Here is a 56,490-nt window from a genome sequence, read left to right on the forward strand (position 1 = left end):
TCGAGCGCCGACGTCAGGATCGACCCCGGCGCGATGCCGTTGACGCGGATCCGCGGGTTCAGATCCATCGCCGCGACCTTGGTGTAGTGCGCGAGCGCGGCCTTCGCGGTGCCGTATGCGGCAAACGCACGGCCGGGCAATCGGCCGACCGTCGAGGTGATGTTGATGATCGAGCCGCCGTCGTCGTTGGCCAGCAGGTGCGGCACCGACGCCACCACCAGTGCATGCGCGGTGGTGACGTTGAAGTCGAACGCCGCGGTGAGGTGTTTCGGCTTGGTGTCGAGCAACGGACGCGGCAACGCCCCGCCGACGTTGTTCACGACGATGTCGAGTCGGCCGAACTCGTCGACGGCGGCCTGGGCCAGGCCGGCCACGGCATCGAGGTCGCTGAGGTCGGCGACCACCACCTTGGCGCGACGACCCGCCTCCCGGATGCGGGCGGCGACCTTGTCGAGTTCGGTCTCGCTGCGCGCCGAGATCACCACGTCGGCACCCGCCTCGGCGAACGCGACGGCGATGGCCGCCCCCAACCCGCGGCCCGCGCCGGTCACCACGGCCACCTTGTCGTCAATACGGAATCTGTCGAGGATCACGCAGTCGAGCATGCCATCGATTCGGCAAAACTGGAACACGTTCTAGAAAGGTTGCCTCAGTAGGCGCTGCCCGCCGTCACGACCGCGATCAGCTCCTCGCCGGCCACGAAGTGCCGGATGTTCTTCGCGAGCCACGGCGCCATGGTGCGCGTGAGCCCCGACGACGGGTTCGCGACGTGCGGCGTGATGATGACATTCGGCATCGACCAGAGCGGGTCGTCGCCGGCGGGCGGTTCCGGATCGGTGACGTCGAGGGCCGCACCCGCGATTCCACCCTCACGGAGTGCGGTCACCAGCGATGTCTGATCGATGAGGGGTCCGCGCGCGACGTTGACGATCCAGGCATGGGACGGCAGTGCGGCGAGGGAGTCGGCGTTGATGAGGTGACGCGTCTCGGCCGTCGCCGGGGCGGCCAGCACCACATGATCCGTCTGCTCCCACACCTCGGCGAGCCGTTCCGACGGCACGGTCAGGGCGGCACCCTCGACGGGCCGGCCGGAGCGGTTCACCGCGATGACCCGCGCACCGCTCGCGGTCAGCCGCGGGATCAGCGATGCCGCGATGCCGCCGGCACCGATGATGGCCACGGTCGAGCCGTGGAGCGACCGCACCGCGGTGTCGATGGGCTGCTTGTCCCAGTGCCGCAGCACGGCAGTGTTGATCTGCCGCAGGCCGGCGAGCAGCAGCGCCAACGCATGTTCGGCGACGTTCTCCGCGTAGAAGCCGGACGCGTTGGTCCACCGGCGCCGGTCATCGATGATCCCCGCCGAGACGTACTCCTCGATACCCGCCGTCTTGAGGGCCACCCACTCGATGTGGTCGGGCAACTCGGGGAAGTCGTCGACGATGCCGATCCACACCAGCACGCGCGCCTCGTCCAACCCGACGACCCGTCCGCCGGCCTCTTCGACCGCGGCGACCAGGTGCTCGTCGTGATTCGGTTCGATGGCGACGGGCAGTGCAGCGGCAGCGGGATCGCTCATCGCCGCGACCCGGCGATCTCGCGTGCGGCGGTGGTGGCCAATTCGTCGGCGATCTCGTTGTAGTGGTCGCCCGCGTGCCCCTTCACCCATTTCCAGGTGACCTCGTGCCGCTTCTCCTCGTCGATGAGGCGACGCCACAGATCCGCGTTCTTCACCGGCTTCTTGTCGGCGGTCTTCCAGCCGTTGCGCTGCCAGCCGGCGACCCACTTCATGATGCCGTTGCGCACATAACTCGAGTCGGTGTACAGGATCACGGTCGACGGCTTCGTCAGTGCCGCAAGGCCCTCGATGGCGCCGGTCAGCTCCATCTTGTTGTTCGTGGTGTCCGGGTCCGAGCCGGAGATCCGCTTCTCCTTGTCCCGGTAGCGCAGCACCGCGCCCCAGCCGCCGGGACCCGGATTGCCCAGGCACGCGCCGTCGGTCGAGATCTCCACGACGTCGGTGGTGGCCCCCTCCGGCGCCCCCGCGTGGGTCACGATGTCGATCTTCGGGTCGTCGAAGGCAGCGTCCGTCACGCAACGAAGGGTACTGCACCCCGATCGCCGCGAACGGTCCCGCGGTGTGCGCGCAGCCCTGCCGCGAACCTGTATCGGACACTAGGGTGGACGCATGCAGACCTGGGACCCGGACCGCTACCTGCAATTCTCCGACGCCCGTGCCCGACCGTATCTCGACCTCATCGCGCAGATCCCGACGTCACCGTCGACGATCATCGATCTCGGTTGCGGTCCAGGCCATCTCACCCGCCATCTGCGCGCACTCTGGCCCGAGGCGCAGGTCCTGGGGATCGACTCGTCGCCCACCATGATCGATCAGGCCATCCGGGAGAACACCGATGCGCTGGCCAACTACGACATCGCCGACGCCGCCGAGTGGACGCCGGACATGCCCGTCGACCTGATCGTCTCCAATGCGATGTTCCAGTGGGTGCCCGACCAGTTCAGCGTCATCGACAGGTTGCTCGGCCATCTCAACGAGGGCGGGGTCTTCGCGCTGCAGGTACCCGACAACAGCGACTCCGCCACGCACCGGTCGCTCGCCGAGCTCGCCGAGGACCCGCGGTTCGCCGATCGGCTGCACGACGTGCGCCGGATCTCGAGCCTCGGCGCCGCGGAGTACCTGGCCTTCTTCACCGAACGGGGATTCTCGACCAACGCGTGGTCGACGACCTACATGCATGTGTTGCACGGCGACGATCCCGTCTACGACTGGATCTCCGGGACGGCGGCGCGCCCGTATCTCCTGGCCCTCGAGGACTCCGACCGGGAGACCTTCGTCGACGAGCTCAAGGAACGGCTGAGGCAGGCCTATCCGGCGAAGTCATGGGGCACGGTGCTGCCGTTCCGGCGGACCTTCGCGGTGGCCGCGCCGTCGTCGTGATCACCGTGGCGCGTTCGCGCTGACGCGCTCCGGCCGACGTCGCAGCACCGACGGCATCCGGGCGTCGAGGACCACATAGGCCACCGCCAACACCAGCCCGAGCACCACCACGAGCAGCGCGTTCAGCAGCGCGCGTCCGTACCCGACGTCGGTGACGTCGAGGAACGGATACGGGTACCAGTCCGTGAAGGCACCCTGGACGAAGATGTAGACGAGCCAGATGACCGGCAGGACGAACGCGCCGGGAACGGTCGAGAAGGTGAACGTCGGGCGCGGGCCGAAGACGAGCCATGCGAGCACGAACGCCCACGGTGAGAAGTAGTGGAACCCGAGGTTGGCGATCTGGGCGGCACCGGTCAGATGCACCTGGGTGGAGAGGACGACCTCGAACACGATGCCGGTGATCGTGATGGCGAGCAGTGCGTTCAGCCAGGCGATCCCCCACAGTGATCCGCGCCGGAGCGGATCGATGATGAACAGCACACTCACGATGAGCACCACGATGTTGCTGTCCACGGTGAAGTAGCTGAACAGCCGCCACAGGCGCACGGGAATGCTGATGGCCTCACCCGTCTCGCCCGAGTTGGCGTCCGCGCCACCGGTCACGATCAGCCAGAGCTGGATACCCAGCGAGAGCGCGATGACGGCCGCGATCGCGGCGTACCACCCGCGGCTCGCGGCCATTCGGCCCGCCTGGCCGGGCTCCTCGGTGCCTGGTCGATCCCGTCCGGAGGTCATCACCCCATTGTTCGACAGGTCATCGGGTTCCGGGCCGGATCCCGGTGTAGACCCCCTCGGGTCGGAACCGCAGTTGCCGTTCGCCGAACTCCTCGATCGCGTGCGCGACCCAGCCGACCATGCGGGCCAGCGCGAAGATCGTCTCCGCAGCATCGGGCCGCATCCGGTAGCGCAGGGCGATTGCCGCCAGTGCGAGGTCGGAGTTGATGAACGACGTCCCGCTCAGCCGGCGCCGGATCTCGTCGACGGCGGGCAGCACCCGTCGGTCGCCGCCGCCGGATCGACGGAGCATCTCCACGAGGAACTCGGCGCGGGGATCGTGGTCTCGATACACCACGTGGCCGGTCCCCGGGATGGGGTTGCCCAGGTAGAGCTGTTCGGCGACGGCCGCCGCCGGATCGGCGAGTGCGCCCTCGAGGAATCGGTGGGCCAGGGTGGTCGCTCCCCCGTGCACCGGACCGTCGAATGCGCCGAGGCCCGCGCCGAGAACCGCATAGACGCTCCCGCGCGCGCTCGCCGCGACCCGGGCGGCAATTGCGCCGGCCGAGAGGTCGTGATCGGCGAGCAGGATCAACGCCGCACCCAGCACCGCGACCTTTCGTGCGGTGGGTGGCTCGGTCGTCAGGCACGGCCACAGTCGCGCGGCGATCGATGCCGTCCCCGGGTCGTCACCGTCGCCCAGTACGTCGACCGCGGCGGCGATGACGGTCGATGCCGTGACCGCGACCGTCGACGGGTCGCGCTGATGACGGCCCTGGTCCCGCGCACCGAGGACGTCCACGGTCAGCCGGATGAGGTCGAGTCCGCGCGCGTGCGGTCCGCCCGCCGCCCGGATCGCGGTGCGCACCGAGGCGTCGGTTGGCGCCGACAGCCACGAGATGTCGCTGTCCCACAAGAGATTCGCCACCTCTTCGAAGCTCGACCGACCCGCCAGGTCGACCGCGTCGCGTCCGCGAAAGAAGAGGCGGTCGTCGTGCAGGAGGGTCAATCGTGTGTGGATGCGCTCGACGACCCCCGCGGGCGCCCGCCGTGGCCGGCCCGCGACGATCGCCTCGACCTCGTCGACGGCGAACACACTTCCGTCGACACCATCGATCCGCACGCTCGTCATCCGTCCCCGGCTGACATAGGCGTACACGGTGGCGACCTTCACCCCGAGCAGCCGCGCGACCTGATCGGTCCGCAGATAGTCACGGCCGTCGTGGTGGATCGGCTTCGGGAAACGTCGGGTGTGCGCTCGGGCCATATGTTGATGAAATCAACATTGACCGGCTGGTTCAACATCGCGCATCGTGGAGGAGCGGCTCACCGAACCGGTTGGGGCCGAATGTGAACGAGGAGTCGAGATGGACCAGCTGATCGCGCCGGAAGGACTGGCGAACGTCGTCGTCGCGGCCACCGAGATCGGTGATGTACGAGGCGACGAAGGGTTCTATCACTACCGCGAGCACTCGGCCGTCGACCTCGCACGGACCCGGACCTTCGAGGAGGTCTGGCATCTCTTCGTCCACGGCGGACTGCCCGATTCCGCGCAGCTCGACGAATTCCGTTCCGTCACCGCCCGATTGGGTGATCTGCCGGACGAACTCGGTGGCCTGTTGCGTACCGTCGCCCTGCTCGGCGACGAGCGGGACACCCTCGCCGGCCTGCGTACCGTGCTGTCGGCGGCCGGTCCGGCCACACATGTCGCACCGCTCTGGGACAGTGCGCCGGAGACCATCCGCCGCGAGTCCCTGCGGGTGGCCGCACTCACGCCGACGATCCTGGCCGCGCTGCACCGGATCCGGATGGGCGAGGAACCGATCGCACCCGATCCCGACCTCTCGGTCGCGGCAAACTGGCTCCATCAGGTCACCGGCCACCTGCCCGACCCGGTGCACGTCCGCGCCGTGGAGCAGTACCTGATCGCCACCGTCGACCACGGATTCAACGCGTCCACCTTCACCGCCCGGGTGATCGCGTCCACCGGCGCCGACATCTATGCGGCGGTCTGCGGGGCGATCGGCGCCTTCTCCGGACCACTGCATGGTGGGGCGCCCGACCGTGCGCTCGAGTCGCTGGACGAGATCCGACGACACGGGGATGCCACCGTCTGGGCTCGCGAGCAGGTCGCCGCCCATCGTCGGATCATGGGTTTCGGCCACGCCGTCTACCGGACCGTCGATCCGCGATCGGAGCTGCTGCGGTCCATCGCGATCGAGTTGGGCGGTCCCACCGTCGACCAGGCCGTCGACGTCGAGCGGCAGGTCGTCGAGGTGCTGCGTGAGGCCCACCCCGATCAGCCGCGTTACGCCAACGTCGAGTTCTACGCCGGGGTGGTGATGGACGCGTGCGGCATCCCGCGATCCATGTTCACGCCGACCTTCGCGGTGAGCCGGGTCGTCGGATGGTGCGCGAACATCGCCGAGCAGGCGCAGTCGCGCAAGATCATCCGGCCCCGGGCGAGATATGTCGGTCCGGCACCGCATTGACGGTGTCCGGGTAACGCCTGCATCTCGGTTCGGACCACAACCTGTGGACATTCGACCGCTTCTGCAACACTGGCAACACTGTCCAGGTCCGCAGGGGGTCCACCCATGTCCAGATGGCGCATGCTCGTCACCGGCGCAACCGTCGCCGCGCTCGCCGTCACCGGCACTGCGCTCGTGTCCGCCCCGGCGCACGCGTCGATCTGCAGCGCGGTCGGGTTCCACGGCGGCGACGTCGGCAGCACCGGCAGTTCCGGGTCCAGCGACATCGGCCTCGGCAGTATGGACTTCGGCAGCTACCGTGCCGATGGCAAGAAGCCACAGGGTCCGCTGGTCAAGCTGCGCGGGGCGAGCACGGCGATCCAGTGGGTCACCGGACCACGCAGCCCCAACCGCACCGACCGGCGGTTCTCCATCACCTCCACCGATGTCGGCGTGCCGTGGGACAACGGTTCCGGCCAGGTGCTGATGGCATTCGGCGACACCTGGGGCAAATGCGCCGGGCAGATGGTGTGGCGCCACAACACGATGCTGCGCAGCAACGGCGCCGCGAACCTCGACAAGGGGATCACCTTCCCGAACGCCATTCCGGGTTCGATCCGCTCGGGCGCCTCGGTCACCCCGCAGCATCCGACGTTCGCGCAGCCGATGCTCAACGCGATCGCGGTCCGCAACACCGAGGTGGGCAAGATCCCGACCGGCGGCATCTCGATCAACGGCGTGCAGTTCATGAGCTACATGTCGATCCACAAATGGGCCGGACCAGGCCGGTGGGTGACGAACTACTCGGCGATCGCCGTCTCCCGCGACAACGGGCAGACCTGGGCGACCGACAACAGCACCATCCGGGCGAATCTCGAACTGACCGTGCCCGGTGTCAGTCAGATCGCCCAGGGCCACGGCCGATTCCAGATGGGCGCGTTCCTGCGGTCCGGCGGCTACATCTACCAGTACGGCACGCCCAACGGGAGATTCGGTGCCGCCTTCATCTCGCGCGTGCGGCCCGCAGGCATCCTGAATCTGAACAGCTACGAGTACTACCGCGGGGGCGGGGCATGGTCGCCGCGCCCGGTCGACGCCGCGCCCATCGTGCGCCAGCCGGTCAGCGAGATGTCGGTGGCCTACAACAACTATCTCGGCAAGTACGTGATGCTGACCGAGAACGCCGGCAGCATCATGCTGCGCACCTCGCCGACACCGGTCGGGCCGTGGAGTGGCGCCAAGGTGATCGTCCCGGCCGCGCAGACTCAAGGCCTGTATGCGCCCTACATCCACCCGCGATCGACCGGTCAGAACCTCTACTTCGTCGCGTCACGCTGGGACGACTACAACGTGATGCTGATCAAGACGGATTTGGCGAAGGTCCGCTGACCTGCGGACCGATGATTTCGCGCGGCCACCCCGATCAGCGGCGTAACGTCGGGTAGAGGATCGATCCGCACCACGCACGAGCGCCACGCTCAGTGAGGAGTGATCAATGAGTCAGCCGGTCCCACCCCCACCGCCGCCTCCGGAACCTGTGCCCGCGCCGGAACCCATCCCGGAGCCGCCACCCGAGCCGCCCATTCCCGTACCGGAGCCGGAGCCGATTCCGCAGCCCGGTCAGCCGAGTCCGAATCCCGTTCCACCCCAGCCCGATCCGCCGCCGCGGCCGACGGTCATCTGACCCGGCGCACAGCACTCGACGAACGAGGAGAACGTTGCCGCGACGAATCGTGCTGATCCGGGCGATCAACGTCGGCGGCGCCAAGCTCCCCATGGCAGATCTGCGTGCCATGGCCGAGGAACTCGGCGCCACCGACGTGTCCACCTACATCGCATCGGGCAATCTGTTGTGTGAACCCCCGGGCGCGCCAGGCACATTCGATCGTGCCCTCGAGGCCGCCATCACCGAACGGTTCGGGTATGAGCGTGAGGTCATCAGTCGTTCCCGGGACGAGCTTGCGACCGCGCTGCAGGCCCATCCGTTCGACGTCGTCGAACCGCGGTTCTCCTACGTCTACTGCCTCACCGGAAAACCCGCCGCCGCCAAGGTCACCGACTTCGCGACGCGCGACTTCGGCGACGACGAACTGCAGGTCATCGGGAAGGATCTGCACATCCGCTACGCCGGTGGCGCCGGGGTGTCCAAGCTGACCGCCCCCGTCATCGCCAAAGGTCTTGGCGTGCAAGGCACCGGGCGCAATCTCACCACGATCCGCAAGTTGATCGACCTCGCCGACGCCGACACCTGAGGAGAACGTGGTCGGTCAGGTCGACGTCGGCGGGTCATCGGCGGCCTGCTGCCGCTGCAGCATCCGGACCCGAAGCGCGTCGTAGATCGGCTGCGAACGCAGCAACGAGGCCACCACGACCGCCATCGCCCCAGCCATCAGCATCGGAATCGTGACGGTGGTGATCGCGGTCATCTCGATGACGAGCACCAATCCGGTGAACGGCGCCCGGACGATCGCGGCGAACAGCGTCGACATCCCGACGAGCGCGAACGCGATGGTCAGATCCGTGTGCAATCCCGGCACCACGACCTCGGTGATCCGACCCGCGATGAGCCCCATCAGGGCGCCCAGCGCCAGGATCGGTGCGAAGATTCCGCCCGGGGTGCCTGCGGCGTAGGACACCGGACCCGCGACGAAACGCACCGCGACATAGAGGATGACGATCGGCAGTGCGAAGCGCTGGCCGGCCAGGATGAGATCGGCGACCGAGTCGCCGCCGCCGACGACGACCGGCTCGGCGAAGAGCAGCAGACCCACGACCCCACCGATGACACCTGCCTTCACCGTTGCCGGTACCCGGCGGATCATGTCGAAACCGTCGAGGCACAGCAGGATCAGCTTGTTGTAGTACACGCCGAGCACCCCGACGACGACACCGAAGACGGCGAAGATCGGGAGCGTGGTCAGCGAGGGGGTGTCGACCGAGACCACGTCGGTGAAGTCCCGCTCGTTCCCCAGGACCAGTCGACTCGCGCCGACCCCGATGGCCACCGCGACCATCGTCACGATCGCCTCACGCGTCCGAAAGGTCTTCGTCACCTCCTCGAAGATGAAGAACACCGCGCTGATCGGGGCATTGAAGGCAACGGCCAGACCGGTGCCGGACAGCACGGTCTGCAGCAGTCTGATCTCGTTCTGGGCGAGCCGTGCGAATCGCCCGGCGGCGGCACCGATCGCGGCCGCCATGTGGACCGTGGGTCCTTCGCGACCGAGCACCATCCCGGCCAGCCCCACCGAGAGCAGCCCGCCGACGAATCGTGCCGGAACCACCGACAGCGGTGGCGGATCCGATTCGCCGCGGTCGACTGCCTCGACGTGCTGGATTCCGCTGCCGGCCGCCAATGGCTGCCATCGTGCGATCGCGGCGGCCGCCGCGGCTGCCAGGGCGGAGATGACGATCGGGATGATCCAGCCCCACGCCGAATGGGCGTGCGCCCAGTCCACGATGTCGGCCCGCCACCGATCCATGTGTTCGAGGAGCCAGCGGAACGCCCCACCCACGAAGCCGGCGACGGCGCCCGCGAGCGCAGCGAGCACGAGGATGACCCACAGGGTGTGGCCGGTGAGGATGTCGTCGGTGACCCCGGCGTGAGCGGACGGCTCATCGACGGGACCGCCGGCCTCGTCGGTCACCGTCGGCGCCCTTCACGGTGCGCGGTCATGCGCGCGTGAGCGCCGACGTCACCTTCTCGATGTCGTCGATCTGGACCTCTTTCGGCGCCTCCCACAGTTTCTTGGGGAGTTCCTCGAGGACCCGTACGGCCGCCTCCGCCGACGACAGGCGGGCGACCTTCTCCTCGCCCTCGGACATCTCGGCCACGGCGATCAGTTTGTCGTCGAGGTCGAAGACGGCGTCGTCGAGGCGATCACGCACGGCGACGACGTCCGGGTCGTGTGGGATGGCCGGATTGGCATGCACATCGGCGATCGCGTAGCGGATTCGCTGATGGAGCAGGGCTTCCTTCGACGTCGCGGTCGTCCAATCGGCGGGCGCGCGCCCCGGCTTGCCGGGGACGAGGTCGGTCGAACGCGCGAACTTCTTCACCCGCTTGTCCGAATCCCAGGCGAACCATGCCGCGCCGCCCAGGATGAACAGCGCCACCACGATGGTGACCACGATGACGATGATTGCGATCACGCCGGTCACCTCGTCTCTGCGATTGTCGGCTGTGCCATGCCTCGACCTTAGCCGCCGCCCTCCGCGTGACCGGTCAGCGACGTGGCACCTGGCAGTAGCGCTGCACCGGCAGCCACGGGCCGAGCGACCCCAGGTCCGGCAGACTGCTGCTGGTGGTCAGGTAGCGGTTCTGCACTGCCAACGTCGCACCGAGGAATCCGCCTCGCAGGCCCCAGAATTCGACGAGATGACCCACTTCGAGACGTGCCCGCCGATTGCCGGTCCACACACTCGCGCCACCGAACTGCACCGGCTTGCTCGGCAGGACCTGTTGCCAGCCTGACCATCTGGTGCCCGCGAGCGGCACCGAGCGCCCGTTGATCAGGCGCACCACCCGAGTGCGGATGTTGGCGCCTGCTCTCGGTGACAGAACCGTGAATCCGGTGTCCCGCGCGGTGAGTCCGTTGGGTGAGACGCGGCAATCGGCCTGCTTCGCCAGCAGCACCTGACCGGTCTGACCACGTTTGATGTCGATCTGGGCGTCGGCCACCGATCCCGCGGCGAGCACCGTCGCGAGCAGCACGCCGACCGTGATGAGCAGGGCTCGGCATCGAGAGTTGTTCATGATTCGCCTCCTCGGGGCGACCCGACGACAACTACTTCGACGCTAACACCGCCGGCCTGCCCGCGGGAGATCTCTCGACGACGATTCGACTCGGTCCGGTCACGGTTCGGCGGACTCCGCGCGCAACGCTGCCGCGTTGACCCGGGTCAGCACCGAGTGCAGTTCTTCGAGGTCAGACATGTCCACCCCGAGCGCGGCCACCACGGCCGGCGGGATGTCGAGCGCCTGGGTGCGCAGTTCGCGCCCTGCATCGGTCAGCGCGATGTCGACGTTGCGTTCATCGTCGCCGCGACGGCTGCGGACCACCAGGCCGGCCGCCTCGAGCCGCTTCAACAACGGCGACAACGTGGCCGAATCGAGTTGCAGCACATGACCGATCTCCTTGACGGCACGCGGCGAGGTCTCCCACAGGGCCAGCATCACGAGGTATTGCGGATGTGTCAGGCCGAGCGGTTCGAGGAGTCGGCGATAGATCTTGAGGACCGAGCGGTTGGCGACGGCGAGGGCGAAGCACACCTGACGTTCGAGCAGCAACGGATTCTCGTCGATCGTCGCTCCGTCGCTCATTCGCCTCTCCTCTCGACCGCACGTACTACTCAGAGTCTAGAGGTGTTCGATCGTGCGCGATCGTTTCGCTCCCGCCGCCTCAGCTGCTCGGCGTCTGGAACTCTGGTTGGTCGATGATCCGCACCCAGGATCCGTCGTCCCGGCGGGCGACGACCTGTGCGCGCGCCCCGGCACCGTCGCGAGGCGGTGTGGAGGTCAGCGCCAGGTCATCGCCGAAGAACAGCGTCGGCAGTGGGGTTTCCGCGACGAATGTCGGGTTGTGGGCCAACACCGATGCCCACAGTTCGCGGATCGCCGCACGGCCTCGCGTGACCTCGCCGGGTGGATAGGCCATCACGGCGTCCGGGTGATAGAGCGAGGCCACCGCGTCGGCATCGCCGGCGTTCGAGAACTCGACGAAGAGTCGGGTGATGTCCTCGGGAGTGGTGGCCCTGTCGGGGGTGTGGTTCTCGGACATTGTCTCCTCCTGGATCTCCGGTGGTCGTGTATCCACCGTCGCGCCGATCGACGAAGAAGTCCAACTGATCTTATCTATCAGTACTATCATTCTTGCTTATGGAATTGCGTCAGCTCGAGTACTTCGTCGCGGTCGCCGCCGAATCCGGTTTCACGACCGCCGCGGCGCGCGTGCAGACCACCCAGCCCAACATCAGCGCACAGGTCCGCGCCCTCGAACGCGAACTCGGCGCCACTCTGTTCGACCGGTCCGGCCGGCGGGTGAACCTGACCGAAGCCGGTCGTGCCGCACTGCCGGCCGCTCGCGATGCGCTCGCGGCGGCCGAGTCGGTGAGACAGGCGGTGGCCGACGTCAACCAGGTGTTGCGCGGCAACCTGTCGGTGGGGATGGTCGACGGGTGCACGGTCCGGCCGCTGTTCGCCACGCTCGGCCGGTTCCGCGACCGCCATCCCGGCGTCGGCCTGTCACTGATCGAAGGGGCGTCGGACGGGCTCGTCGGTCGCGTGCTGCGCGGCGAGATCGATGTCGCGCTCACGGGGTACGCCGGCGATCTGCCCGACGGCGTGGACGAACTGTGCGTCGTGCGTGAACGGGTGGTCGCGGCCTTGCCGATCGGCCATCGACTGTGCTCGAAAAATACTGTGTCCCTTCGCGATCTGGGTAAGGAACCGTTGGTGGGCCTGCCGCGCGGTGCCGGCATCCGAACCGCATTCGACCGCGGCGCGGGTGACCTGAGAATGTCGTTGGAGGCGTCGTCACCGGATGCGGTCGTCGAACTCGTCGCCGGCGGCCTGGGTATCGGCGTGCTCAGCGAGTCCATCGTCGCCGACCGCGCCGACGTCGTGGTCGGCCGTCCGATCCGCGGGGTGGACGATCCGGCGTCACTGGGGTTCGTGTGGCGCGCCCCCGCCGGTCCTGCGGTGCAGTCCTTCCTCGACCTCGCCCGCACGGAGTTCGGGTTCGACGTCCCCGTCACCTCGCGTGCCCCGGTCGATCAGGCCGTGTCCTGAACCGCGCCGGAGGCGCCCTGATCCGTGCCTGCGGCAACCTGATCCGGGCCGGTCGGCCGGCCCGCGACGAGGTCCTCGACGTCGAGTCCCCATGATCCGTAGCGGGCGTCGAACGTCGTCGCTCGTTGCGTGGCGCGGGCGAGCTTCTCCGGCGAGTAGCGCTTGCGTGCCCACCGCGACCGCGGGCGTGCGAGCCGTATCGCGCCGATCCAGGCGACGGGCGCGATGAAGGCGCCGATGGCCGCCGTCGAGTACTTGCCCTTCGCAACGCAGATCAGCAGGCAGGCAATGGCGATCGGCAGGTTCACCGACAGCACCAGGGGTCCGATCGAGACCTTGTCGCTGTCATCGGACTGCAGCGGGTTGACCCCGAGTACCGACAATCCCAGTGCGGCGATGGTGAGGCAGACGACCTGCACCGAGAGTTGTCCCTCCCTCGCCCAGTAGACGTCCTGCATGTGCAGGATGAGCGCGAACTCGTCGAGCACCAGCGACGTCCCGATGCCGATGAACACGGCACTGATCTCCGCGCCCGGCGACGACCCGTTGACGGCTACCGACACGAAGGCTCCGCCGACGGTCAGGATGATGCCGGGAACCGCGTGGTGGATGTGCACACCGCCGCGCACATTGTTCTTGAACGGGCCTTTGCCGGCGCGGATCAGCCGGGTGATCAGACGTGTGACGAGAAACGTCACCACGAAGGACAGGAAGAGCAGGAACAACGGCAGCCGCGCACCGGTGATGTCGGCCATGTCGATACGCATTGCGATTCTCGGCGCGGGTCAGGACCTGGGCGCGGTGAGGCCGGTGCGGCGTTGCTCGATGATCAGGCAACGGTCCTCGACGTAGAGCAACCCTGCGTCCTCGGCGATCGCGCGGGCCTCGTCGGATTCGATACCCAGTTGCAGCCAGAGCGCGGTCGCACCCGCCGCCACGGCCTGCCGCGCGACCTCCGGCGCATCCTCGGACGGCCGGAACACGTCGACCAGACCGACCTGCTCGGGTACATCGGCGAGGGTGCGGTAGACCTTCTCGCCCACGATCTCGTCAGCATGCGGGTTCACCGGGATGATCCGCCAGCCGTGCTCGGCCATATAGGCGGGCACCTCGTTGGCGGCCTTCGACGGATTGGCGCTGGCACCGACAACGGTGATCGTGTCGTAGGTACGCAGGATCTGTTCGACGACCTCGTCGGTTGTGCTCATGCGGTCGAGTCTAGGGCGGGGTCCGCCACCCCGCCGACGTCTCGGCATCGCCGACAAGGCACTCTCGACGGAGTGACCACCTGGGAACTGCTCGCCGTGCTCGTCGCCGGCGTCGGAGCGGGAGCCATCAACGCCGTGGTCGGCAGTGGCACGCTCATCACCTTCCCCACCCTCGTCGCGTTCGGCGTCCCGCCGGTGAGTGCCACGATGTCCAACGCGATCGGCCTGGTTGCCGGCGGCGTGTCCGGGACCTGGGGCTATCGTCGCGAGCTGCGAGGTCAGTGGCCGCAGCTGCGGTGGCAGATCCCGTCGTCGTTCGTCGGTGCGATTCTCGGGTGCTGGCTGCTGTTACACCTCCCCGAGACGGTGTTCGAGGCGATCGTGCCGGTGCTGTTGGTCGCCGCGTTGATCTTGGTCGTGGCGCAACCGCGGATCCAGAAGTGGGTCGGCCATCGATCCGTCGGGCCGACGGGCGAGACACCGTCGCTGAGTCCGGCGCGGATCGCGGCGATGATGGCCGGCACGTTCGCGGTCGGCGTGTACGGCGGCTACTTCACTGCCGCGCAGGGCATTCTGCTGATGGGCGTCCTCGGGGTGATCGTGCCGGACAACATCCAGCGGATGAACGCGGCGAAGAACCTGCTGTCGCTGGTGGTCAACGTCGTCGCAGCCGTCACCTACACGCTGGTCGCCTTCGACCGGATCAACTGGACGGTCGCCGCACTGATCGCCGTCGGCTCGCTGTTCGGCGGCGTCATCGGCGCCCGCTACGGTCGGCGACTCTCGCCGGCCGCGCTGCGTGCCGTGATCGTCGTGGTCGGCCTCATCGGCTTGTGGCGGCTTCTGACCGCGTGAGTGTCCGGGGTGGGCTTCCCGCCCCGCTGGTCGAGTAGATCGCGAGGCGCCCACTTCCCGGTGGTCGAGTAGCTTGCGAGGCGCCGGCTTCCCGCTGGTCGAGTAGGTCGCGAGGCGCTAGCCGAGTGGGCGTATCGAGACCACACCCGCGCACCGGACTCTGTTTCTGTCGGTGGCCGGTGAGAGACTGTCTTCGGTTCACGCGGAATGCGTCGACACTGCGAACCGATCCCCCGGGGGTGGGGGTTTGGGTTTCGGTGTCTGTCGGACCCGCTGAATATGCTGTTGGTGAGTTTGGTTGTGGTGTGGGCGTGCGCTGTGTGATGACGGGCAGTTGATGAGGGTGTCCCTGTCGGTCGCGAGTGTGAAGGCCTGTGCTGGTGTTCTCTTGTTCGGATCCTGTCGCCGCGGATGCGGCGATCACCTGCGCGTCGGCAGCTGACGCTGCGGTGGCCGCGGGTGAGCATCTACGGGTCAGCCGCCAACACGAAGCCCGTGCCCTGCTCGCGGCGTACCGGTTGGGGCAGTCGGTGTATGACGACATGCTGGTATCGCTGAACGCCACCGGGCAGATGCGGGCCCGCAACACCGCCGACAAAGCCGCCGTCGGGGAGGTCTCGTTGGCGTTGGGCTTATCGCGCACCAAAGCCGGTTCCTGGTTCAACCTGGGTGAAGCGCTGCAACGACTCCCCAAGATCCGGATGCGATATCTGGCCGGCGAGTTCAGCACCCCCCGAATGGCAACCATGGTCTACGCCGCCCAAGCCGCACCCGAAGGCATCATCACCGACCCGAGCACAAACCCGCCTGAGTCGGATGCGGACGACACCCCCGACACCGATCCCAGCGATCCCCTCGACCACGATGATCCGGTCGACCACGATGATCCGGTCGATCCGAGCACCGGTGACGACCCCGCCGATCCGGCTGATCCGGTCGATCCCGACGAACCGGTCGATCCGGCTGATGCCGCTGACTCAGACGGGCACGACCCCGCCGCCGACCCCGCCGCCCCTGGTGAGTCGTCGGCGTGGACGTTTGAGGATCTGGCGTTGGAGTTGGGGTCGCGTGCGACGACCGATCCGGTGTTGCGTGATCAGTTGGCCGAGGCGGTGATCAGTCTCGATCCCGAGGGTGCCGCACAAGCGCGTGAGGAGTTCGGGCAGGCGTGGCAAAACCTGACCGTCACCGCCGACTCGTCGGGGCACATGAATATTGATGGGTGTGTGCCCGCCGAAGACGGCGTCTACCTCGCTCAACGCATCGCCGCGTTGATCGCCGCACGAGTGTGTCGCCGCGATCCGCGCCGCATCGGGCAACAACGGGTGATGGCGTTGGCCGAGATCACCGGCGTGCCCGGCAAAACACTGACCTGCGGCTGCGGCCGCACCGACTGCCCCCACAACCCCACCCCCGACACACCCAACCCCAACGACCCGAACGGCCCGAGCGGCCCGAACGGTCCGAACGGCCCGAGCGATCCGAGCGGTCGGAGCGGTCCGAGCGACCCGACGGACACGACGGACACGACGGGCCCGAGCGGTCCGAACCGTCCGGACACTCCCGAGGTTCCCGTCGAGCCGACAGAGTCGCCCGACGCGAACGGCTATGGCGCCGAGCATGTTCCGGCGGAATCCGACGCCGGCGACATCGGTGACACCGATCGTCGCGGCGCAGACGTAACCCGCGGTCACGATGCTGCGCCCGTCGACGGTGATGGTTCCGGCGAGAACGATGCGCCCGCCGACGACTCCCGTGTCACCGAAGGCGCTGCGGTGAGCGACGATTCGGCACCACCATCCCCACCCGCCTGGACCCTGCTCCTCGACCCCACCACCACCGAGGTCCCCCGACTCCGCGGATACGGGGCGATCGACCCTGCCCTCGCCACAAACCTGGCGCACAAGTCGACACTCATCCCCGCACCCACCCACGCGCAGCGCCGCCGCCCTTCCGGGCTGATCATCGTCGGCGACCACGACCCCGCCCCACCGGCGCCACCGGCGCCGCCGGTCGATCCGACCGGACACGGCGGATACGAGCATCCACCACCGGGAGCACTGACCTACACCCCATCGCAGCGGTTACGCCGACACATCCTGTACACGGATCTGACCTGTCGATACCCGTGGTGCAGCAGACCCTCCCACGACTGCGAGCTCGATCATCTCTGAAGTACCCCAGGTTTAGTTCCGTCATCTGTAGGAGGATGGAGCCATGCCACGTCAGTATCCGCCGGAGTTCCGGCAGAAGTCTGTGCGCATGTTGGAGACGGCGTTGGAGGCCGACGCCGAGCTCTCGGAATTCGAGGCAATCCGTCAAGTTGCGGCCAAGCAGCAGGTGGCCGAGGAAACGCTGCGCCGGTGGCGCCGTAAAGCCCAGATCGACGCCGGGCAGCGGGCCGGCACCAGCAGCGAGGAGCACGCCGAGATCCGGCGGCTGAAGAAGGAAGTCGCCGAACTGCGGCGGACCAACGAGTTACTCAAGTCGGCGAGCGCGTTTTTCGCCTCGGAGCTCGACCGGACCACGACGAGATGATCGCGTTCATCGACAAGTTTCGCGATCAGTTCGGGGTCGAGTTCATCTGCCGCACCCTGCGCGCGGCAGGCGTGGTGTTCCTCACCTCGCGAGGATATCGGGCAGCGAAATCCCGCGCCGCGTCGGCACGTTCGATTCGCGATACCGAACTCGTGGCGGTGGTCAAGCAGGTCCACAGCGACAACTATGCGGTGTACGGGGTCAAGAAGGTGCACGCCGAACTGCGCCGCAAGGGTCATGTGGTCGGCCGTGAGCAGACCCGCCGACTGATGCGGTGCGCCGGGGTGCGCGGGGTGCAGCGTTCGAAGAAAGTGTTCACCACCCGCGCGGACCCAGCCGCTGCGGTTCCGGAGGATCGGGTCAAGCGCACTTTTGTTGCCACACAACCGAATCAGCTGTGGGTCGTGGACATCACCTATGTGCGGACCTGGCAGGGATTCGCCTATGTCGCGTTCGTCACCGACGTCTGTACCCGCAAGATCATGGGCTGGCACGTCGCCTCGTCGATGCGGACTGAGGACCTTCCCCTTCCGGCGTTCGATCATGCTGTGTGGCAGGCGAATACCGATCTATCCGGGTTGACCCATCATTCCGACCACGGGTCGCAATACCTATCGCTGGCCTATACCGACCGACTGATCGAGTTGGGAATCACACCGTCAGTAGGGACCGTCGGGGACTCCTACGACAACGCGCTGGCCGAAAGCGTGAACTCGGCCTACAAGACCGAGCTGATCCGCCAGCGTGGTCCCTGGCGCACCGTGGAGCAGGTCGAGTTGGCCACTCTCGAATACGTGTGGTGGTACAACAACCAACGCCTGCACGAAGCCCTCGGCTACGTTCCCCCAGCCGAGTACGAGGCCACCTTGACCGGGGCCTCACACCCCAGCGAGCCAGCCGTCCCGGCCCTCGCAACCACATAGGAACTAAACCTGGGGTACTTCACTCGTCAAGTTCCACCACGCCGACCCCCACGCCGGCGGCTGGACCATCGACGCCAACCTGGCACCGATCTGCACCCCCGATCACCACCGCAAACACCTCGGAATCTGGCTACCCACCATGCACACCGACCGCACCATCACCTGGCACAACCCCACCACCGGACAGGACGTGATCACCCACCCACGATGACACCTTCCGCCCTAGCGAGACGCCGGCAGCGCCTGGCCGAGCAGCGACCACCAGTACTCCTCGGGGATCTCCTCGCCGGCTCGAAGTACCTTGGCGAGCCCGATCGCCATGAAGATGCCGAGAATGCCGAGCCACAACCCGGACAACGAGATCAGCGTCCACGCGATCGCGACCGCGAACGACCACGGATGGAGGATCAACAGAATCGGCGCGAAGAAGAACCCCGCGGCGACAAACCAATACGATCCCCACCGATCGCAACGCATCACCACCGTCAACCAGCGTGGGCTCGATGCGGTCGGCGCGGCGGTGGGAATCGGAACAGCCTGGGTCTGAGATGTCATGGGGACCTCCTCGATGCTGGGTACCTCCATGCTCCGACTACGGACTCGTCGAATCCACTACCTGCGAGGTAATGGATTCGGTCCCTATTATCGGATCATGACGCACCCGAGCCCACTGATGGCCGAGGCCCGACGGTGCTCCTGATCCGCGATCTCGGCGAGCTCTTCGTCGAGCGAGATTCCGACCGGTACGACCCGGGCGGGGCCAAACCCCGGACGATCCTCGCACTCCTGTGCGCGAACGCCGGACGGCCCGTCCCGGCCACGACCTTCATCACCGAGGTGTGGGGACCCGACGCTCCCGAGAAGACCCAGCGGGCATTGGAATCCCAGATCTGGCGGCTACGCAAGGCGCTGTCGTCAGGCGGCGAGCCCTCCGTGATCGTCACCGATCGTGCCGGATACCGTTTGGACGTCACCGATACGACCGTCGATTCCATCGAATTCGATTCCGCCGCAACCACTTCCCTCGCGCACGGCCGCCCGACATCCATCACTCGGCTCGACGAGATCCTATCGCTATGGCGCGGTGAACCTTTCGCGACCGCGGGTTCGACACCGACGATCGATCAGGCGCGTCGGCGTCTGCACACGATTCGCGCGGCACTGCTCACCCGTCGTGCCGATCTGCTGCTGGCCGACGGCGATTTCGACCGTGCGCTCGGCGAGGCGCAGGCACTCATCACCCGCGATCCCCTCGACGAACACGACTGGGCACTCAAGATTCGCGCTCTCGCGGCGAGTGGGCAACGCGCCGAGGCACTGACGGCCTATCGCGACATCCGCGAACTCCTCGCCACCGAACTCGGCATGGATCCCGGCGACGAGGTCCGCACCGCGCACCGCGGCGTGCTCGACGACCACAGCCGCGCCGTGCGCCGGGTTCATCTGCCCTCCCAGCACACCTCGTTCGTCGGGCGCGACACCGAGCTCGCCGAACTCGTCCGGCTCCTCGAGTCGGAGCGCGCCATCTCCGTCACCGGTATCGCCGGGGTCGGCAAGACCCGCCTCGCACTCGAAGCCGCGCGTCGCGCGGCGGACTCCTTCGACGACGGTGTGTGGTTCATCCGGCGAAGCGCCGACGGCGGGACCACAACCGACCACGCCACCGCGATCCTCGCGACCCTTCGCGTTCAACCGTCACCCGACTTCCCGACCGCACTCGATCAGGTGTGCGCGCACCTGTCGACGATGTCGGCGCTACTCGTGCTCGACGGCCGCGCGCACCCGCAGGACACCGACGTCGCCGACGCCATCCTGCAGCGCTGCGCAGCCGTCACGATCCTCGGCGCCGGCGATCCCCTCGGGGTCGAGGGCGAGCATGTCGTGACCGTGCACCCGCTGCCCGTCGACGGTCCCGCCGGCACACCCTCACCCGCGCACCGACTTCTCGTCGACCGCATCCGGGTTGCGACCGGAACGTTCGATCCGGGCCCTCGAGACCACGCAGAGCTCGACCGGATCTGTCGCGCGATGGGTGGACTCCCACTCGGCCTGGAACTGGCTGCGTCCCGAACCGCGACGTTCGCTCTACGCGAGGTCGCCGAGCAGTTCGGCACATCGGTCCCAGAGCCGGTCGGGCGCGCGTTCGCGCTGGCCTACGAGTCCCTGGGTCCGCAACTCGGCGATCGTTTCATCCGACTGACCGCCCTCCGGAGTCCGTTCACACCGTCGCTCGCGCAGGCGGTGTGCGGTGGCGGTGACGTCGCCGCCGACCTCGCCGAACTCGCCCGCCGCTCGCTGTTGTGGCCGATCCGCGGCGACCGGCACAGGACGACTCGCTTCACCATCCTCGGTACGGTCGCGGACCATGCGCGTTCGACGTCGCCGGAAGCCGCAGGCGTCGCCGTCGCCCGACGCGACGACGCGGTCGCCGCCCTGCTCGCGACGACGCCCATGCGCAGCACCCCTGACTCCGCCCGCGACTTCGCGCGGGTCGAGGACGATCTCCACACCGTCCTCGCGTTCTTGGAATCGGTCGTCATCGATCCCCAGAGGCTCGATGTTCACATCGACCTGATCGAGCAACTCGGCCCGTTCTGGTTTCTCCGACGACGCCTGGCCGACGGTATCCGCATCCTTCGCACGGCCGCCGCCACCAGCGCCGCGGGCGGCTGCTCGGCGCGCACCGACGCGATGGTCAACGCATCCCTGGGCGCTGCGCTCGCCTTCAGTCAACAGATCGATCAGGCGCGGCCGCACCTGACCGCACGCCCGCTCGACGAACTCGGCGTGGTCATCGCCGACGGGGACGCCGACCCGGCCAAGCACGGTCTGCGGCTCGCCTTCCTGTCGCTCGCCGCGTGGACCGGTGACGATCATGCGCTCGCGCTGGAGTTCGCCGAGCTCGCCGCCGACACACTCGACACGGGTGGCCGATCCATGGCCGCGACGGTCACCGCAGCCCTCGCACTCGCCGAACTGACCACCGGGGACATCGGGGCGGGCGCCGATCACGCCCATTCCGCACTCGCCCTGAGCACCGAACAGGGTGATCCGCTCGCGACCCATCTCGCCGCCGTGATGATGGGCATCGGATCGTTGTTCGCCGGTGACACCCAGATGGGATTGCGGTGGAATGATCAGGCCTTCCGCGCATATCTGGACGCCGGCGGTGTGCAGATATGCGACACCGTCGAGCAACGCGGAAACCACCTCGCCCGCGCCGGCGAGATCATCCGTGCAGGTCATGCGTTTGCGGTAGCCCGCTGCTACGCCGTCGACGCCGGGATGGAGTGGCCCCGGGGACCCTTCACCCACGATGCGATCCGCACCTGCCGAGAGACCGACAACCACGCCTTCGACAGCGGGTGGCGCGCCGGTGCGCGAGCCGCCGCAGACGCCCTGCGGGTGGGTGATCACGAGCGGTTCGCGAACATGTGAGCGTTTTGTGAGGACGTCGCGGTGTCCTGTGTCCACCCCATCGACACGCACCACGGAGGTTCCCATGACACATCGAATCGCATTCGCGAACGAGGAGTTCGACGGCCAGTTCGGCCGCACCCTGCAAGCCGCCGCCGTCGGCGCCGCCGACCTCGGCGAGGCCTATGCGACCGCAACCGCGATCGGCGGCAGGTACGACACACAGCGCTGGTACACCGAATGGCTCGCACGCGCCGAATCCGTCAGCGAGATGGCCGAACGGGCCCATGTCGGAGGACATCTCGCCACCGCCCACCAAGCGTACCTGCGGGCCGCCGAGTACTACCGGCAGGCGTACTTCTATCTTCGCTCCGATCTCGACGACCAGCGTCTCCACAACGCCTACCACGCGCACTGCCGGACCTTCGGACACGCGATGGAATTGCTGCCGCACACCAGCAGCCCGATCGTCGCCGACGAGGTGGCCATTCCCTACGCGGCAGACCCGGCCCGCACCGACACCGCACGCACCGACATTCACGCCTGGCTGTTCCGCCCGGCCGCCGACACCGCTCGCCCGCGCCCGACCATCGTGATGCCATGCGGCTACGACTCGACCGCGGAATCCGGCTGGGGGTACGCGCAGGGTGCGCTCGCCCGCGGCTACAACGTCCTGAGCGTCGAGGGCCCCGGCCAGGGCGCGGCCCTCATCGTCGACCGCATCTTCTTCCGTCCCGACTACGAGGCCGTGCTGCCGCAGATCCTCGACTGGCTCGTCACGGCGCCCGGCGTCGACACCGACCGCATCGTGGCCGTCGGCCGGTCGTTCGCCGGGTACCTGATCCCCCGGGGTGTCGCCGGCGAGCCGCGCGTCGCCGCGATGGTCTGCGACCCCGCCGAGACGGACATGGGCGCCAAGATCCCCAGCGGCTGGAAGGGCCGGCTCGCCGCACCGCTGATGACCACGCTCAGGAAGGTCAGCCGTGAACGCGCCGACTTCTTCGGAGGCCGCATGGCCTGCCACGGGATCGACGACATCGGCGCCTACCTCGACGAGCTCAAGACGTTCACCCTGGGCGACCGAGCCGCCGCGATCTCCTGCCCCACCTTCATCGTCGAATCTCCCGGTGACCCGGTCGGCGGTCAGGGCAGGATGCTGTTCGACGCACTGACCGTCGAGATCAAGGAACTGTTCGCACCCGACGCCGGCACGGGGATCGAGGGTCATTGCGGCGGTCTCGGCCAACGGGTCTGGGATTCGGTCGTCTTCGACTGGCTCGACGACGTCCTGGCCCGCACCACGAGTACGGCGAGCACGATCGGCGGACGGCGATGAGGGCCACCCCCGGCCGCATCAGCAGCGGTGGCGGTTTCGGCCTCGGCAGCCGGATCGGTGGACTCACCGGCAACCGGTGGCTCACCCTGCTCGCGATGACCGGCGCGCTGTCGATGATCATGCTCGATCAGACCGTCGTCACCGTGGCCTTACCGTCGATGACACGTGATCTCGGACTGTCCTCGTCAGGTCAGCAGTGGGTCGTCAACGCCTATGTCCTCGCCATGGCGGCATGCGTCGCGCTCGGGGGCAAGCTGGGTGACCGGTTCGGCCCGGTGACGTGCTTCCGCGTCGGCGTGGTCACGTTCTTCATCGCATCGGTCCTGTGTGGCCTGGCACCGGGCGGCGGCGGAGAGGTGTGGATTCTGGCGGCCCGCGCAGCGCAGGGGGTCGGCGCCGCACTGATGATGCCCGTGTCCGCGAAGATCGTGATGGACGCCTTCCCGATCCAGGAACGCGGACGGGCGATGGCGGTGTACGCGGGCGTCTCGCAGATCTTCCTCGCCGTCGGACCGCTGATCGGCGGCGCACTGACCGAGTGGATCAGCTGGCGAGCGGTGTTCTGGCTCAACGTCCCGGTCGGAGTCATCGCGCTGATCCTCGTCGCGGTGGCACGGCCGGCCGACCGGCGCGACCGGACCGAGAAGGTGAGCATCAGTGCCGCCGCGATGCTGGTCACCGGACTGCTGCTGACCGTGCTCGCCATCCAGCAGGGCAGCACCTGGCACTGGGGTTCACCCGCCACCCTCGTCCCACTCGCACTCGGCATCATCATCACCACGGCGTTCATCGTGACCCAATGGCGCTCGGCCACACCGCTGGTCGCCGTCCGGCTGTTGGCCCGGCGCGCCTTCGGCGCCAATCTGATCACCCTGGGACTCGTCCAGTTCTCCCTGCTCGCCGCGATCCTGTTCTCCACCCTGTATCTGCAGGATCTGTTGCACATGAGCCCGATGACGGCCGGACTCGCGTCGCTGCCACTGATCCTGCCGATCACCGTCGCCGCGCAGCTCGGCGGACGCTGGTATGACCGCCGCGGCAATCGCCCACCGGTGCTGACCGGCCTCGCGATCGCGACACTCGGCATGATCTGCTGGACGATCTCGCTCCCGCACCTGGACTATGCGTGGCAGGTACCCGGCATGATCATCACCGGATTCGGTCTCGGACTGGTGTTCTCGCCGACCAACACCGACGCCCTGTCGCGGGTGACGTCGGCCGAGCGCGGCCAGGCCTCCGGAATCGTGCAGACGGTCCGTCAACTCGGCGGCACGCTGGGTGTCGCGGTGATCGGGTCGATCGTCCTCGGGGTCGAGCATCAGGTCACCCGCACGCCGATCCCGCAGCACGCCGCCGACGCCATCACCGTCGGATTCTGGGTGGCGACAGCTGTGTTCGCGCTCGCCCTGGTGTGCGCAGCCGCCTTGTTGTCGAAAGAACGGATCACCGATCAGACGGAGCCCGCCCTGGCGCCCGCGGCGTAGACCGGTCCACCCCGGAACTGCCGTCGACACTCGCGACGCCGTCGTCGTCACTGGTCAACAGTGCGACGGCGGTGGCGCCCGCGATGGCTCCGATGAACCCGACAATCGCGAGCCAGGCCAACCCGTCGATCGCCTTGTCGCCCAGGAAGAGGACACCGATGAGCGCCGGCCCACCCGTCTCGCCGACGACGAGGACCGCGGTCACCGCGTTCACCGGCCCGATCTGCAACGCCACCGTCTGCACGTAGAACGCAGTCGCGCCGGCGATCGCGATCGTCCACGCGGCCGGGTCCAGCAGCAGCCGCGGCAGATCGAACGGACTCACCCCGTCGAGAACCCGGACCGCGACGGCGATCGCGCCGTACATGACGCCCGCGAGGGCCCCACAGAAGATCGCGCCACGTTCGCGGAGCGTCCGCATCACCACGAACCCGGCGATCACCAGGACCAGGCTGACCCCGAACAGCCCCCAGTGAAACGCCATGTGCATCGTCGGCGCCGCCTGGTGGGAGGCCGAGGCGCCCAGCATGCACAGGGACACGACGACGACAGCGATCGCGATCCACTCGCGGCGGCCCAGGACGTTGCCCAGCCAGACCATGCCGAGTATCGCGGTGATCACCAGGTTTCCCGCGACGATCGTCTGCGCGAGGAAGAGCGGCAGGAACCTCGCCGCGACAGCACCACCGGCGAACCCGATGATCACCATCAGCGTGCCGAACAGGAACGTCGGGTCCCCGAATGCCGCGAGCGTCGACCGCGACGATCCATCGGCGTCGGCACCGGTCCGCTGCAGCGCACGCCTCGCGCCGACCGCTCGAAGCACCGTCGACAGTCCGTACGCGATGGCGGCCAGTGCGGCGGCGATCACTCCGATGGCGAACATGCACTGACCGTAATGTCTGGTTCCCGATTCTGCGGGCTTGCCGCACACGCAACGCATGACTGGCACAGAAATCACCGTCATCCGACGGATGTTGTGCGCCGGCGATCAGAGCAGAGTCGATGACATCAGCAACAAGCAACAACAACCCCGCAAGGAGCACACAATGAACGCAAAAGACATGATCATCGGACTGGCGCCGTGGATTCTCTTCTCCCTGGTCGTCTCCCACCTCGGAGCCGGCGCAGCCGGCTGGGCCGGGGCAGCCGCCTGCCTCGCCTCGCTCGCCCTCATCGGCTACAGCGTCGTACAGAAGCGCTCGATCAAGATCCTGGACGGCGCCGGCGCGATCACGTTCGGCGTCATCGCCGCCATCGGCTTCGTCGGCGGACCTGCCGTCGACACCTGGCTCACCGACTACGGTCGCGGCACCACCACCGTGATCCTCGGCCTGGTCATGCTGGTCTCGGCGTTCACCATCCCGTTCACCGAGCAGTACGCCCGGGAGACCGTCGACCCGCGCTACTGGGGCAGCCCGGTGTTCCGTGCGAAGAACCGCACCATCAGCCTGCTGTGGTCCGGCGTGATCTTCGCGATGGCCGCCTGCCACCTGATCGCCGGCGTGCTGGCCTCCGCCGACACCATCTCCGGTGCACATCCCGGCAACATCCTGCTCAACTGGGTCATCCCGATCGCACTGATCATCTTCGCGGTCAAGCGCACCCGGGTCATCGCCGAGCACGACGCAGCACCGGCACCGACCGCAGCAACCCGCTGACCGAGCCCTGACCCGACCCCGGACCACCACCTCCCAGAAAGCGCACCCCGATGCAACTCCCCCACTCCACACACTCCGCCTACAGCAAGGGCTTCTACTCCGACAGCGGCCGCGACTTCGCGGTGCGATTGATGCTCGGCTACTGCAACTCCGGGGCCGCCGACGCCGGCGAGATCTTCGCCACCATCGACTCGCTCGGCAACGGACATGAGCGCGACTGGTTCGAGGCGTGGCACGGGCTGGGACGGCGACTGGTCGCCGAGGCAGACGCGAGTGCCACCGGCGGCCACCGGATCAGCGCCGCCTTCGGCCATCTCCGGGCCGCGACCTACCTGTCGGAGGCGTTCGACGCCCTCGACGGGATCTCCGACGACGCCGAACGCATGCCGATCTTCGCCGAACATCGCGCCGCCTGGGAGAAGTTCGTCGACAACGGGCCGTTCGTCGCCCAGCGCCTCTCGATCCCGTACGACGGCACGCAGCTGCCGGGCTGGTTCTTCTCACCGACCGACGCGGGTGACGCCCCTCGACCCACCCTGGTGATGGTGAACGGCAGCGACGGGTCGGTATCCGCCCAGTGGTCGTCCGCGGCGCACGGTGCGTTGCAGCGCGGCTATCGCGTGGTGATGTTCGACGGACCCGGCCAGCAGTCGATGCTGTTCGAGCACGGGATGCCGTTCCGTCACGATTGGGAAGCCGTGCTCACCCCGGTCACCGACGTCGTCCTCGGGCTGGCCGGCGTCGATGCCGACCGGCTCGCCGTCTACGGCATCAGCCAGGCCGGATACTGGGTTCCGCGGGCCATCGCCTTCGAACACCGTTATGCCGCAGCGATCGCCGACCCCGGTGTCGTCGACGTCGAGGCGTCCTGGCTGGCGAACATCCCGGGGCCGCTGAGCCGACGGCTGGCCGAGGGCAAGGACCACGACTTCGACCAGATGATGGAGATCGGGATGAAGGCGAGCAAGGCCACCAAACGGATGTGGGACTGGCGGGCCCGGCCCTACGGTCAGGACACCTACTCGGGCACGATGAAAGCCGTTGCGCAATACACACTCACGCCCGACGTCGCAGCGCTCATCCGCACCCCGATGCTCATCACCTCACCCGAGCACGAGCAGTTCTGGCCCGGTCAGTCCGAGCAGCTCGCAAAGTTGTCCGGCGGCACATCCACCGTCGTCGAGTTCACCGCCGCGGAGGGCGCGAGCTGGCACTGCCAGCCGATGGCCCGGGCACTCACCGATCAGCGCATGTTCGACTGGCTCGACGAACAATTCGTGTGAGACGGTCGCAGACCACGGCACCACTCAGCGGTAGGGCTGCCGCGCGGTTTCCGGGTCGCCGTAGGTGATCGCGCGTTCACGTCGCGAATCGGTGAGAAGTGTTGCACCCCAGTTCACCACGGTGCCCATCCGATTCCGGATGCCGGCCAGGAAGGCGATGTGGATGACACCCCACGCCACCCAGCCGACATATCCGGACAGGTTCATCTTCCCCGACTGGACGACGGCGTGACGCCGCGCGATGTAGGCGGCGTTGCCGAGGTCCCGATACCGGAACGGCGTCCGGTCGGTGCCGCCGGCGGCGAGGTGCGCGATCACCGCGCCCACATGCCGTCCGCCCTGCATGGCCACCTCGGCAACGCCGGGCAGGTCGTCGCGCGAACTCATGTCGCCGACGACCCAGATGTTCGGATGACCGGCGACGGACAGGTCGGCCTCCACCGGGATTCGACCGCCATGATCCTGCTCGACACCGAGCGCTCCTGCCAGGGCCTTCGCGAACGGCACGGCCTCCACCCCGGTCGTCCACAACACGGTGCGCGCCGGATATCGGATGACCTCGTGGGGTTCGGCCTTGGCGGTGGTCTCCACCTCGTCGCCGGTCACATCGGTCACGTGGACACCGAGATGTGTCTCCACGCCGAGTTCGTCGAGGATCTTCTGCGCGCGTCGCGACAGCACCTTGCTGAACGACGGCAACACCCGATCACCACCGTGCAGCAACAGAACCCGGGCCTCGCCCGGGTCGATGGTCCGGAACTCGTGATGCAGGGCGAGCGTCGCGAGCTCGCGGATCTGTCCGGCGAGCTCGACGCCGGTGGGCCCACCGCCGGCGACGGCGAAGGTCAGCCACGGCCGCCGCTGCGCCGCGTCGGGCAGCGACTCCGCCATCTCGAACGCCCCGATGATCTTGCGGCGGATGGCAAGTGCGTCGTCGAGAGTCTTCATCCCCGGCGCGTGTCGGGCGATGTCGTCGCGCCCGTGATACGCGGTGCGCATACCGGCGGCGACGACGAGATGGTCGTAGTCGATCGACATCGTCGAGCCGTCCGGACGGTCGACGGCGAGTGTCCGGGACGTCGGGTCGATCCCCTGGGCCTCGCCGAGCACCACCTGCGCGTTGCGCTGCCGCCGCAGGAGATGCCGGATGGGACTGGAGATCGCCCCCTCCGACAGCAGCCCGGTGGCACATTGGTAGAGCAGCGGTTGGAACAGGTGGCTGGTGCCGCGGTCGACCACGGTGACCCGGACGTCGGCCTTCTTCAGGCGCCGCGCCGCGTGCAGCCCGCCGAACCCCGAGCCGACGATCACGACATGTGGCCTACTGCTTTTCGCGCTGTGGGTGGGCACGGGTCGGATTCTTCCAGACCGGACGCGCCGACGGCGGGGAGTCAGCCCTTCCGTGTCACCGCATGGGTAGTCGCGGCGGTCGCCGCGGTCACCGCGAACACCGACGGCCACGCCCCGATCTTCTTCGCGAGCGGATGGGACGCACCGAACGCGCCGAGGTACCCGGTCAGCAGACCCGCCGCGACGACCGGACTCTGCCGGGCCCACTCCCGCGTGCACCAGGCGCCTGCGCCGGCGAGCACCACGCCGCCGAGTTCGCGGCGGCCCGTGTAGCGCGCGGCCGCGAAGCCGCCGACGAGACCGGCGGAGGAGACCAGAACCGTGGGGTTGACTCTCATGGCGGTCAGAATAGGCCCACAATATGGCCATGACCGAACCAGGTACCCCTGATCCGATCAGCCCGGCCGACCCCGCCGAGGTCGCTCCACAGATGGCGGTGAGTTTCCTCAAGGAACGGGTCTACGCGACCTTCACCGGCCTCGCGATCGTGCTCGTCATGTACCGCACCTACGACCATCTCACCGCCGCATACGCGGTCGAGATCCTGGTGCTCGGCGTCGTCGCGGTCGTACTCGCCGGGTTCGCCTCGGACGGGATCGCGCATCTCGCGGTGCATCAACAGTTCCCGCACGGCAAGGATCTGCGAATGCTGTTCCGGGTGGCGCTCAGCGGGCTCGGCACGCTGGTGATCCCGCTGATCCTCATCACGCTGGCGGGTATCGACGTCCTGGCCTTGGACACCGCACTGCTGATCGCGGGCTACGTCTACATCGCGACATTGGGTCTCATCGGCTGGCTCGCGGTGCGCAATGCGCGCATCACCTGGTGGCAGAAACTCGCGGCTCTGGTCACCCTCGCCCTGATCGGACTGATCGTCCTGGCGATCCAGGTGCTGGCGCACAGCCACTGACCACAGCCACCGACTGCTCAGACGACGACCGAACCCGCACGGTCGCGCACACCCGAGAAGTGCAGGTGTTCATCCGCGACGTCCCCGCGCAGCAACCGACGATCGGTGTAGTAGCTCATCGACATCACCCACGGCGCCTCCGGGCCCTGCTTGGGCAGCGTCTCCAGCGCACGCTGGACGTAACCCGCACCGAAGTCGAGCAGCGGGCGGGTCGGCATCGCCGGGTCGGCGACGGCCCACACACTGTCGTAGCCGTGGGCGTCCAGGTAGGTGAGGAGCTTGCAGAAGTACTCGCAGAGCAGGCCGATCTTCAGCGTCCACGACGCATTGGTGTAGCCGATGGCGAGCGCGAAGTTGGGTACCCCGGACAGCATCATGCCGCGATAGACGACGGTGTCGGGCATCGACACCGGCCGGCCGTCGACCGTCAGGTCGATCCCGCCGATGATCTTGATGTTCAGGCCGGTGGCGGTGACGATGATGTCGGCCTCGAGTTCCGCACCGCTCTCGAGCAGGATCCCCGTCTCGGTGAAGCTCGCGATGCGGTCGGTGACGATCGACGCCTTGCCCTTGCGCAGGGTGCGGAACAGATCGGAATCCGGTACCACGCACAGTCGCTGATCCCACGGGTTGTAGGGCGGATTGAAGTGCGTGTCCACCGGGTAGCCCTCCGGTAGCTGAGATGCGTTGATCTTGCGGATCATCCGCCGCGCGACGGACGGGAACCGTTGGCAGAGTTCGAACAGCAGGCGCTGCTGCGCGACATTCTTCTGCCGGGTCAGCGCGTATCCGCGCTTGTCACCGAGGATCTTCTTGAGGGCGTTGGCGATGGCGTCCTCGCGGGGCAACGGGATGATGTAGGTCGGCGTGCGCTGCAGCATCGTGACGTGCTCCGCGTCGTCGGCCATCGCCGGGAGCAGGGTCACCGCGGTCGCGCCGCTGCCGATCACCACCACGCGCTTGCCCGCGTAGTCCAGGTCCTCCGGCCAGTGCTGCGGGTGCACGATCTGGCCCTGAAACCGTTCGCGCCCTTCGAATTCCGGGGTGAAGCCCTCGTCGTAGTCGTAATAGCCCGAGCCGCAGAAGATCCAGCCCGCGCTGATCCGGGTCCGCTCACCGGTGTCGGTCCGGTCGATCTCGACGAGCCACCGCGCATCCTCGGACGACCACGCCGCGGACACCACCCGATGCTGATAGCGGATGTGGTCGGTCAGTCCGTTCTCGTCGATGGTCTCGTGCAGGTAGTCGAGGATGCGGGGTGCGTCGGCGATGGCCTGCTTGTCGGTCCACGGCTTGAACTCGTAGCCGAAGGTGTGCAGATCCGAGTCCGATCGGATACCGGGGTAGCGGAACAGGTCCCAGGTGCCACCCGCTGCCGCTCGGCCTTCGACGATGGTGAACGACTTCGCCGGGTGCTCGGTGGTCAGGTACCGGGCGGCGCCGATACCCGAGATCCCGGCGCCGACGATGAGGACGTCAACACGTTCGGTGGTGGTCGAAGTGGTCACCCGAAGCTCCTGTGGTCGATCGCGGTCGCAGCTGTCTCTACCAGCATGCGCACACACGCGCGTCGACGCCAGGGACAAAGTGCAACCACGAACGACCGCGCATGGTGCAGAATGTGCCCGTGACAGTCAGCCTGGTCGAGTGGCCTCGATCGTCGGCGCGTGTTCGTGAACTGCTGCGACGCGGCGCCGAGATCGCCTTGCAGCCGCCCGAGGAGTGGATCGAGGAGATGCACGCCGCCGCGTTGGGCGGGGTGCGGATGACGACGGTCGCCGACGATCCGGTGCTGGCCGAGGGCACTCGCCGAACCAATCTGGCAAACATGCTGCACTGGGCGGCGGCCAACATCCACGATCCCGGCGCACGGGTGTCGGTGAATCTGACCGGCGAAGTGCTCGACACCGCCCGCGACCTCGTGCGCCGTGGCCTCGGCGAGTCCTCGCTGGACTCGTACCGCACCGCGCAGAGCGTCGCGTGGCGGAGGTGGATGGACATCTGCTTCGGCCTCACCGACGACCCCGCGGAGCTCCGCGAACTGCTCGAACTGTCGTCGTTGTCGATCTCGACGTTCATCGACGACACGGTGTCGGCGATGTCGGCGCGCATGGAGGCCGAGCGGGCCGACCTGACGCGGGGCACGCACGCCGAACGGCGCCAGACGGTCGCCCTGCTCCTCGAGGGCGCGCCGATCCCGACGGGGCGGGCGGAGTCCCAACTCGGCCATCGGCTGAGTGGGCCGCACACCGCCGCGGTCATCTGGAGCGACGCCGGCGCCGATGCCGCACGCGAACTCGAGGCCGTCGCGGACACGGTGACCAAGGCGACCGAGGGCCGCGATCGCCTCACCGTGGTCGCCAGCGCCGCCACCCTGTGGATCTGGCTGCCGACCGCGACCGCGCCGCCGATCCGCCGGCTGCCCGAGCACACCGGTGTGCGGGTGGCGTTCGGGCGGCCGGGTCACGGCCTCGACGGCTTCCGCCGCAGCCACTTCCAGGCGCTGGCCACCCAACGCCTGATGGCGCAGCTGGCCTCCCCGCAGCAGGTGGCCGGGCACGAGGACGTCCGGCTCGTGTCGCTCCTGACGAGCGACCCGACGGCGACCGACGAGTTCCTCGCCGACACCCTCGGCGACCTCGGCACCGCCGACGTCGACACCATCGAGACCGTCCGCACCTGGATTGCCGAGCAGTGCAACACCTCCCGCACCGCCGAGCGGCTGTATGCCCACCGCAACACCGTCATCCGACGACTCGCCCGCGCCGACGAACTACTCCCCCGCCCCGTCGCCGCCAACCTGGTCGACGTGGCCGCCGCACTGGAGATCCTGCGCTGGCGCCCCCACGACCACTGACACCCCGCCTGAACACAATGAGCACAACCTTGAAGCGCGCCCGTCGGAGCTCGATGATCGAGGCACATCCGACGAAAGGTGTCGCCCATGCCCGAACGACGCGAGGACGCCGGGATCGCGCCCACCCGTGTCCGTCCCGACTGGTCGGTCGCACGGAGTTGGCTGCTCCTGCCGGGAACTCCGGACGGCGAGAACATCTTCGACGACGCGATCGCCTCGGATGTCGACGTTGTGGTCCTCGACCTCGAGGACGGGCTGCCCGACGCGGAGACCGCACGTGGACGCGCCACGGTCCGCCGGTGGCTCTCCGGCACCGGGCACGCATGGGTACGGATCGCCGACACCAGGACACCGGCATGGGCCGACGACCTCGCCGCAGTCGCGACCGCGCCGGGTCTCGGCGGTGTGATCCTCGCGAAAACCGAGTCGCCGGAGGATGTCCGGGCGACGGCGCGACGCCTTCCGGACGGGATGCCGATCGTCGCACTGATCGAGTCCGCGCTCGGGATCGAGAGAGCGTCGGAGATCGCCGGTGAACCGGCCTGTGCGCGAATGGCCTTCGGCGTCGGCGACTTCCGACGCGACACCGGGATGTCGGCCGATCCGATGGCGCTCGCCTACCCGAGAAGCCGGCTCGTCGTGGCGAGTCGCGCCGCGGCGATCGCCGCGCCCATCGACGGTCCGACGCTGCGATCGGACACGCGCCACCTCACCCGGGATACCGAGATCGCCAAGTCGATGGGCATGGGCGGGCGACTCTGTCTCGATACCGGGCATGCGGCGACCATCAACAATCTCCTCAGCCCGTCCACCGACGAGATAGATTCCGCACGAACGGTTCTCGCCACCCTCGGCGGAAGCGGCGGCGTCTACGACGGCAGTTCACGGCCCACGATGGCCCGCGCCGAGGACACACTGACACTCGCCCGCCGACTCGGACTCCTCGGGGACTCCTGACGCCGACGAGTCCCGCGTTCAGTCCGTTCGGCCGAGCCAGTCCTCGGCCGCGAAGTCCTGCGCGACGTGACCGGAGACGACGGTCTCGGCGAGCGCCTCGCCGATGACCGGCGCATGTTTGAAGAGGTTGTGCCCGGCGAGCGCGACGACCGGTCCCAGCTGCCAGATCGCGACGCCGTCGTCGCCCCACGGCAGGCTGGTCACCCAGCAGTGCACGATGCCCGTCGGCGTGGGGTCGAGCCCGGGTAGCGCGGTCGACACATACGCGACCGCGGCATCGGCCGACTCGGCGAGCCGTTGGCCGTCGTAGATGGCGCCGTCGTCGTGGGCATCGACGCTGTCCGACAGTCCGAGACCGTACCCGGAGCGATCCGGGTAGGCGGCCGCATAGATGCCCGTCGCGCCGAACACCCCGCTGCCGTCCTGCAGGGTCGGCAGCCGGTCGATGGGCTCGCGCAGCCCGAAGGACACCCGGACGTGCGCACCGAGTCGCACCGGCAACGACAATCCGAGCCCCCGGACCAGCGCGGGCGTGCCGCGGCCTGCGCAGATCACCACCGTGCCGTGCTCACCGAGGGTTGTCGGTGTCCGGACCGCAGCTCCCGCGCCGGTACGGTGCACCGTGATCACCTGCTCGGTGACCGTGCGGTCGGCGAAACGCTCGGCCAGCACGTCGATCGCGGCCCTCGTGTGGATGGAGCCACCGCCCGGGTCCAGCATGGCCGCACCCTCGTATCCGGCGAGCACCGGCAGCAACTCGCGCACAGCTGCCGGATCCAGCTCTTCGGCCGCGACGCCGGTGTCCCGCAGCAGTGCCAGGCGGCGCGGTACCGACGGGCCGAGCGCGACCGCACCGTCCTCGGACACCAGTTGCGTGCCGAACTCGTCGGACCACGCGCGCCAGCGCTCACGTGCCCGCACCGCGAGGCGGATGAGCCGGGGATCGTCGTGCGCGTGCCGGAAGATCCTCGATTGGCCCGCCGACTGCCCGCGACCGGGCACGCCCGCTTCGTAGATGGTTACCGAAAGGCCTTGTTCAGCAAGGTGATAGGCAGTCGAGAGGCCGATGATCCCGGCTCCGATGACACCGACGTCGGACGTGACGGACATGCCCCGACGCTACGCCTCGCGGTAGACCTGCGGCCGCGACGTTGACGTTTACCGCACGCACGGAGCGGGTAGGCAGTGCAGACGAGGTCCGACATGAACGGATGATTCGACACGAACGCATGAGAGGATTCGAACCCATGCCCGACGAACTCAACGGCATCACCGTCGCCTTCCTGGTCGCGCCGGAGGGCACCGAGCAGGTCGAACTCACCGAGCCGTGGAAAGCCGTCGAGGCCACCGGTGGTACTCCGAAGCTCGTCTCCACCGCAGGCGGGACCATCCAGGCGTTCCGTCACCTCGACAGGGCAGACACCTTTCCCGTCGACGTGACCACCGACAGCGCGGAGGTCGGTGACTTCGACGCCCTCGTGCTGCCCGGTGGCGTCGCCAACCCGGATTTCCTCCGCACGGTGGACAGCGCCGTCGCCCTGGTACAGGGCTTCTTCGAGGCGGGTAAACCGGTCGCCGCGATCTGCCATGCCCCGTGGACGCTGGTGGAGGCGGACGTGATCGGCGGCCGCACCCTCACCTCGTATCCGAGCGTGCAGACCGACATCCGCAATGCCGGCGCGACCTGGGTCGACGACGAGGTCGTGGTGGACCGCGAAGGACCGAACACCCTGATCACCAGCCGTAACCCCGACGACCTACCGATCTTCAACGCGACCTTGGTCACCGAGTTCGCGAAGGCGCGCGCCTAGCCGCACGGCCCGCGCTCACCCGTCCTGTGCGTCCAACTTCGCCGCGACATCCGCGGGGAACCCACCGGTCGCGAGCGGACCCCAGCGGGTCGGCGTGACGCGGATGAGCGATTTGCCCTGCACCCGCATCGCGGCCCGGTAGTCGTCCCAGTCGGGGTGCTCGCCGGAGATGCTGCGGAAGTAGTCGACGAGCGCGTCTTCCGCCTCGGGCATGTCGAGCACCTCGGCGTCGCCGTCGACCTGCACCCACGCGCCGTTCCACTCGTCGGACAGGACACACACGCTCACGACCGGCGTATGCCGCACGTTGGCCGCCTTGGCCCGCCCCGGGTAGGTGGAGATGACGATTCGTCCTTCGCCGTCGACGCCTCCGGTCACCGGTGACAGTTGCGGACTCCCGTTGGATCGAACCGTGCTCAGGATCATGTGGTGGCGCGGGCGGATGAAGTCGAGCAGCGCGGAGAGGTCGACGGAATCAGCGGTTGCAACGGTTCTGGCCATGGTGTCGACCCTACGCGCGGAGTCCGCCCGTCAGAGCTTGAAGCGCCCCGCGAATCCCCGCAGGGGCATGTCGGCGCTGGTGAGGATGCCCGGTCGCGCCGCAACCACGGATCTGATGGAGTTCAGCGCGGGCAGGCCGGTCACCGTCATGCCGATCGATGCGAACGCCGACGGGTCGGAGAGGTCGACGCCCGCCTTCGGGAAGATCATGTGTTTGCTGTAGATCGACGGATCGCCGGTCACCTGGGTGATGTAGCAGCCCTTGATGTCCCAGGACGGATCCGTGTACGGGGTCATCTGCCATTCGAGGTGCGATTCGACGCGTGCGACACCGTCGACCATGCCCTGGTACTTGATGTAGCTGCCGCCCAGCGATCCCTGCGGCAGGCTGTACCAGCCGAGGTCGATGTCCTTGGTGCACGCACCGAGCTCGTAGCTGAACGTCACCTCGTCGAGTGCCAGGTCGAAACAGTCGGCCATCAGGTACACCGAATCCGCGAAGACCTCGGTGTACTTGCGCAACGAGTCCGGGATCGTGGGATCGTCGACCGGACGCCCGTATCCGACGGCCTGCCACGTGTCCACCGAGTGGTGGCACGAGACGTCGACCGACTCGGTGACGGTGACGTTCTCGATGTCGGCGACATCCATCGATCCGACGATGCCGAGCACCTGGCACGCCCCCGGATTCATACCGGTCCCGTAGAACGTGGAACCGCCTCTCTGGCAGGCCTCTTCGATGATGTCGGTGGTCTTGCGCCCACTAGGGTGCGGATGGTTGGTGTTGCGATGGAAACCGGTGATCCAATCGGCGGTGGTGACGATGTCGATGCCGGCCTCGAGCACCCGCACATAGAGGTCCTCGTCGGGGAACACACCGTGGAAGGTGAGCACGTCGGGCTTGGCGGCGATGATCTCCTCGACCGTCCCGGTGGCGGTGACCCCGACGGGTTCGATCCCGACGATCTCGCCGGCGTCGCGGCCGATCTTGTCCGTTGTGTAACAGTGCAATCCGACCAGTTCGAGATCGGGGTGGCTCCGGATGCGCCCGATCATCTCCGTGCCCAGGTTTCCGGTTGCCACCTGGAACACGCGGATCGTGTCGGGAGTACTCATCTGGTCAAGCCTTCCTGTCGTGATGTGGCCGCAGCGAGAACAGCGCCGCTCTCGGGTCGTACGGGATCGGGGCCGGCCGGCCCGCCGTCGGGATAGAACTGCCTGGCCCACTCGCGCAGCGCGGTGAACCCTTGATACTCCTTGCGCGACAACGCCGGCGGGTCCGAGTAACGCTGATGCGACCAGATGTGGACATCGGCGGCGAACTGCTCGATGACGAAGTCGGCCATCGTCTTGCCGTACACGGTCATCGGGCCGTCCTCCTCACCCGCCTTGCGGCCGATCCACACGGTGAATCGGACATCCGAGGTGTACTCGTCGACCGGGGTCACCGCCGGCATGGTGCGGTTGTCGACCATCCCCCAACTCTTGGTGACCGAACACCCGAGTCCGGCATTGATCGATTCGACTCCGCTGGTGGCGTTCTCGAGCGTCGCCCCCTCGTCGAATGCGATCGTGAAATCGACATGGGAGACCGGCCCGGAGAAGTCGTGGCGGGTGAACTCCGGCATGAACGGCGTCTTGTGCACAAAGGTGAAGTGGGCGAAATCGACCCCGTTCTCCATCACGTACTGCGGATGCATCTCGAGGTCTCGGCGGAACAGCGTCGCGTCGGGCACCGGCGGGTAGTAGTCGGCGGCGGTCCGTCCGTCGCCGAAGTCCGCGAAGATGTCCGGCACGTCGAAGTACGGTTCGCCCCCGTCGACGTCGTACCAGATCCACACCGCCTCGTTGCGCTCGACGACGGGGTAACTGCGAATCCGGCGGCCCTTGTTCGGGCGTTTCTCGTAGGGGATGCATACGTTGCGCCCCTCGGCGTTCCATTCCCATCCGTGGAAGGGACACACGAGATTCTCGCCCTCGACATGTCCCCCGTAGCCGAGATGCGCGCCGAGGTGTTCGCAGTAGGCGTCGAACACCGACACCACGCCGGACGCCGACCGCCAGGCCACCATCTCGGTGCCGAAGTACTTCATCGTGTGCACGTCGCGCTCGGTGATCTCAGCCGACCAGGCGACCTGGAACCAGCCTGTCGGCTCCATGGACAGGGGCGGTTTCGCCATTCGTACGTCCTCCCGCGCAGTCGGGTTGTGGGGCTGTCGAAATGATAGTGGGTTCTGCGAAAGAATGACAGGGGGTTCTACGAAAACCGGTCGACCACGACTAGGATCGGCGGACATGACCACCGGAGCGGGCGTCAGCGGCCGACGCACCAATCGCCGGGGCAATGCCACCCGGGAGGCAATACTCGACGCCGCACTGACCTCGCTCGCGTCGGGCGGGCCCGGGTCGGTCTCCGCGAATCGCATCGCCAAGGACATCGGCGCCACCTGGGGAACGATCAAGTATCAGTTCGGCGATGTCGACGGGCTCTGGACGGCAGTGCTCCGGCGTACGGCAGAACGTCGCGGCGAACTGCCCTACCGCGAGAACAACACGATGCCGCTGCCCCGGCGCGTCGCGGAGATCGTGGAGATGCTGTTCGTCGGCCTGACGACGTCGGTCGACGCGCGCGCCATCGAGAATCTGCGGGCCGCCCTGCCTCGCGACCACGCCGAGCTCGAACGCCTCTACCCGAACACAGCCGCCGAGCTGGCCTCGTGGAAGGAGAGCTGGGCGCGGGCCTGCCAGAAGGCGTTCGCCGACCTCGACGTCGACCCGATCCGCGTGCGCGAGGTCGCCGCCTTCATTCCGGGCGCGTTGCGGGGCATGGTCTCCGAAGCGCAGCTCGGCACGTACTCCGACCTCGACGAGGCCCGCCGCGGACTCACCAACTCCATCGTCGCCTACCTCGGCGCGCCGCGCGATCAGTGATCGAAAAGTGCCCGTCCCCATCGGTTTCCGCACGCGCTGTTTCGACTGAACCCGCCACCGGCGGCCGGTGATGCCCTAACGTTCGTCGGTGTCACCATCATGTGGATCGAATCAAGGAGCTGTGCAGTATGTCCGAAATCATCGTCGTCGCGACCATCTCCCCGAAGCCGGGCGAAGAGGCAGCGGTACGGAACGCCATCCTCTCCGCCATCCCCAAGGTCCACGACGAACCGGGCTGCATCGCGTACGCCCTGCACGAAGCCACCGGCGACTCGACGGATCTCGTGATGATCGAGAAATGGGAATCGATGGAGGCTCTCGGCACCCACGGCAGCGCACCGGCCCTCGCCGAACTCGGTGCCGCGATCGGGGAGCTGCTCGCCGGACCGCTCGACGTCAAGACCTTCACCGCCGTGGCCGCAGGGCAGGACGGCAAGGGCACCATCTGACCGCCGCCCGGCAGACGGCGGCGTAACCCGCGGAAGTCTTGATTCCGCGGGTTACGCCGTGCTAGACACGTAGAACGAGCGTTAGATCGGCGATGCGGATCGCATCACACGCCGATCCCGTGCACAAACCCGTCTGGGAGGACCCACATGCCCGAAGCCGTCATCGTCGACGTCGTCCGCCTCGCCTCCGGCAAGGGCAAGCCCGGCGGCGCCCTCTCGGCCACCCAACCGGTCGAGCTCCTGGCCCACGTGCTCCGCTCGCTGGTCGAACGCAACGACCTCGACCCCGCGCTCGTCGATGACGTCATCGGCGGCTGCGTCGGCCAGGCGGGCGAACAGGCCCTCAACATCTCCCGTACGGCGCTGCTCTCGGCCGGCTTCCCGGAGTCGGTGCCCGCGACCACCGTCGACCGCCAGTGCGGCTCCAGCCAGCAGGCCGCACACTTCGCCGCCCAAGGCGTCATCGCCGGGGCGTACGACATCGTCATCGCGGCAGGCGTGGAGTCGATGAGCCGGGTGCCGATGGGCTTCACCGTCGCGGGCCAGAACCCGTACGGACCCAGCATCGCCGCCCGCTACCCCGACGGCCTTGTCGGCCAGGGCATCTCGGCCGAGCTGGTCGCCGCCAAGTGGAAGCTGGACCGGGATGCGCTCGACGCATTCGCCGCCGAATCGCACCGGCGCGCCACGCAGGCCGCCACGGACGGACTCTTCGACCGGGAGATCATCCCCATCGACGTGACCACCACCGACGGTGCCCAGATCACCCACACCGTCGACGAGACGGTGCGCGCCTCGACCACCGCCGAAGGACTGGGCGGCCTGAAGTCGTCGTTCTACTCCGAGCAGTACGCCCAGCGATTCCCCGAGATCAATTGGCACATCACGCCCGGCAACTCGTCGCCGCTCACCGACGGCGCGTCGGGCGCGCTGATCATGAGCGACACGATGGCCGCCAAGCTGGGGCTCACGCCGCGGGCACGTTTCCACTCGTTCTCGTTGGCCGGCGACGATCCGGTGTTCATGCTGACCGCACCGATCCCGGCGACCCGCAAGATCCTCGAGCGCTCCGGGCTCTCCATCGACGACCTCGACGCGTACGAGGTCAACGAGGCATTCGCGTCCGTACCGCTGGCGTGGGCGAACGAGTTCGGCGCCGATCCGGCCAAGCTCAATCCGCGTGGCGGCGCGATCGCGCTGGGACACGCACTCGGCTCGTCCGGCACCCGACTGCTCGGCACCCTGGTCAACCACCTGGAGGCCACCGGCGGCCGCTACGGGCTGCAGACCATGTGCGAAGGCGCAGGCATGGCGAATGCCACGATCATCGAACGTGTCTGAGAGCGCACCCATTCCGACGCCGACCGCGGTTTCCGAGACGTCCCACTGGCGGGTGATCGAGCCGATCGCCCTCCCGGTCACCCTGGCCGCCGCGAAGGACTGTTTCCACGATCGCGGATTCCACGGCACCTCGATCCGCGACATCGCGTCGCGGGCCGGGGTCTCCCTGCCGACGCTCTACTACCACCACGACAACAAACAGGGCATCCTCGTCGCGTTGCTCGAGGCGGGCATGAGTTCGGTGTTGCGACGGGTCACGGCGGCCATCGCCGATGCCCGGACACCGTCCGACCAGCTCTCCAATGCGATCGAGGCCATCGTGTTGCACATGACCGCCGACCTCGAATTGGCCAGTGTCTCACGCGAACTCCGCTACCTGGATGCGGACAACCCGCATCGCCAGCACTACGTCGGCATGCGGACCGAGGTGGAGGACCTGCTCGCACAGATCCTGCGCGATGGCATCGATGCCGGCGACTTCCGGATCGACGGAGATGCGCGGGAGGTCCTCCGCTACCTCCTCGGTGCCTGCCAGGAGGTGACCACCTGGTATCACCCGACCGGCGCGCGATCCCCCGCCGACGTCGCGGCCTCCTATGCCGCGACGTCACTGCGCGCCGTCGGCGCCACCCGGCCTACGACCTGACGAACATCAGAACTGATCAAGGAGTTGATGGAACACCATGAAACGCACCGTCTTCGAGTCCGAGCACGAGCAGCTGCGGGCGACCGCACGTGAGTTCCTGGCCCGCGAATGCGCCCCCCATGTGGAGAAGTGGGAGGCCAACGGGCAGGTCGACCGCGAGGTCTACAAGAAGGCGGGCGACGCCGGACTGCTCGGGTTCAACATGCCCGAGGAGTACGGCGGTGGCGGAAGCACCGACTTCCGCTTCAATGCGGTGGTGGCCGAGGAACTCTCCCGCTTCGGCGGCGCCGCTCCCGGCCTGACCCTGCAGAACGACGTCGTGGCGCCGTATTTCCTGCATCTGGCGAATGACGAGCAGAAGAAGCGTTGGATGCCAGGAATCGCCAGCGGTGAAACGATTCTCGCGGTGGCGATGACCGAGCCGGGCGCGGGCAGCGACCTCGCAGGCATCAAGACCACAGCCAAGCGCGACGGCGATCACTACATCGTCAACGGCAACAAGACGTTCATCTCCGCCGGCATCAACTCCGATCTGGTCGTCGTGGTGTGCCGCACGAACCCGGATCCGTCTGCCGGACACAAGGCGTTCTCCCTGCTCGTCGTCGAGCGCGACATGGAGGGCTTCGAACGTGGGCGCAAACTCGACAAGATGGGCCTCAAGGCCGCCGACACCGCCGAACTCCACTTCACCGACGTCCGGGTGCCCGCAGAGAACCTGTTGGGCGAGGAGGGCAAGGGTTTCTATCACCTGATGCAGAACCTGCCCTCGGAGCGCCTCTCGATCGGCGTGAGTGCCATCGCCGGGGCGCGCGCGGTGTTCGAGGAAACGCTGCAGTACGTCAAGGACCGCAAGGCCTTCGGTCAACCGATCGGCTCGTTTCAGCACAACCGCTTCGTGCTCGCCGAGATGTCCACCGAACTCGACATCGCGGAGCAGTACATCGACCGATGCCTGCGCGCCGTCCTCGACGGTGAGCTCACCGCGGTCGACGCATCGAAGAACAAGTGGTGGTGCACCGAGTTGGCGAAGAAGGTCATCGATCAGTGCGTGCAGCTGCACGGCGGCTACGGCTACATGAACGAGTACCGCGTGGCCCGCGCCTACACCGACTCGCGCATCCAGACCATCTTCGGTGGCACCACGGAGATCATGAAGGACCTCATCGGTCGCGACATGGGTCTGTAGGACGATCGGGGCCGGCGTGCCAGGTGATCTCGATACACCTGGCATGCCGGGCCTACCCGAGGCGCTTCGTCAGGTTGTGCGCCTCGTCCATCAACAGACGCCCGAGGCGCGGTAGACGCTCCCGGCCGAACCGGGTCTGTACGCCGGTGATGCTCAACGCCCACAACGGGTTTCCCGCGCTGTCGAATACGGCCGCGCCGAGACCCCAGCTCCCCTCGACGATCAGCCCGGGATTCTCCGCGTATCCGGTCCGGCGGGTTCGCGCGATGCGCCTACGGATTCCCGCCCCGTCATGGGGATCGCGCCAGGTCGGTTCCGGCGTGATCGCGGCGATCACGCGGTCCTGCTCCTCCTTCGGCAGATGCGCGAGTATCGCGAGACCTGCCGATGCCACGCCGAGGGGAAATCGGGTGCCCACCTGCAGCACGTGGGAACGCAGCGGGAAGCTGCCCTCCTCGGTTGCGACGCACACCGTCTCATCTCCCTGCCGGGTCGACAAGTAGGCGCTCTCCCCGGTCTCGCGCGCCACGCTCACCAGCGAATCGCGTGCCAGTTCGACGATGTCGTATCGCGTCGCGGCCACGGTACCGAGCAGGTAGATCTGCGACCCGAGGTGCCAACGTCCGTTCCGGACATCCCGGTCGATCAGTCCCGCCTCCGCCATGTCGGCGAGCAGCCGATGGGTGGTCGCCCGTGGCAGCGACGCCTCGCGGGCCAGCACGCTGGTCGTCGACCCATCGGGTTCGTGCCTGCTCAGCGCGGTCAGCACCGCAGAGGCACGGGCGATGACGCCCGATGACGGCGCAGGCACATCCATGACGACATCGTAGGGCACTCGATCCCGCAATCGTCCACTATATGGACGGATTCTCCCCGTCTGGTCCGGATAGTGAGCACTTTCGATCGCCGAGTGACTGCTATCTGGACGCTGTCCGTCCGTCTGGCATTGGATGGCCGACATGGTCAGCAAGGTATGTGCAACGGCATCGATCGGCGTCGGTGATCTGAGTTCGGGAATGTCGATGGTGGTCGGCGGCTTCGGGTTGTGCGGTGTTCCCCACGCATTGATCACCGCGGTCGAGGAACTGGGTATCGACGAGTTGGAGGTGTACTCCAACAACTGCGGGGTGGACGACTACGGTCTCGGAATCCTGCTGTCGGCGCGGCGGATTCGCCGGGTCACCGCGTCCTACGTCGGAGAGAACAAGGAGTTCGCCCGGCAGTATCTGGCAGGCGAGCTCGAGGTCGAACTGACCCCGCAGGGCACCCTGGCGGAACGGATGCGGGCCGGCGGGGTCGGCATCCCCGCCTTCTACACACCCGCGGGAGTGGGCACGCCCGTCGCGGATGGGGGCATGCCCTGGCGGTACGCGCCGGACGGCACACCGGCGATCCTGTCGCCGGCCAAGGAGACACGCGAGTTCGGTGGGCGTCGTTACGTCCTCGAGGAGGCCATCTCCGCCGACGTCGCGCTGGTGCGCGCCGACATCGGGGACACCGAAGGCAACCTCGTGTTCGACCAGTCGGCACTGAACTTCAATCCGCTCGCCGCGATGTCGGGGCGACTGACCATCGCCGAGGTGGGCACCCTCGTGGAGCCGGGCCGGATCGACCCCGCGTCCGTGCATCTCCCGGGGATCTTCGTCGACCGCATCGTGCAGACCGGCGCCCAAGAGGGGCGCATCGAGAAACGCACCACCAGGACCACCGAAACCACCGAGAGGACTGCACCATGACGTCGACCGGGTGGACCCGTCCGGAGATGGCAGCCCGTGCGGGCGCCGAACTCGCCGACGGCTCATACGTCAACCTCGGCATCGGGCTGCCGACGCTGATCCCCGACCACCTCCCGGAGGGGGTGCGGGTGACCCTGCATTCCGAGAACGGCATCCTGGGCACCGGCCCCTACCCGGCCGAGGACGCCGTGGACGCCAACCTGATCAATGCGGGCAAGGAGACGGTCACGGTCAGGAACGGTGCGAGCTTCTTCGATTCGTCACTCTCCTTCGGGATGATCCGCGGTGGTCGCATCGACACCGCCGTACTCGGCGCGATGCAGGTGTCACGCACGGGGGACCTGGCGAACTGGATGGTGCCCGGAGCGATGGTCAAGGGTATGGGCGGTGCGATGGATCTCGTGCACGGCGCACGACGCGTGATCGTCCTGATGGAGCACTCTGATCGCGCCGGGAACCCGAAGATCCTGGAGGAATGCACCCTGCCGCTGACCGGCCGGGGCGTGGTGCACCGGATCATCACCAACCTGGCGGTGATCGACGTCGACGACACCGACGGACCCATCCTGCGTGAGCTCGCCCCGGGCATCAGCATCGAGACCGTCCGTGCGGCCACCGGTACGGACCTGATCGACGCGATCGGGTGAGTGCACTGGTCGGAGTGCCCCGGAGGTCACCCTCGAAGCTTGCGCCGCAACAGCTTCCCGGTTGCCGACCGCGGTAGCGAGGCAACGAGTTCCACCTCGCGCGGGTACTTGTACGCCGCCATCCTGGCACGGCAGTACGCGACCAGTTCGGGTTCGGTCACGGCACCGTCGGTACGCAACACCACGTAGGCCTTGGCCGATTCGCCGCGATAGTCGTCCGGAATGCCCACCACGGCCGCCTCCTCCACATCGGGGTGACGCATGAGGATCAGCTCCACCTCGTGGGGCCAGATCTTGTACCCGGACGCGTTGATCACGTCCTTGCTGCGGTCGACGACGTAGAACCAGCCGTCGGCATCCATGAATCCGATATCGCCCGTGCGGAGTTCGCCGCCGGACAGCGCCGTGGCCGTCGCCTCCGGATCGTTCCAGTAGCCGGGGATGACCTGGGGACCGCTGGTGATCAACTCGCCTATCGCCCCGACGGGCAGGTCACCCCCGTCGTCGTCGACCACACGGACCACCGTGTCGGACACCGGAATCCCCACGGACAGGACACCGGTCTCGGCATCGACGGGCGCACGCAACCCGGGCGGCACGATGTGCGATGGCGACGTCGTCTCGGTCTGGCCGTAGATGTTGTACACATAGCCGCCGAGCGCTTCCTCGAGTCTGTCCGCCACAACGGGTTCGATCGGCGCCCCACCCGAGTACCGGAGCCGTAACGGTCGCATCTCCGTCGGGGTGGTGTCCGATTCGTCGGCGAGCCCGAGGTAGGCGGTGATGGCGGCGACGGAGAACGCCGGCGACCGTTCCCGGATCGCAGCGGCCACCACGCCCGGATGAATCCGGTGTGTGAGCACGACCGCCGACCGCAGCAGCATGCCGAGGGTCACCGCACCGACGAGGCCGGTCACGTGAAAGATCGGGGCGAGCGCGAGGACGGGCTCGCCCGGGCTCAACCCGGTCCAATCACGATACGTCTGGGTGTTGAAGGTCAGGTTCGCGTGACTGATCTGCGCGCTCTTCGGGAATCCGGTGGTACCGGACGTCCCCAACAGCACGGCGACATCGCCGGGGCCGACGGGCCGGCGCCCCGGCATGCCCCGATGGGCACCCACCAGCGACACGAGATCGATGGTGTCGGGTGGGCGCCGCCGGGTCGTCCCGGCGAAGGCGCGAGGGTCGTCGCGGGTCTGCCAGTCGAGAGACGATGACGTGACCACGATCGGCACCGCGATATCGGTTTCGGACGCCAAGATGTCGCGGACGACATCCTCGTACAGGTCGTCGAGCGCGAGCAACGCCGTCGGGGTGTGCTGCCGCAGGAACCAGACCACCTCGTCGGCCTTGCTCATCGGACTCATCGCGGTGGGCACTCCCCCGACCTTCCACCCCGCCACGAGTCCCACGACGAAGGCCGGGTCGTTCTGCACGCACAGGGCGATCCGGTCCCCGGCCCGGAACCCTCGGGCGATCAGCAGGGCGGCGACGGCATCCGATGCATGATCGAGCTCGGCCCACGTGAGAGTCGCATCGAAATAGTGGATCGCGGGATCCTCCGGTGCCGCTGCCACCGCTGCGTCGAACATGTCCATCGCCGTGCCGAACTCCACGCGCTGATGCGCCGGCCGACCGCCGTAGTGCGCCAGCCAGGGGCGGTCGTCGTAGGCACTCACGGCTGCAGTGTACGACGGCTACTGTGTTCAGCATGGCTGAACTCAACGCGACCGGCGCCGCCGTCCGCGAGACCCGGGTGCGGTCGGGTCGCACCCTGCGCGCACTGGCCTCGGCCATCGGGGTGAGCGTCGGGACGATGAGTGCCATAGAGAACGGCAAGGTCGCACTCACCATCGACCGGCTGAACGAGATCGCACGGCATCTCGACGTCGCGCCGGCGGATCTGCTCACGCCTCGGCCACCGCACGAGCCCGCCCGCACCGCGCCGGTCACCGACGACGACTGGCGCCATTTCACCGACCTCGACCTCGACCCGGCGTTGCGCGCGGCGGTCGAGGTGTTCATCGACCTCGGCTACCACGGCGCCACCATGCGGCTCGTGGCGACGGCCGCCGACAGCAGCGTCGCCGGGATCTACCACTACCACCGGAGCAAGCAGCACCTGCTGGCCACGTTGATGACATCGACCATGGAAGACATCGAATGGCGGGTCACAGCGGCCGACGCCGAGGGACGACGCCCGGCCGAGCGGTTCGCCCTGATGGTGGAGGCGCTCGCGCTGTGCCACGCCATGCGGCGCGATCTCGCCTTCATCACCGCCACCGAGATGCGCAGCCTGGAGGAGCCCGACCGGGGCCGCATCATCGCGGCACGCCGGCGGTTGCAGGGCCGCCTCGACGACGCCGCGGAGAGCGCGACCGAGGACGGCTCGTTCGCCACGACCAATCCACGCAGCACCGCACGCGCGGTCGCGACCATGTGTATGGCGTTGCCGTACTGGTTCTCGTCGACGGGACCCATGAGTCCCACCGACGTCGCCCGTGAGTACGCCGACCACGCCCTGGCGATGATGCATGTTCAGCCAAGCTGAACCGGAAAACCTGGGCACGTCAACGGCATTCGGGTTCTGTGCAACCCCTTGACGGACGCGGTCAGACCTGTGATTCTCATCTCACTGAACATTCCGAACGTTCGCTCGGAATCGTTCAGTTCCCGTCATCGACTCATTGGAGAGGCGCCCCATGACCACTGCACCCGATCTCACCGAACTCCTGGCCGATTCCCCGACCAACTGGGGCAAATGGGGAGCCGACGACGAGGTCGGCAGCCTCAACTATCTGACCGCCGAGCAGGTCCTCGCCGGCGTCGGACTGATCAAGAAGGGCGAACTGTTCACCCTGCAGCGACTCATCGGCGATCCCAACGGAGACCCGGTGTGGCCGGGGCGCAGTCCGGCCACCCGCGAGATGATCTTCGACGAGTCGCACTGGGACGAGGGTGGCGACGGGCCGGCGTTCCCCGGCGGTCTGCATTACGCCGACGACAAGATCAACGCGTTTCTGCAGGGTTCGACGCAGTACGACGCCCTGGGCCACGTCTGGTACGACGGCCAGATCTACAACGGCTACGACGCCCGCACCACCGTCGGCGGGTTGGATAAGGCCAGCGTCGAGCCCATCGCCCAACGCGGCGTCGCCGGCCGCGCCGTGCTCCTGGACATGGCTCGCCACCTCGGTGTCGCCCATCTCGAGGCCCGACGGACCTTCGACCACACCGACCTCGAGAAGTGCGCCGCCGCACAGGGAATCGAGATCAAGCCGCGTGACATCCTGCTGATCCGCACCAACCACCTCGACCTGTTCTTCGAGGACGAGGCGGCGTTCTACGGCGACTTCTGCGAGCCCGGCCTGGTGTACTCGGCCGAACTGGTGAAGTGGTTCCAGGACAAGGAGATCCCGAACCTCGTCACCGACACGATCGCGAACGAGGTCACCACCGACCCGCACTCGGGTGTGGCCCTCGTGCTGCACAACGCCCTGATGCGCAACCTTGGCATCGCCTTCACCGAGATCTGCGACCTGGAGAAGCTCGCCGAGGACTGCGCCGGCGACGGTGTGTACGAGTTCTTCTATGTCGCGGCCCCGCTGAAGATCCACCGCGCCACCGGCGCCCCGGTGAACCCGGTGGTGATCAAGTGACCTACGCCGATCGGCCGTGGCTGGCCCGCTACCCGGCGGGCAGCCCGGCCGACCTCGAGGTCGAGTACGCCACGGCTCTCGACATCTTCGACGCGGCCGTCGCGGCGGAACCGGATTCCGCCTTCCTGCACTACTTCGACGCGACATTGACCTTCGCCGAGGTGAACTCGGCCGCGGATGCGTTGGCCGCCAGGCTGATCGCCGAGGGGTTCGGCAGCGGTGATCGGCTCGCGGTCTACGTCCAGAACAACCCGGCGTTCGTGATCGGCATCGTCGCGGCGTGGAAGGCCGGCGGCATCGCGGTCGCGATCAACCCGATGAACAAGCAGCGTGAGCTCACCTACATGCTGATCGACTCCGGCGCAACGGCATTGCTGACCCTCGACGACCTCTATGTCGACGTCGCCGAGCCCACGATCGCCACGGGGTCGACCGCGGTGCGAACCGTGTTCACGTCCTCTCCGCTGGATTTCCAGACCCGCGACGACCCGCGGTTGTTCGACGGTCTGCGACGACGGCGCCTGCCCGGGACCAACGATCTGGTGGAGATCATCGACAACTTCGACGGCTCGCCGGCACGGACACCCACGCTCTCGGCCGATGACACCGCGGTGCTCACCTACACATCCGGCACAACCGGAGAACCGAAGGGGGCGATGAACACTCACGGCAATCTGGCGTTCAACGCACAAACCTACCGCGACTGGACCGGGCTCAAACCCGGCGACGGTGTGCTCGGCGTGGCACCGCTGTTCCACATCACCGGTCTGGTCGGCCACGTGATGACCGCCATGCTGGCGCGGGCGCCGTTGACACTGACGCATCGGTTTGCCCCGGACGTCACCCTCGACGCGATCCGGGAGCGGCGACCGGTGTTCACGGTTGCGGCGATCACCGCCTTCAACGCGCTGTCCGCGGCGCCCGGGGCCACCCCGGCGGACTTCGAGTCTCTGCGCATCCTGTACTCGGGCGGCGCGCCCATCGCGCCCGCGATGGCCGACCGTCTCGAGCAGGTCTTCGGCGCCTACATCCACAACATCTACGGCCTGACCGAGACGTCGTCGCCCTCGCACGGGGTTCCGCTCGGGGTGCGGGCGCCGGTCGACCCGACCTCCGGGGCGTTGTCGGTGGGGGTCCCGGTGTTCAACACGATCGTGCGGGTCGTCGGCGAGGACGGCGACGATGTCCCCGTCGGCGAGGTCGGCGAGTTCGTCACCTCGGGACCGCAGGTGATCAAGGGGTACTGGAACAAACCGGACAAGACGGCCGAGTCCCTCCCCGGCGGTGCGCTGCGGACCGGCGACGTCGGCTTCATGGACGCCGACGGCTGGTTCTACGTCGTCGACCGCAAGAAGGACATGATCAACGCGTCCGGGTACAAGGTGTGGCCGCGTGAGGTGGAGGACGTGCTCTACACGCATCCCGCAGTCCGTGAGGCAGCCGTCGTCGGCGTGCCGGACGAGTATCGCGGCGAGACGGTGAAGGCCTACGTGTCGCTGCACAGCGGCGCCACGGTGGAACCCGCCGAACTGGTCGAGTTCTGCAAAGAGCAGATGGCGGCGTACAAGTATCCGCGTTCCGTCGAGATCGTCGGTGAACTGCCCAAGACCGTCACCGGGAAGATCCTGCGCCGGGAGCTGCGGCAGCCGGCCACATGAGAATCCGCTGATCCCGCTCCACCGGCGGATGCACCGAACTACGGTCGAGGCATCCGCCGGTGCAGTCGCGCGACGCACCGGCATGGCACCGAGGAGAACTCATGGTCGACGTCCACGGCACCCACGACCCACGTTTCGCCGGTGTGCGTGACGCGTTGGCCGAGCAACTCGATTCCGGTGAGGAACTCGGTGCGGCCATCGCGGTCGACATCGACGGCGACCTCGTCGTGGACATCTGGGGTGGGCACCGGAACGCGGCACGCACTCGGCCCTGGGAACGGGACACCATCGTCAACGTGTGGTCGACGACCAAGGAGATCACCGCCCTCGCGATCCTGATCCTGGTGGAACGGGGCCTCGTGGACCTGCACGCGCCGGTCTCGACGTACTGGCCCGAGTTCGCGCAGAACGGCAAGGCGGACATCGAGGTCCGTCACCTCATGGCACATACCTCCGGCGTGTCCGGATGGGATCAGCCGTTCTCCGTGCCCGACATGTACGACTGGGACAAGTCCGTCGAACACCTTGCCCGCCAGGCGCCGTGGTGGGAGCCGGGCACCGCGTCGGGGTATCACGCCCAGAATCAGGGACATCTGCTCGGCGAGATCGTCCGCCGGGTCACCGGCAGACACCTCAAGCAGTTCGTCGCCGACGAGATCGCCGCTCCGCTGGGTGTCGACCTGCAGATCGGCGCCGGACCCGAGGACGACGACCGGATCGCCGAGATCATCCCGCCACCACCGTTGGACCTCGATCTGAGCTCCGTGTCGCCGGATTCACCCATGGTCCGGACGTTCACCGGGCCCGCGGCGAGTGCCGCCGCAGCCAACACCATCGAATGGCGCCGCGCGGACATGGGTGCGTTGAACGGCCACACCAACGCCCGCGCGCTGGTGCGCACGATGTCGGCGATCTCTCGAGGTGGCGCCGTCGACGGTGTGAACCTGTTGTCGGACAAGACCATCGATCACATCTTCGACGAACAGGCGCGTGGGGTGGACCTCGTCCTCGGCGTCCCACTGCGCTGGGGCATCGGCTTCGGGTTGCCCGAGCCCGCCACGCTCCCCTACCTACCCGACGAGCGAATCTGCTTCTGGGGCGGCTGGGGCGGCTCGATGACCATCATGTTCCCGCTGCAGAAGATGACCATCTCCTACGTGATGAACAGGATGGCACCGGGCATCATCGGGTCGGACCGTTCGGCCGCCTACAGCCGCGCCATCCTGGCGGCCGCCGGCTGAACGCAGGTCAGTAGGATTGCACCCCGTATCCACTCGTGATCGGAAGGTGCCCATGTTCGACGGCGTCCGGACCCTGTACCGCCTGACCCGGGGTGAGCGCGTGGCGGAGGACCGGCCGACGCCGAGTACCGTCATCGCCGACGGACCGCATCGGCACCTGCGCCGCTGCGGCACCGACGACGACCTCACGAAGGCACGTTCATCGGGGCGCACACCGGTGCTGCTCGTGCCGCCCCTGGCAGTCCCCGCCCGCTGCTACGACCTGTCGCCCGACATGTCGGTCGTGGCGTTCCTGCTGTCGACCGGCCGCATCCCCTACGTGGTCGACTTCGGCGAGATGGGTTATGCCGACCGGCATCTCGGGTTCGAGGCATTCTTCGACGACATCGTCCCCGAGGCCATAGGACACGTGATCGCCGACTTCGACGGCGGGACCGGACAGGTCGATATCGCCGCCTGGAGCCTGGGCGGCACGGTCGCATTCCTGACCGTCGGCGCACATCCGGATCTGCCGGTGCGATCGATCACCGGCATCGGGACACCGCTGAATTACTCCCTGGTGCAGCCGTATCCGATCGTGAAGCGCATCGTGCGGCCGATCGGTCCGGCCCCGGTCAAGTACACCTTGAAGGCGATGGGCGGGATCCCGGGCCCACTGGTCCGGTTCGCCTACCGCGCGACCGCATGGGAGCGAGAGCTCAAGAAGCCCGGCTACATCATGCGCAACGCGGACAACACGGAGGCGCTGGCGCGGATGCAGGTCATCGACTGGTTCCAGGATGCGCTGCCCGGTTATCCCGGCCGACTCGCCGAACAGATGTGGGAGAACCTGGTCTACCGCGACGAACTCGCCGGTGGCGTCCTCGATTTCGACGGACGGCGGGTCGACCTGACGTCGATCGGGGTGCCCATCCAGTTGTTCGGCAGTCATCGCGATGCGATCGTCAGTTGGGCGGCCGCACGGCACGGCGTGGAGATCTTCGCGGATTCCGCCGAGGTCCATTTCAGCACAGTCGAGACCAGCCATCTGGGGCTGATCGCGGGTAGCGATGCAAGCGGGCAGACGTGGCCGCGGATCGACGCGTTCCTGTCGAGTCTGGATCGCGTCGACGCCTGAGCGTAGTCAGACGCCTCGGGGTGGTGGCGCACCGCCATACAGCGTGCGGCCCACCCCCTGGGCCGCCACCTGTGCCGCGGCAACCAGCGACGCCCGGTTTCTGCCCAGCGACGGCACCACCACCCCGAGCGCCGCGACCACCTCGTCGTCGCGGCGGATCGGCACCGCGATTGAGCAGGCGCCGAGCGTCATCTCCTCGATGGTGGTGGCGTAGCCCTGCTGTCGGATCTGCCGAAGCTGACGGTCGAGCACACCGGGTGCGACCACCGTGTGCGGCGTCATCGGGGGCAGATCGCTCATCGCCTCGCGGCGCACGTCCTCGGGCGCATGGGCCAGGAGTACCTTTCCGACCCCGGTGCAGTGCAACGGAAGTCGGCTGCCCACCCGGCTGACCACCGGCACCGACGCCCGACCCGACAGCCGATCGAGATAGAGAACCTGGATGCCGTCGCGGACGGCGAGATGCACCGTCGCGAACGTGGCCGCATAGAGATCCTGCAGGAACGGGGCGGCGACCTCCCGGATGCCGGACTGGATCGGCGCGAGGAGCCCGAGGTCCCAGAGCCGCCTGCCGACGACGAACCGAGTGTCCGGCCGTCGGGTCAGGGCTCCCCAGGTCTCGAGTTCGCGGACGAGTCGGTGGGTGGTCGGCAACGGCAGGCCCGCACGGTCGGAGATCTCGGTCAGGGTGAGGGAACGATGCGACCGGTCGAACGCGCCGAGCACAGCCAGCACCCGGGATGCCACCGATTGCCCGGGTGCGCTCGTATTACCCGCCATCGCCACAGCCTTTCACTCAGTGGAATCCACGGTACCCCTCCCGCTGGTCCGCCCCCCGCTGGTCGAGTAGCGCCCGAACCACCCCACCCACCGCTGGTCGAGTAGCGTCCGAGCCGCTGGGCGAGAACGCGTATCGAGACCCCTCACCTGCACCGATCAAACGTGTCAGACCCATGTCATAGATTGAAACCCAGCGAAACCGGAGTGTTGACGTAAAGCCGGAGCAGCCCCGTCAGAGGCTGTCCTCTCAGAGATATGTGGGACGAGTGGTTTCGCCGTGTCCATTTCTCTGAAGGGGTGTTGCGGTGCCGGGTCCGGTGTGGGCGTTGTCGTCATGGTGGGGTGAGGCCTCACCGTGGCCGGACCTGTCACGGCTGTTCACCGGACGCGTCCATGCCGACGAGATCGCCGACGTCGACACCAACCTCCTCCTCGGGTCGATGGCCGCAACACAACGCGGGCGGGCCTATCTCGCCTGGCACGACTACCAGTTGGCCGCCGAACTACACCATCGCGTCGTCGGCACCGACGAGCAGCCCGAGGACATCCTGGTGGTGGACCGCTTCGCCGACTGCGCGGCCCGCATCGCGTTGGCGTTGAGCATCTCCCAGCGCGCCGCCGAACAACTGGTCCGCGAAGGTCTCGCGTTGCGCGACCGGCTCCCGCAGGTGGCCGAACGACTCCGCAACGGACAACTCTCCCAGGCTCGCGTGTCCTCGATCATCGCCCGCACCGACCTACTCGACGGGCACGACTGCATGCCCGAGGTCGATGAACAGATCGCCGCCGAACTCGATGTGCACGCCGGCGCCTGGTCGGCCGAACGACTGCGCGACATGGTCGACCGCATCGTGTTCCGCCACGACCCCGACGCAGTGCGCGAGCGGCGTCGGCGCGCATTGAACGAGCGGCGGATGTGGACCACACCGAAGCCCGATGGGATGGCGCAGATCGCGGCGACGATGCCTGCGGAGAACGTTCGTATCGCCGCCGCCGGCGTCCGCGCCCTGGCCGGGTCGGTGTGCACGCACGACGACCGCACGAGACAACAACGTGCTTCGGATGCGATGTTCGCGTTGCTGTCCGGCACGCGGTTCGAATGCTTGTGCGGCCGAGAGGATTGCACCGCACAGATCCCCGAGCCCGGCGCCGTGCCGCCCGTCGACGCCAAGGTCGTCATCCACGTCGTCTGTGACGAATCCACGCTCGGTGAGGATGCCCGCCACGCCGGATTCCTCGCGGGTCACGGCGTCATCTCCGACGAACACGTGCGGGACCTGGCCGCTCGCCGCGACGCGGTGATCAGGCCGCTTGTCCCCAAGGACACCCCCAAGAACCCCGACGGCACCTTCACCCTGCCCGCGCACCTGCCGACTGACCCGTACCGGCCGAGCACCGCGCTGGACACCTATGTGCGGATTCGAGATGGCTACAGCGTGGTGCCCGGCAACGACACCCCGGCCTTCGACGGCGATGTCGAACATGTCGCCGAGTTCGACCACGCCGACCCCACCGCAGGCGGGCAGACGCTGCCGGAGAATCTCAATGTCAAAGACCGCTTCTTCCATCGGCTCAAGACGTTCGGGCACTGGCTCGACGACCAGTTCCGCGACCCCCTCGGCCGACTGCGGACAGAGTTCACCACCCCCGAAGGCCTGGTGATACCCGGCGACCCCAACACCACGGAACCCCTGTTCCCCGGCCTGCGACGGATCCGGTTCACGACACCACTACAGTCGCCGGAGGCGCATGGTCACCCGATCCCGTCACCACCCATCCGGCCGATGACCCGGGTGGCGGCCAAACACGCCCGCAGGCAACGAGAACGAGAACGCAACCGACGCCGCCGAGAGGACGGTCAGAGATGACGCTCAGTCATCACCCTCGGCGAACACCCCGTTGGCGATCCGGAACGCGGTATTCGCATCCGGTACCCCGCAGTAGATCGCCGACTGCAGGAGCACCTCCTTGATCTCGTCGCGGGTGAGACCGTTGCGCAGGGCGGCGCGCAGATGCATGGCGAGTTCCTCGTGATGGCCGCGGGCGATCAACGCGGTGAGGGTGATCATCGATCGGCTGCGACGGTCCAGACCGGGGCGGGTCCAGATGCTGCCCCACGCATACTCGGTGATGAGTTCCTGGAAGTCGCTGGTGAGGTCGGTGATGGCGTCCGTGGCCCGGTCGACGTGTGCGTCGCCGAGCACCTCGCGCCGCACCGCCATGCCGTCGTCGTATCGGCTCATCGGGCTTCTCCCCTGTCCATTGCTCCTGTGATGCGCGCGCGTTCGAGTTGCGCGTCGATGTAATACGTTGTCGCGCCGAGGTAGTTCGCCTCCGGTCGATGACCGGCGATCGTGGCCATCGACACCTGTTCGGATCGCACCGCATCGCCGGCATCGGCCAGGTTGGTGGCCATGCGGTTGGTGTGGACGCGCAGATCGTCGACGAGACGGGTGGTCTGGCGCGCCGCGACGACGCTCCGACGGACAAGATCCCGGATGGCGGCCCACTCCGCATGCCAGCCGCCGGAGGTCCGTTCCTCGACGGCGTCGGCCGCGGCGAGATGCAGGGTGGCCCCGAGTTGTGGCGCCGAGATCGCGGCCCGCCGGATCTGCACGGACAACGCCGGATTGGCCTTGTGCGGCATCGTCGACGACGCTCCACCGGCACCTTCGGTGAGCTCGCCGAGCTCTGGGCGCGACAGGGTGAGTACGTCGTTGGCGATATGGCCCCAGGCGTCGGTACAGCCGACCGCGGCGTCGCCGGCGCGGGTGATCGCGGTGCGCACCGAATGCCACGGCGTGGAGGGCTCGAGCCCGAGTTCCCGCGCGACGATGGTCGATGTCTCCGCGACCAGGTGCCCGGGATTCACCGTGGCACCGGCGAGTTCGACCACGGCGGCCGACGTCCCGGCCGCACCGCCGAGTTGCACCGGAAAGCGCAGCGCGTCGACCTGCTCCCGTGCGTCGAGCACGCCACGCAGCCACAGCGCGGCCTTGAGTCCGAAGACCATCGGGACCGCCTGCTGTGTCAGCGTTCTCGCGACCATCGGAGTGGCGCGGTGATCGTCGGCA

At 67.7% G+C, this 56,490-nt stretch carries 55 protein-coding genes, 1 pseudogene and 1 other annotated feature (2 of these 57 running past the window's edge); of the genes and pseudogenes, 30 read left to right on the plus strand and 26 right to left on the minus strand.

All coding sequences use genetic code 11. The features are described from left to right. The 3 genes in view from D7316_RS15100 to rnhA are tightly spaced (at most 56 nt apart) and all read right to left on the minus strand, a layout consistent with a single transcriptional unit that may run on beyond the window. Nucleotides 1–593, minus strand: partial view of an SDR family oxidoreductase gene (locus D7316_RS15100; protein WP_124708969.1) — the 5' portion only. It extends 199 nt beyond the left edge of the window; the window shows 593 of its 792 coding nt (coding positions 1–593); the start codon lies at nucleotides 591–593; its stop codon lies beyond the left edge, outside the window. Between the two features lie 56 nt (nucleotides 594–649). After that, nucleotides 650–1,576 carry a D-isomer specific 2-hydroxyacid dehydrogenase family protein gene (locus D7316_RS15105; protein WP_124708970.1) on the minus strand — a complete coding sequence of 309 codons (927 nt, stop codon included), beginning with the start codon at nucleotides 1,574–1,576 and terminating at the stop codon, nucleotides 650–652. After that, nucleotides 1,573–2,052 carry a ribonuclease HI gene (gene rnhA, locus D7316_RS15110; RefSeq protein WP_124711367.1) on the minus strand — a complete coding sequence of 160 codons (480 nt, stop codon included), beginning with the start codon at nucleotides 2,050–2,052 and terminating at the stop codon, nucleotides 1,573–1,575. Before rnhA ends, D7316_RS15105 begins: the two co-directional genes overlap by 4 nt. Nucleotides 2,053–2,185: 133 nt before the next feature. Here rnhA and D7316_RS15115 point away from each other — a divergent pair, with 133 nt between their 5' ends. Further along, nucleotides 2,186–2,956: a methyltransferase domain-containing protein gene (locus D7316_RS15115; RefSeq protein ID WP_124708971.1), complete on the plus strand. Its 771-nt coding sequence runs from the start codon at nucleotides 2,186–2,188 to the stop codon at nucleotides 2,954–2,956. On the opposite strand, the gene D7316_RS15120 is transcribed toward D7316_RS15115, so the two are convergent. Both D7316_RS15120 and D7316_RS15125 read right to left on the minus strand, forming a co-directional pair. After that, nucleotides 2,957–3,694, minus strand: a complete 738-nt coding sequence (locus tag D7316_RS15120; protein WP_124708972.1) for a Pr6Pr family membrane protein — start codon at nucleotides 3,692–3,694, stop codon at nucleotides 2,957–2,959. A 19-nt stretch (nucleotides 3,695–3,713) separates the two neighbouring features. Then, nucleotides 3,714–4,940: a citrate synthase gene (locus tag D7316_RS15125; protein ID WP_124708973.1), complete on the minus strand. Its 1,227-nt coding sequence runs from the start codon at nucleotides 4,938–4,940 to the stop codon at nucleotides 3,714–3,716. Nucleotides 4,941–5,040: 100 nt separating this feature from the next. Here D7316_RS15125 and D7316_RS15130 point away from each other — a divergent pair, with 100 nt between their 5' ends. From D7316_RS15130 to D7316_RS15145, 3 genes are all read left to right on the plus strand, one after another. Next, nucleotides 5,041–6,165, plus strand: coding sequence for a citrate synthase (locus tag D7316_RS15130; protein WP_124708974.1), 1,125 nt, complete (start codon nucleotides 5,041–5,043; stop codon nucleotides 6,163–6,165). Between the two features lie 105 nt (nucleotides 6,166–6,270). After that, nucleotides 6,271–7,533 (plus strand): DUF4185 domain-containing protein, encoded by a 1,263-nt coding sequence (locus D7316_RS15135; RefSeq protein ID WP_124708975.1) that lies wholly within the window; start codon nucleotides 6,271–6,273, stop codon nucleotides 7,531–7,533. A 329-nt stretch (nucleotides 7,534–7,862) separates the two neighbouring features. After that, nucleotides 7,863–8,396: a DUF1697 domain-containing protein gene (locus D7316_RS15145; RefSeq protein ID WP_124708977.1), complete on the plus strand. Its 534-nt coding sequence runs from the start codon at nucleotides 7,863–7,865 to the stop codon at nucleotides 8,394–8,396. Between the two features lie 15 nt (nucleotides 8,397–8,411). Here D7316_RS15145 and D7316_RS15150 read toward each other — a convergent pair whose 3' ends face one another. The 5 genes from D7316_RS15150 to D7316_RS15170 all read right to left on the minus strand — a co-directional run bounded on the left by D7316_RS15150 (nucleotide 8,412) and on the right by D7316_RS15170 (nucleotide 11,924). Continuing rightward, nucleotides 8,412–9,791 carry a ClC family H(+)/Cl(-) exchange transporter gene (locus tag D7316_RS15150; RefSeq protein WP_232016924.1) on the minus strand — a complete coding sequence of 460 codons (1,380 nt, stop codon included), beginning with the start codon at nucleotides 9,789–9,791 and terminating at the stop codon, nucleotides 8,412–8,414. Nucleotides 9,792–9,816: 25 nt separating this feature from the next. Then, nucleotides 9,817–10,296 (minus strand): hypothetical protein, encoded by a 480-nt coding sequence (locus D7316_RS15155; RefSeq protein ID WP_124708978.1) that lies wholly within the window; start codon nucleotides 10,294–10,296, stop codon nucleotides 9,817–9,819. A 73-nt stretch (nucleotides 10,297–10,369) separates the two neighbouring features. Continuing rightward, nucleotides 10,370–10,900 carry a hypothetical protein gene (locus D7316_RS15160; RefSeq protein ID WP_124708979.1) on the minus strand — a complete coding sequence of 177 codons (531 nt, stop codon included), beginning with the start codon at nucleotides 10,898–10,900 and terminating at the stop codon, nucleotides 10,370–10,372. 99 nt (nucleotides 10,901–10,999) lie between these two features. Next, complete coding sequence (locus tag D7316_RS15165; RefSeq protein ID WP_124708980.1) at nucleotides 11,000–11,467, minus strand: MarR family winged helix-turn-helix transcriptional regulator; 468 nt, start codon at nucleotides 11,465–11,467, stop codon at nucleotides 11,000–11,002. 79 nt (nucleotides 11,468–11,546) lie between these two features. Continuing rightward, the gene (locus D7316_RS15170; protein WP_124708981.1) at nucleotides 11,547–11,924 is read right to left on the minus strand and encodes a YybH family protein; all 378 of its coding nucleotides are present in this window, start codon (nucleotides 11,922–11,924) and stop codon (nucleotides 11,547–11,549) included. 98 nt (nucleotides 11,925–12,022) lie between these two features. On the opposite strand from D7316_RS15170, the gene D7316_RS15175 reads away from it, so the two are divergent. After that, a complete protein-coding gene (locus D7316_RS15175; protein ID WP_124708982.1) occupies nucleotides 12,023–12,934 on the plus strand; it encodes a LysR family transcriptional regulator in 912 nt (303 codons plus the stop codon). Here D7316_RS15175 and D7316_RS15180 read toward each other — a convergent pair. Beyond that, on the minus strand, nucleotides 12,919–13,701 hold the full coding sequence (locus tag D7316_RS15180) for a hypothetical protein (RefSeq protein WP_124708983.1): 783 nt from the start codon (nucleotides 13,699–13,701) through the stop codon (nucleotides 12,919–12,921). The genes D7316_RS15175 and D7316_RS15180 overlap by 16 nt on opposite strands. An 18-nt stretch (nucleotides 13,702–13,719) precedes the next feature. After that, complete coding sequence (locus D7316_RS15185; RefSeq protein ID WP_124708984.1) at nucleotides 13,720–14,142, minus strand: CoA-binding protein; 423 nt, start codon at nucleotides 14,140–14,142, stop codon at nucleotides 13,720–13,722. A gap of 72 nt (nucleotides 14,143–14,214) precedes the next feature. Here D7316_RS15185 and D7316_RS15190 point away from each other — a divergent pair, with 72 nt between their 5' ends. From D7316_RS15190 to D7316_RS15200, 3 genes and pseudogenes are all read left to right on the plus strand, one after another. After that, nucleotides 14,215–14,997: a sulfite exporter TauE/SafE family protein gene (locus D7316_RS15190; protein ID WP_124708985.1), complete on the plus strand. Its 783-nt coding sequence runs from the start codon at nucleotides 14,215–14,217 to the stop codon at nucleotides 14,995–14,997. 380 nt (nucleotides 14,998–15,377) lie between these two features. Further along, entirely contained in the window at nucleotides 15,378–17,171 is a 1,794-nt protein-coding gene (locus tag D7316_RS15195; protein ID WP_124708986.1) for a 13E12 repeat family protein, read from the plus strand. A gap of 43 nt (nucleotides 17,172–17,214) precedes the next feature. Continuing rightward, nucleotides 17,215–18,458 (plus strand): annotated as a pseudogene (locus D7316_RS15200) (IS3 family transposase). Continuing rightward, nucleotides 17,493–17,594 (plus strand) — a sequence feature (AL1L pseudoknot). It overlaps the preceding pseudogene by 102 nt. A gap of 222 nt (nucleotides 18,459–18,680) precedes the next feature. Here the strand turns inward: D7316_RS15200 and D7316_RS15210 are convergent. Further along, nucleotides 18,681–19,013, minus strand: coding sequence for a hypothetical protein (locus D7316_RS15210; protein WP_124708987.1), 333 nt, complete (start codon nucleotides 19,011–19,013; stop codon nucleotides 18,681–18,683). Between the two features lie 135 nt (nucleotides 19,014–19,148). Between D7316_RS15210 and D7316_RS15215 the strand changes: the two genes are divergently transcribed. The 3 genes from D7316_RS15215 (at nucleotide 19,149) to D7316_RS15225 (ending at nucleotide 24,695) form a co-directional block, all read left to right on the plus strand. Continuing rightward, nucleotides 19,149–21,896, plus strand: a complete 2,748-nt coding sequence (locus tag D7316_RS15215; protein WP_124708988.1) for an AfsR/SARP family transcriptional regulator — start codon at nucleotides 19,149–19,151, stop codon at nucleotides 21,894–21,896. 64 nt (nucleotides 21,897–21,960) lie between these two features. After that, nucleotides 21,961–23,211: an alpha/beta hydrolase family protein gene (locus tag D7316_RS15220; protein WP_124708989.1), complete on the plus strand. Its 1,251-nt coding sequence runs from the start codon at nucleotides 21,961–21,963 to the stop codon at nucleotides 23,209–23,211. After that, nucleotides 23,208–24,695 (plus strand): MFS transporter, encoded by a 1,488-nt coding sequence (locus D7316_RS15225; protein WP_124708990.1) that lies wholly within the window; start codon nucleotides 23,208–23,210, stop codon nucleotides 24,693–24,695. Before D7316_RS15220 ends, D7316_RS15225 begins: the two co-directional genes overlap by 4 nt. On the opposite strand, the gene D7316_RS15230 is transcribed toward D7316_RS15225, so the two are convergent. Then, on the minus strand, nucleotides 24,655–25,581 hold the full coding sequence (locus tag D7316_RS15230; RefSeq protein WP_232016925.1) for a hypothetical protein: 927 nt from the start codon (nucleotides 25,579–25,581) through the stop codon (nucleotides 24,655–24,657). The two genes, D7316_RS15225 and D7316_RS15230, sit on opposite strands and share 41 nt — an antisense overlap. Before the next feature lie 163 nt (nucleotides 25,582–25,744). On the opposite strand from D7316_RS15230, the gene D7316_RS15235 reads away from it, so the two are divergent. Next, on the plus strand, nucleotides 25,745–26,356 hold the full coding sequence (locus D7316_RS15235; protein ID WP_124708991.1) for a hypothetical protein: 612 nt from the start codon (nucleotides 25,745–25,747) through the stop codon (nucleotides 26,354–26,356). Nucleotides 26,357–26,406: 50 nt separating this feature from the next. Then, nucleotides 26,407–27,639 (plus strand): alpha/beta hydrolase family protein, encoded by a 1,233-nt coding sequence (locus tag D7316_RS15240; protein ID WP_124708992.1) that lies wholly within the window; start codon nucleotides 26,407–26,409, stop codon nucleotides 27,637–27,639. A gap of 24 nt (nucleotides 27,640–27,663) precedes the next feature. On the opposite strand, the gene D7316_RS15245 is transcribed toward D7316_RS15240, so the two are convergent. Next, nucleotides 27,664–28,989, minus strand: a complete 1,326-nt coding sequence (locus D7316_RS15245) for an NAD(P)/FAD-dependent oxidoreductase (RefSeq protein WP_124708993.1) — start codon at nucleotides 28,987–28,989, stop codon at nucleotides 27,664–27,666. A gap of 41 nt (nucleotides 28,990–29,030) precedes the next feature. Continuing rightward, on the minus strand, nucleotides 29,031–29,327 hold the full coding sequence (locus tag D7316_RS15250; protein ID WP_124708994.1) for a hypothetical protein: 297 nt from the start codon (nucleotides 29,325–29,327) through the stop codon (nucleotides 29,031–29,033). A gap of 29 nt (nucleotides 29,328–29,356) precedes the next feature. Here D7316_RS15250 and D7316_RS15255 point away from each other — a divergent pair, with 29 nt between their 5' ends. Continuing rightward, entirely contained in the window at nucleotides 29,357–29,899 is a 543-nt protein-coding gene (locus tag D7316_RS15255; protein ID WP_124708995.1) for a hypothetical protein, read from the plus strand. A gap of 17 nt (nucleotides 29,900–29,916) precedes the next feature. On the opposite strand, the gene D7316_RS15260 is transcribed toward D7316_RS15255, so the two are convergent. After that, a complete protein-coding gene (locus D7316_RS15260) occupies nucleotides 29,917–31,407 on the minus strand; it encodes a flavin-containing monooxygenase (protein WP_124708996.1) in 1,491 nt (496 codons plus the stop codon). 119 nt (nucleotides 31,408–31,526) lie between these two features. Here D7316_RS15260 and D7316_RS15265 point away from each other — a divergent pair, with 119 nt between their 5' ends. Together D7316_RS15265 and D7316_RS15270 are read left to right on the plus strand one after the other, a co-directional pair. Further along, nucleotides 31,527–32,756 (plus strand): PucR family transcriptional regulator, encoded by a 1,230-nt coding sequence (locus D7316_RS15265; protein WP_232016926.1) that lies wholly within the window; start codon nucleotides 31,527–31,529, stop codon nucleotides 32,754–32,756. 87 nt (nucleotides 32,757–32,843) lie between these two features. Continuing rightward, nucleotides 32,844–33,713 (plus strand): HpcH/HpaI aldolase/citrate lyase family protein, encoded by an 870-nt coding sequence (locus D7316_RS15270; RefSeq protein ID WP_124708998.1) that lies wholly within the window; start codon nucleotides 32,844–32,846, stop codon nucleotides 33,711–33,713. An 18-nt stretch (nucleotides 33,714–33,731) separates the two neighbouring features. On the opposite strand, the gene D7316_RS15275 is transcribed toward D7316_RS15270, so the two are convergent. Further along, nucleotides 33,732–34,823, minus strand: a complete 1,092-nt coding sequence (locus D7316_RS15275; protein WP_124708999.1) for an NAD(P)/FAD-dependent oxidoreductase — start codon at nucleotides 34,821–34,823, stop codon at nucleotides 33,732–33,734. A gap of 137 nt (nucleotides 34,824–34,960) precedes the next feature. Here D7316_RS15275 and D7316_RS15280 point away from each other — a divergent pair, with 137 nt between their 5' ends. Next, on the plus strand, nucleotides 34,961–35,524 hold the full coding sequence (locus D7316_RS15280) for a type 1 glutamine amidotransferase domain-containing protein (RefSeq protein ID WP_124709000.1): 564 nt from the start codon (nucleotides 34,961–34,963) through the stop codon (nucleotides 35,522–35,524). 15 nt (nucleotides 35,525–35,539) lie between these two features. Here the strand turns inward: D7316_RS15280 and D7316_RS15285 are convergent, their stop codons facing one another. The 3 genes from D7316_RS15285 to D7316_RS15295 are packed head-to-tail and all read right to left on the minus strand — an operon-like array spanning nucleotide 35,540 to nucleotide 38,205. Continuing rightward, nucleotides 35,540–36,025 (minus strand): PPOX class F420-dependent oxidoreductase, encoded by a 486-nt coding sequence (locus tag D7316_RS15285; RefSeq protein ID WP_124709001.1) that lies wholly within the window; start codon nucleotides 36,023–36,025, stop codon nucleotides 35,540–35,542. Between the two features lie 30 nt (nucleotides 36,026–36,055). Further along, nucleotides 36,056–37,141: an NAD(P)H-dependent amine dehydrogenase family protein gene (locus D7316_RS15290; protein WP_124709002.1), complete on the minus strand. Its 1,086-nt coding sequence runs from the start codon at nucleotides 37,139–37,141 to the stop codon at nucleotides 36,056–36,058. Beyond that, a complete protein-coding gene (locus D7316_RS15295; RefSeq protein WP_124709003.1) occupies nucleotides 37,138–38,205 on the minus strand; it encodes a Rieske 2Fe-2S domain-containing protein in 1,068 nt (355 codons plus the stop codon). Before D7316_RS15295 ends, D7316_RS15290 begins: the two co-directional genes overlap by 4 nt. Before the next feature lie 115 nt (nucleotides 38,206–38,320). Here D7316_RS15295 and D7316_RS15300 point away from each other — a divergent pair, with 115 nt between their 5' ends. The 5 genes from D7316_RS15300 to D7316_RS15320 all read left to right on the plus strand — a co-directional run bounded on the left by D7316_RS15300 (nucleotide 38,321) and on the right by D7316_RS15320 (nucleotide 42,578). Next, complete coding sequence (locus D7316_RS15300) at nucleotides 38,321–38,956, plus strand: TetR/AcrR family transcriptional regulator (protein ID WP_124709004.1); 636 nt, start codon at nucleotides 38,321–38,323, stop codon at nucleotides 38,954–38,956. Nucleotides 38,957–39,084: 128 nt separating this feature from the next. Next, complete coding sequence (locus tag D7316_RS15305; RefSeq protein ID WP_124709005.1) at nucleotides 39,085–39,405, plus strand: putative quinol monooxygenase; 321 nt, start codon at nucleotides 39,085–39,087, stop codon at nucleotides 39,403–39,405. Nucleotides 39,406–39,552: 147 nt separating this feature from the next. Then, entirely contained in the window at nucleotides 39,553–40,746 is a 1,194-nt protein-coding gene (locus D7316_RS15310; protein WP_124709006.1) for a thiolase family protein, read from the plus strand. After that, nucleotides 40,721–41,392: a TetR/AcrR family transcriptional regulator gene (locus D7316_RS15315; protein ID WP_124709007.1), complete on the plus strand. Its 672-nt coding sequence runs from the start codon at nucleotides 40,721–40,723 to the stop codon at nucleotides 41,390–41,392. Before D7316_RS15310 ends, D7316_RS15315 begins: the two co-directional genes overlap by 26 nt. 37 nt (nucleotides 41,393–41,429) lie before the next feature. Then, a complete protein-coding gene (locus tag D7316_RS15320) occupies nucleotides 41,430–42,578 on the plus strand; it encodes an acyl-CoA dehydrogenase family protein (RefSeq protein ID WP_124709008.1) in 1,149 nt (382 codons plus the stop codon). A 52-nt stretch (nucleotides 42,579–42,630) separates the two neighbouring features. Here the strand turns inward: D7316_RS15320 and D7316_RS15325 are convergent, their stop codons facing one another. Next, nucleotides 42,631–43,395 (minus strand): IclR family transcriptional regulator, encoded by a 765-nt coding sequence (locus D7316_RS15325; RefSeq protein ID WP_124709009.1) that lies wholly within the window; start codon nucleotides 43,393–43,395, stop codon nucleotides 42,631–42,633. A gap of 142 nt (nucleotides 43,396–43,537) precedes the next feature. On the opposite strand from D7316_RS15325, the gene D7316_RS15330 reads away from it, so the two are divergent. Together D7316_RS15330 and D7316_RS15335 are read left to right on the plus strand one after the other, a co-directional pair. Next, on the plus strand, nucleotides 43,538–44,314 hold the full coding sequence (locus D7316_RS15330; RefSeq protein WP_124709010.1) for a CoA transferase subunit A: 777 nt from the start codon (nucleotides 43,538–43,540) through the stop codon (nucleotides 44,312–44,314). Then, nucleotides 44,311–44,961, plus strand: coding sequence for a 3-oxoacid CoA-transferase subunit B (locus tag D7316_RS15335; protein WP_124709011.1), 651 nt, complete (start codon nucleotides 44,311–44,313; stop codon nucleotides 44,959–44,961). Before D7316_RS15330 ends, D7316_RS15335 begins: the two co-directional genes overlap by 4 nt. A gap of 26 nt (nucleotides 44,962–44,987) precedes the next feature. On the opposite strand, the gene D7316_RS15340 is transcribed toward D7316_RS15335, so the two are convergent. After that, entirely contained in the window at nucleotides 44,988–46,640 is a 1,653-nt protein-coding gene (locus tag D7316_RS15340) for a class I adenylate-forming enzyme family protein (protein ID WP_124709012.1), read from the minus strand. A 32-nt stretch (nucleotides 46,641–46,672) separates the two neighbouring features. Between D7316_RS15340 and D7316_RS15345 the strand changes: the two genes are divergently transcribed. From D7316_RS15345 to D7316_RS15365, 5 genes are all read left to right on the plus strand, one after another. Then, nucleotides 46,673–47,512, plus strand: coding sequence for a TetR family transcriptional regulator (locus tag D7316_RS15345; RefSeq protein WP_124709013.1), 840 nt, complete (start codon nucleotides 46,673–46,675; stop codon nucleotides 47,510–47,512). 151 nt (nucleotides 47,513–47,663) lie between these two features. Further along, nucleotides 47,664–48,620, plus strand: a complete 957-nt coding sequence (locus D7316_RS15350) for a cyclase family protein (protein WP_124709014.1) — start codon at nucleotides 47,664–47,666, stop codon at nucleotides 48,618–48,620. Beyond that, entirely contained in the window at nucleotides 48,617–50,278 is a 1,662-nt protein-coding gene (locus D7316_RS15355; RefSeq protein WP_124709015.1) for a class I adenylate-forming enzyme family protein, read from the plus strand. Before D7316_RS15350 ends, D7316_RS15355 begins: the two co-directional genes overlap by 4 nt. A gap of 101 nt (nucleotides 50,279–50,379) precedes the next feature. Next, complete coding sequence (locus tag D7316_RS15360) at nucleotides 50,380–51,519, plus strand: serine hydrolase domain-containing protein (protein WP_124709016.1); 1,140 nt, start codon at nucleotides 50,380–50,382, stop codon at nucleotides 51,517–51,519. A gap of 52 nt (nucleotides 51,520–51,571) precedes the next feature. Continuing rightward, entirely contained in the window at nucleotides 51,572–52,636 is a 1,065-nt protein-coding gene (locus tag D7316_RS15365; protein WP_124709017.1) for an alpha/beta hydrolase, read from the plus strand. Nucleotides 52,637–52,642: 6 nt separating this feature from the next. On the opposite strand, the gene D7316_RS15370 is transcribed toward D7316_RS15365, so the two are convergent. Next, entirely contained in the window at nucleotides 52,643–53,416 is a 774-nt protein-coding gene (locus tag D7316_RS15370; protein ID WP_124709018.1) for an IclR family transcriptional regulator, read from the minus strand. A gap of 305 nt (nucleotides 53,417–53,721) precedes the next feature. Here D7316_RS15370 and D7316_RS15375 point away from each other — a divergent pair, with 305 nt between their 5' ends. After that, on the plus strand, nucleotides 53,722–55,284 hold the full coding sequence (locus tag D7316_RS15375) for a DUF222 domain-containing protein (RefSeq protein ID WP_232016928.1): 1,563 nt from the start codon (nucleotides 53,722–53,724) through the stop codon (nucleotides 55,282–55,284). Nucleotides 55,285–55,287: 3 nt separating this feature from the next. Here the strand turns inward: D7316_RS15375 and pcaC are convergent, their stop codons facing one another. Together pcaC and D7316_RS15385 are read right to left on the minus strand one after the other, a co-directional pair. Further along, complete coding sequence (gene pcaC, locus D7316_RS15380; protein ID WP_124709019.1) at nucleotides 55,288–55,659, minus strand: 4-carboxymuconolactone decarboxylase; 372 nt, start codon at nucleotides 55,657–55,659, stop codon at nucleotides 55,288–55,290. Continuing rightward, a protein-coding gene (locus D7316_RS15385; protein WP_124709020.1) for a lyase family protein crosses the window boundary here: on the minus strand, nucleotides 55,656–56,490 show its 3' portion. Its footprint extends 404 nt past the window's final position; only the last 835 of its 1,239 coding nucleotides appear in the window; its start codon lies off the right edge, out of view; it ends in the stop codon at nucleotides 55,656–55,658. The genes pcaC and D7316_RS15385 overlap by 4 nt, the downstream gene beginning before the upstream one ends.

The sequence above is a fragment of the Gordonia insulae genome, assembly GCF_003855095.1.
Lineage (GTDB): Bacteria > Actinomycetota > Actinomycetes > Mycobacteriales > Mycobacteriaceae > Gordonia > Gordonia insulae.

Excerpts from the sequence above, each read along its gene's own strand:
- D7316_RS15230 (WP_232016925.1), bottom strand. The coding sequence starts at position 25,581 with ATGTTCGCCATCGGAGTGATCGCCGCCGCACTGGCCGCCATCGCGTAC.
- D7316_RS15295 (WP_124709003.1), bottom strand. The coding sequence starts at position 38,205 with ATGGCGAAACCGCCCCTGTCCATGGAGCCGACAGGCTGGTTCCAGGTC.
- pcaC (WP_124709019.1), bottom strand. The coding sequence starts at position 55,659 with ATGAGCCGATACGACGACGGCATGGCGGTGCGGCGCGAGGTGCTCGGC.
- D7316_RS15290 (WP_124709002.1), bottom strand. The coding sequence starts at position 37,141 with ATGAGTACTCCCGACACGATCCGCGTGTTCCAGGTGGCAACCGGAAAC.
- D7316_RS15280 (WP_124709000.1), top strand. The coding sequence starts at position 34,961 with ATGCCCGACGAACTCAACGGCATCACCGTCGCCTTCCTGGTCGCGCCG.
- D7316_RS15235 (WP_124708991.1), top strand. The coding sequence starts at position 25,745 with ATGAACGCAAAAGACATGATCATCGGACTGGCGCCGTGGATTCTCTTC.
- D7316_RS15105 (WP_124708970.1), bottom strand. The coding sequence starts at position 1,576 with ATGAGCGATCCCGCTGCCGCTGCACTGCCCGTCGCCATCGAACCGAAT.
- D7316_RS15160 (WP_124708979.1), bottom strand. The coding sequence starts at position 10,900 with ATGAACAACTCTCGATGCCGAGCCCTGCTCATCACGGTCGGCGTGCTG.
- D7316_RS15250 (WP_124708994.1), bottom strand. The coding sequence starts at position 29,327 with ATGAGAGTCAACCCCACGGTTCTGGTCTCCTCCGCCGGTCTCGTCGGC.
- D7316_RS15125 (WP_124708973.1), bottom strand. The coding sequence starts at position 4,940 with ATGGCCCGAGCGCACACCCGACGTTTCCCGAAGCCGATCCACCACGAC.
- D7316_RS15210 (WP_124708987.1), bottom strand. The coding sequence starts at position 19,013 with ATGACATCTCAGACCCAGGCTGTTCCGATTCCCACCGCCGCGCCGACC.
- D7316_RS15165 (WP_124708980.1), bottom strand. The coding sequence starts at position 11,467 with ATGAGCGACGGAGCGACGATCGACGAGAATCCGTTGCTGCTCGAACGT.
- D7316_RS15130 (WP_124708974.1), top strand. The coding sequence starts at position 5,041 with ATGGACCAGCTGATCGCGCCGGAAGGACTGGCGAACGTCGTCGTCGCG.
- D7316_RS15360 (WP_124709016.1), top strand. The coding sequence starts at position 50,380 with ATGGTCGACGTCCACGGCACCCACGACCCACGTTTCGCCGGTGTGCGT.
- D7316_RS15365 (WP_124709017.1), top strand. The coding sequence starts at position 51,572 with ATGTTCGACGGCGTCCGGACCCTGTACCGCCTGACCCGGGGTGAGCGC.
- D7316_RS15270 (WP_124708998.1), top strand. The coding sequence starts at position 32,844 with ATGCCCGAACGACGCGAGGACGCCGGGATCGCGCCCACCCGTGTCCGT.
- D7316_RS15175 (WP_124708982.1), top strand. The coding sequence starts at position 12,023 with ATGGAATTGCGTCAGCTCGAGTACTTCGTCGCGGTCGCCGCCGAATCC.
- D7316_RS15120 (WP_124708972.1), bottom strand. The coding sequence starts at position 3,694 with ATGACCTCCGGACGGGATCGACCAGGCACCGAGGAGCCCGGCCAGGCG.
- D7316_RS15370 (WP_124709018.1), bottom strand. The coding sequence starts at position 53,416 with ATGGCGGGTAATACGAGCGCACCCGGGCAATCGGTGGCATCCCGGGTG.
- D7316_RS15305 (WP_124709005.1), top strand. The coding sequence starts at position 39,085 with ATGTCCGAAATCATCGTCGTCGCGACCATCTCCCCGAAGCCGGGCGAA.
- D7316_RS15335 (WP_124709011.1), top strand. The coding sequence starts at position 44,311 with ATGACGTCGACCGGGTGGACCCGTCCGGAGATGGCAGCCCGTGCGGGC.
- D7316_RS15255 (WP_124708995.1), top strand. The coding sequence starts at position 29,357 with ATGACCGAACCAGGTACCCCTGATCCGATCAGCCCGGCCGACCCCGCC.
- D7316_RS15170 (WP_124708981.1), bottom strand. The coding sequence starts at position 11,924 with ATGTCCGAGAACCACACCCCCGACAGGGCCACCACTCCCGAGGACATC.
- D7316_RS15320 (WP_124709008.1), top strand. The coding sequence starts at position 41,430 with ATGAAACGCACCGTCTTCGAGTCCGAGCACGAGCAGCTGCGGGCGACC.
- D7316_RS15115 (WP_124708971.1), top strand. The coding sequence starts at position 2,186 with ATGCAGACCTGGGACCCGGACCGCTACCTGCAATTCTCCGACGCCCGT.
- D7316_RS15225 (WP_124708990.1), top strand. The coding sequence starts at position 23,208 with ATGAGGGCCACCCCCGGCCGCATCAGCAGCGGTGGCGGTTTCGGCCTC.
- D7316_RS15345 (WP_124709013.1), top strand. The coding sequence starts at position 46,673 with ATGGCTGAACTCAACGCGACCGGCGCCGCCGTCCGCGAGACCCGGGTG.
- D7316_RS15315 (WP_124709007.1), top strand. The coding sequence starts at position 40,721 with ATGCCACGATCATCGAACGTGTCTGAGAGCGCACCCATTCCGACGCCG.
- D7316_RS15180 (WP_124708983.1), bottom strand. The coding sequence starts at position 13,701 with ATGCGTATCGACATGGCCGACATCACCGGTGCGCGGCTGCCGTTGTTC.
- D7316_RS15185 (WP_124708984.1), bottom strand. The coding sequence starts at position 14,142 with ATGAGCACAACCGACGAGGTCGTCGAACAGATCCTGCGTACCTACGAC.
- D7316_RS15325 (WP_124709009.1), bottom strand. The coding sequence starts at position 43,395 with ATGGATGTGCCTGCGCCGTCATCGGGCGTCATCGCCCGTGCCTCTGCG.
- D7316_RS15300 (WP_124709004.1), top strand. The coding sequence starts at position 38,321 with ATGACCACCGGAGCGGGCGTCAGCGGCCGACGCACCAATCGCCGGGGC.
- D7316_RS15285 (WP_124709001.1), bottom strand. The coding sequence starts at position 36,025 with ATGGCCAGAACCGTTGCAACCGCTGATTCCGTCGACCTCTCCGCGCTG.
- D7316_RS15330 (WP_124709010.1), top strand. The coding sequence starts at position 43,538 with ATGGTCAGCAAGGTATGTGCAACGGCATCGATCGGCGTCGGTGATCTG.
- D7316_RS15220 (WP_124708989.1), top strand. The coding sequence starts at position 21,961 with ATGACACATCGAATCGCATTCGCGAACGAGGAGTTCGACGGCCAGTTC.
- D7316_RS15135 (WP_124708975.1), top strand. The coding sequence starts at position 6,271 with ATGTCCAGATGGCGCATGCTCGTCACCGGCGCAACCGTCGCCGCGCTC.
- D7316_RS15310 (WP_124709006.1), top strand. The coding sequence starts at position 39,553 with ATGCCCGAAGCCGTCATCGTCGACGTCGTCCGCCTCGCCTCCGGCAAG.
- D7316_RS15350 (WP_124709014.1), top strand. The coding sequence starts at position 47,664 with ATGACCACTGCACCCGATCTCACCGAACTCCTGGCCGATTCCCCGACC.
- D7316_RS15275 (WP_124708999.1), bottom strand. The coding sequence starts at position 34,823 with ATGTCCGTCACGTCCGACGTCGGTGTCATCGGAGCCGGGATCATCGGC.
- D7316_RS15240 (WP_124708992.1), top strand. The coding sequence starts at position 26,407 with ATGCAACTCCCCCACTCCACACACTCCGCCTACAGCAAGGGCTTCTAC.